General features: G+C 52.4%; 49 protein-coding genes and 1 other annotated feature (1 of these 50 cut by a window edge). Of the genes, 30 read left to right on the forward strand and 19 right to left on the reverse strand.

The genetic code is table 11. The features are described 5' to 3' along the window. Positions 1-179 precede the first annotated feature (179 nt). From cmk to serC, 3 genes are all read right to left on the reverse strand, one after another. Positions 180-869: a (d)CMP kinase gene (gene cmk, locus ACSBQN_RS10385; protein WP_004235820.1), complete on the reverse strand. Its 690-nt coding sequence runs from the start codon at positions 867-869 to the stop codon at positions 180-182. A gap of 116 nt (positions 870-985) precedes the next feature. Beyond that, the gene (aroA, locus tag ACSBQN_RS10390; RefSeq protein ID WP_214167696.1) at positions 986-2,263 is read right to left on the reverse strand and encodes a 3-phosphoshikimate 1-carboxyvinyltransferase; all 1,278 of its coding nucleotides are present in this window, start codon (positions 2,261-2,263) and stop codon (positions 986-988) included. Positions 2,264-2,348: 85 nt separating this feature from the next. Next, positions 2,349-3,434, reverse strand: coding sequence for a 3-phosphoserine/phosphohydroxythreonine transaminase (gene serC / locus ACSBQN_RS10395; protein WP_004241764.1), 1,086 nt, complete (start codon positions 3,432-3,434; stop codon positions 2,349-2,351). 353 nt (positions 3,435-3,787) lie between these two features. Here serC and ycaO point away from each other — a divergent pair, with 353 nt between their 5' ends. The 5 genes from ycaO (at position 3,788) to ACSBQN_RS10420 (ending at position 11,386) form a co-directional block, all read left to right on the forward strand. After that, a complete protein-coding gene (gene ycaO, locus ACSBQN_RS10400) occupies positions 3,788-5,569 on the forward strand; it encodes a 30S ribosomal protein S12 methylthiotransferase accessory factor YcaO (RefSeq protein ID WP_152696072.1) in 1,782 nt (593 codons plus the stop codon). A gap of 305 nt (positions 5,570-5,874) precedes the next feature. Beyond that, positions 5,875-6,735 carry a formate transporter FocA gene (gene focA, locus ACSBQN_RS10405; RefSeq protein WP_004235816.1) on the forward strand — a complete coding sequence of 287 codons (861 nt, stop codon included), beginning with the start codon at positions 5,875-5,877 and terminating at the stop codon, positions 6,733-6,735. A 54-nt stretch (positions 6,736-6,789) separates the two neighbouring features. Next, positions 6,790-9,072, forward strand: coding sequence for a formate C-acetyltransferase (pflB, locus tag ACSBQN_RS10410; RefSeq protein ID WP_004235815.1), 2,283 nt, complete (start codon positions 6,790-6,792; stop codon positions 9,070-9,072). Positions 9,073-9,176: 104 nt separating this feature from the next. Next, positions 9,177-9,917 (forward strand): pyruvate formate lyase 1-activating protein, encoded by a 741-nt coding sequence (pflA, locus tag ACSBQN_RS10415; RefSeq protein WP_004235814.1) that lies wholly within the window; start codon positions 9,177-9,179, stop codon positions 9,915-9,917. Positions 9,918-10,219: 302 nt separating this feature from the next. Continuing rightward, entirely contained in the window at positions 10,220-11,386 is a 1,167-nt protein-coding gene (locus ACSBQN_RS10420) for a CyaA/EF/ExoY family adenylyl cyclase toxin (protein WP_024474058.1), read from the forward strand. Positions 11,387-11,463: 77 nt separating this feature from the next. Here the strand turns inward: ACSBQN_RS10420 and serS are convergent, their stop codons facing one another. The 5 genes from serS to lrp form a co-directional block, all read right to left on the reverse strand. Continuing rightward, entirely contained in the window at positions 11,464-12,756 is a 1,293-nt protein-coding gene (serS, locus tag ACSBQN_RS10425) for a serine--tRNA ligase (RefSeq protein WP_004235811.1), read from the reverse strand. A 216-nt stretch (positions 12,757-12,972) separates the two neighbouring features. After that, positions 12,973-14,316, reverse strand: a complete 1,344-nt coding sequence (locus tag ACSBQN_RS10430; protein ID WP_354632861.1) for a replication-associated recombination protein A — start codon at positions 14,314-14,316, stop codon at positions 12,973-12,975. Positions 14,317-14,323: 7 nt separating this feature from the next. Beyond that, on the reverse strand, positions 14,324-14,935 hold the full coding sequence (lolA, locus tag ACSBQN_RS10435) for an outer membrane lipoprotein chaperone LolA (protein WP_354632862.1): 612 nt from the start codon (positions 14,933-14,935) through the stop codon (positions 14,324-14,326). Positions 14,936-14,997: 62 nt separating this feature from the next. Then, positions 14,998-18,567 carry a DNA translocase FtsK 4TM domain-containing protein gene (locus ACSBQN_RS10440; protein ID WP_354632863.1) on the reverse strand — a complete coding sequence of 1,190 codons (3,570 nt, stop codon included), beginning with the start codon at positions 18,565-18,567 and terminating at the stop codon, positions 14,998-15,000. A gap of 138 nt (positions 18,568-18,705) precedes the next feature. Continuing rightward, positions 18,706-19,200 (reverse strand): leucine-responsive transcriptional regulator Lrp, encoded by a 495-nt coding sequence (gene lrp / locus ACSBQN_RS10445; RefSeq protein WP_004235807.1) that lies wholly within the window; start codon positions 19,198-19,200, stop codon positions 18,706-18,708. 560 nt (positions 19,201-19,760) lie between these two features. On the opposite strand from lrp, the gene trxB reads away from it, so the two are divergent. The 5 genes from trxB to infA all read left to right on the forward strand — a co-directional run bounded on the left by trxB (position 19,761) and on the right by infA (position 25,430). After that, a complete protein-coding gene (trxB, locus tag ACSBQN_RS10450; RefSeq protein WP_024474061.1) occupies positions 19,761-20,720 on the forward strand; it encodes a thioredoxin-disulfide reductase in 960 nt (319 codons plus the stop codon). A 104-nt stretch (positions 20,721-20,824) separates the two neighbouring features. Further along, positions 20,825-22,594 (forward strand): heme ABC transporter permease/ATP-binding protein CydD, encoded by a 1,770-nt coding sequence (cydD, locus tag ACSBQN_RS10455; protein ID WP_201893338.1) that lies wholly within the window; start codon positions 20,825-20,827, stop codon positions 22,592-22,594. 2 nt (positions 22,595-22,596) lie between these two features. Beyond that, positions 22,597-24,342 (forward strand): heme ABC transporter ATP-binding protein/permease CydC, encoded by a 1,746-nt coding sequence (gene cydC / locus ACSBQN_RS10460; RefSeq protein ID WP_052116608.1) that lies wholly within the window; start codon positions 22,597-22,599, stop codon positions 24,340-24,342. Beyond that, entirely contained in the window at positions 24,342-25,061 is a 720-nt protein-coding gene (aat, locus tag ACSBQN_RS10465; RefSeq protein ID WP_024474063.1) for a leucyl/phenylalanyl-tRNA--protein transferase, read from the forward strand. The genes cydC and aat overlap by 1 nt, the downstream gene beginning before the upstream one ends. A 150-nt stretch (positions 25,062-25,211) precedes the next feature. Beyond that, complete coding sequence (infA, locus tag ACSBQN_RS10470) at positions 25,212-25,430, forward strand: translation initiation factor IF-1 (RefSeq protein WP_002211347.1); 219 nt, start codon at positions 25,212-25,214, stop codon at positions 25,428-25,430. A gap of 76 nt (positions 25,431-25,506) precedes the next feature. Here infA and clpA read toward each other — a convergent pair whose 3' ends face one another. Together clpA and clpS are read right to left on the reverse strand one after the other, a co-directional pair. Next, on the reverse strand, positions 25,507-27,792 hold the full coding sequence (gene clpA / locus ACSBQN_RS10475) for an ATP-dependent Clp protease ATP-binding subunit ClpA (RefSeq protein ID WP_354632865.1): 2,286 nt from the start codon (positions 27,790-27,792) through the stop codon (positions 25,507-25,509). A 33-nt stretch (positions 27,793-27,825) separates the two neighbouring features. Further along, positions 27,826-28,146, reverse strand: coding sequence for an ATP-dependent Clp protease adapter ClpS (gene clpS / locus ACSBQN_RS10480; protein ID WP_015422570.1), 321 nt, complete (start codon positions 28,144-28,146; stop codon positions 27,826-27,828). A 258-nt stretch (positions 28,147-28,404) separates the two neighbouring features. On the opposite strand from clpS, the gene cspD reads away from it, so the two are divergent. Further along, on the forward strand, positions 28,405-28,635 hold the full coding sequence (gene cspD, locus ACSBQN_RS10485; protein ID WP_004235798.1) for a cold shock domain-containing protein CspD: 231 nt from the start codon (positions 28,405-28,407) through the stop codon (positions 28,633-28,635). Between the two features lie 86 nt (positions 28,636-28,721). Here the strand turns inward: cspD and macB are convergent, their stop codons facing one another. From macB to ACSBQN_RS10500, 3 genes are read right to left on the reverse strand one after another with little or no spacing between them, the layout of a single operon-like run. Then, on the reverse strand, positions 28,722-30,668 hold the full coding sequence (gene macB, locus ACSBQN_RS10490) for a macrolide ABC transporter ATP-binding protein/permease MacB (RefSeq protein WP_004241749.1): 1,947 nt from the start codon (positions 30,666-30,668) through the stop codon (positions 28,722-28,724). A gap of 3 nt (positions 30,669-30,671) precedes the next feature. Then, positions 30,672-31,781 (reverse strand): macrolide transporter subunit MacA, encoded by a 1,110-nt coding sequence (gene macA / locus ACSBQN_RS10495; RefSeq protein WP_024474065.1) that lies wholly within the window; start codon positions 31,779-31,781, stop codon positions 30,672-30,674. 14 nt (positions 31,782-31,795) lie between these two features. After that, complete coding sequence (locus ACSBQN_RS10500) at positions 31,796-33,478, reverse strand: ATP-dependent endonuclease (protein ID WP_354632866.1); 1,683 nt, start codon at positions 33,476-33,478, stop codon at positions 31,796-31,798. A 236-nt stretch (positions 33,479-33,714) separates the two neighbouring features. Between ACSBQN_RS10500 and ACSBQN_RS10505 the strand changes: the two genes are divergently transcribed. The 6 genes from ACSBQN_RS10505 to artM all read left to right on the forward strand — a co-directional run bounded on the left by ACSBQN_RS10505 (position 33,715) and on the right by artM (position 39,088). After that, positions 33,715-34,614, forward strand: coding sequence for a lysine exporter LysO family protein (locus tag ACSBQN_RS10505; RefSeq protein WP_024474067.1), 900 nt, complete (start codon positions 33,715-33,717; stop codon positions 34,612-34,614). Between the two features lie 13 nt (positions 34,615-34,627). Then, positions 34,628-36,076 carry a DUF2867 domain-containing protein gene (locus tag ACSBQN_RS10510; protein WP_087696616.1) on the forward strand — a complete coding sequence of 483 codons (1,449 nt, stop codon included), beginning with the start codon at positions 34,628-34,630 and terminating at the stop codon, positions 36,074-36,076. Between the two features lie 118 nt (positions 36,077-36,194). Further along, a complete protein-coding gene (artP, locus tag ACSBQN_RS10515) occupies positions 36,195-36,923 on the forward strand; it encodes an arginine ABC transporter ATP-binding protein ArtP (RefSeq protein WP_024474069.1) in 729 nt (242 codons plus the stop codon). Between the two features lie 39 nt (positions 36,924-36,962). Beyond that, entirely contained in the window at positions 36,963-37,697 is a 735-nt protein-coding gene (gene artJ / locus ACSBQN_RS10520) for an arginine ABC transporter substrate-binding protein (protein WP_004235790.1), read from the forward strand. 15 nt (positions 37,698-37,712) lie between these two features. Continuing rightward, the gene (gene artQ, locus ACSBQN_RS10525) at positions 37,713-38,417 is read left to right on the forward strand and encodes an arginine ABC transporter permease ArtQ (protein WP_004235789.1); all 705 of its coding nucleotides are present in this window, start codon (positions 37,713-37,715) and stop codon (positions 38,415-38,417) included. 2 nt (positions 38,418-38,419) lie between these two features. Then, positions 38,420-39,088, forward strand: coding sequence for an arginine ABC transporter permease ArtM (artM, locus tag ACSBQN_RS10530; protein ID WP_024474070.1), 669 nt, complete (start codon positions 38,420-38,422; stop codon positions 39,086-39,088). Between the two features lie 64 nt (positions 39,089-39,152). Here the strand turns inward: artM and rlmC are convergent, their stop codons facing one another. The 3 genes from rlmC to ACSBQN_RS10545 form a co-directional block, all read right to left on the reverse strand. Next, positions 39,153-40,277 (reverse strand): 23S rRNA (uracil(747)-C(5))-methyltransferase RlmC, encoded by a 1,125-nt coding sequence (gene rlmC / locus ACSBQN_RS10535; protein ID WP_024474071.1) that lies wholly within the window; start codon positions 40,275-40,277, stop codon positions 39,153-39,155. A 35-nt stretch (positions 40,278-40,312) separates the two neighbouring features. Next, positions 40,313-40,801, reverse strand: coding sequence for a YbjN domain-containing protein (locus tag ACSBQN_RS10540; protein ID WP_004235786.1), 489 nt, complete (start codon positions 40,799-40,801; stop codon positions 40,313-40,315). A 105-nt stretch (positions 40,802-40,906) separates the two neighbouring features. Then, positions 40,907-41,218, reverse strand: a complete 312-nt coding sequence (locus ACSBQN_RS10545) for a YbjC family protein (RefSeq protein ID WP_024474072.1) — start codon at positions 41,216-41,218, stop codon at positions 40,907-40,909. A gap of 173 nt (positions 41,219-41,391) precedes the next feature. On the opposite strand from ACSBQN_RS10545, the gene ACSBQN_RS10550 reads away from it, so the two are divergent. From ACSBQN_RS10550 to ACSBQN_RS10570, 5 genes are all read left to right on the forward strand, one after another. Then, complete coding sequence (locus ACSBQN_RS10550) at positions 41,392-41,655, forward strand: GrxA family glutaredoxin (RefSeq protein WP_004235784.1); 264 nt, start codon at positions 41,392-41,394, stop codon at positions 41,653-41,655. 391 nt (positions 41,656-42,046) lie between these two features. Further along, the gene (gene ybjG / locus ACSBQN_RS10555) at positions 42,047-42,655 is read left to right on the forward strand and encodes an undecaprenyl-diphosphate phosphatase (RefSeq protein ID WP_024474073.1); all 609 of its coding nucleotides are present in this window, start codon (positions 42,047-42,049) and stop codon (positions 42,653-42,655) included. Positions 42,656-43,457: 802 nt separating this feature from the next. Further along, complete coding sequence (locus ACSBQN_RS10560) at positions 43,458-44,777, forward strand: HAAAP family serine/threonine permease (RefSeq protein WP_024474074.1); 1,320 nt, start codon at positions 43,458-43,460, stop codon at positions 44,775-44,777. Positions 44,778-45,729: 952 nt separating this feature from the next. Next, positions 45,730-47,049 (forward strand): HAAAP family serine/threonine permease, encoded by a 1,320-nt coding sequence (locus tag ACSBQN_RS10565; RefSeq protein ID WP_024474076.1) that lies wholly within the window; start codon positions 45,730-45,732, stop codon positions 47,047-47,049. A gap of 129 nt (positions 47,050-47,178) precedes the next feature. Next, on the forward strand, positions 47,179-48,546 hold the full coding sequence (locus tag ACSBQN_RS10570; protein ID WP_015422567.1) for an L-serine ammonia-lyase: 1,368 nt from the start codon (positions 47,179-47,181) through the stop codon (positions 48,544-48,546). 62 nt (positions 48,547-48,608) lie between these two features. Here the strand turns inward: ACSBQN_RS10570 and ACSBQN_RS10575 are convergent, their stop codons facing one another. Both ACSBQN_RS10575 and ACSBQN_RS10580 read right to left on the reverse strand, forming a co-directional pair. After that, entirely contained in the window at positions 48,609-49,130 is a 522-nt protein-coding gene (locus ACSBQN_RS10575; protein WP_024474077.1) for a LemA family protein, read from the reverse strand. Between the two features lie 169 nt (positions 49,131-49,299). Then, positions 49,300-50,502, reverse strand: a complete 1,203-nt coding sequence (locus tag ACSBQN_RS10580; protein WP_004235775.1) for a serine hydrolase — start codon at positions 50,500-50,502, stop codon at positions 49,300-49,302. Positions 50,503-50,716: 214 nt separating this feature from the next. On the opposite strand from ACSBQN_RS10580, the gene ACSBQN_RS10585 reads away from it, so the two are divergent. Continuing rightward, entirely contained in the window at positions 50,717-51,337 is a 621-nt protein-coding gene (locus ACSBQN_RS10585) for a glutathione S-transferase family protein (RefSeq protein ID WP_024474078.1), read from the forward strand. A gap of 3 nt (positions 51,338-51,340) precedes the next feature. Here the strand turns inward: ACSBQN_RS10585 and ACSBQN_RS10590 are convergent, their stop codons facing one another. Next, on the reverse strand, positions 51,341-52,168 hold the full coding sequence (locus tag ACSBQN_RS10590; RefSeq protein WP_024474079.1) for an SDR family oxidoreductase: 828 nt from the start codon (positions 52,166-52,168) through the stop codon (positions 51,341-51,343). A 198-nt stretch (positions 52,169-52,366) separates the two neighbouring features. Here ACSBQN_RS10590 and hisL point away from each other — a divergent pair, with 198 nt between their 5' ends. The 7 genes from hisL to hisA all read left to right on the forward strand — a co-directional run. Further along, on the forward strand, positions 52,367-52,414 hold the full coding sequence (gene hisL / locus ACSBQN_RS10595) for a his operon leader peptide (RefSeq protein ID WP_101495319.1): 48 nt from the start codon (positions 52,367-52,369) through the stop codon (positions 52,412-52,414). Beyond that, positions 52,390-52,514: a sequence feature (His leader region), on the forward strand. It overlaps the preceding gene by 25 nt. Positions 52,515-52,548: 34 nt before the next feature. Continuing rightward, positions 52,549-53,448: an ATP phosphoribosyltransferase gene (hisG, locus tag ACSBQN_RS10600; RefSeq protein WP_024474080.1), complete on the forward strand. Its 900-nt coding sequence runs from the start codon at positions 52,549-52,551 to the stop codon at positions 53,446-53,448. Between the two features lie 14 nt (positions 53,449-53,462). Beyond that, entirely contained in the window at positions 53,463-54,776 is a 1,314-nt protein-coding gene (gene hisD / locus ACSBQN_RS10605; RefSeq protein ID WP_079549218.1) for a histidinol dehydrogenase, read from the forward strand. Next, the gene (gene hisC / locus ACSBQN_RS10610; RefSeq protein ID WP_036407333.1) at positions 54,773-55,849 is read left to right on the forward strand and encodes a histidinol-phosphate transaminase; all 1,077 of its coding nucleotides are present in this window, start codon (positions 54,773-54,775) and stop codon (positions 55,847-55,849) included. Before hisD ends, hisC begins: the two co-directional genes overlap by 4 nt. A gap of 19 nt (positions 55,850-55,868) precedes the next feature. Continuing rightward, a complete protein-coding gene (gene hisB / locus ACSBQN_RS10615) occupies positions 55,869-56,936 on the forward strand; it encodes a bifunctional histidinol-phosphatase/imidazoleglycerol-phosphate dehydratase HisB (protein ID WP_024474083.1) in 1,068 nt (355 codons plus the stop codon). Further along, positions 56,936-57,532, forward strand: a complete 597-nt coding sequence (gene hisH / locus ACSBQN_RS10620; protein ID WP_024474084.1) for an imidazole glycerol phosphate synthase subunit HisH — start codon at positions 56,936-56,938, stop codon at positions 57,530-57,532. Before hisB ends, hisH begins: the two co-directional genes overlap by 1 nt. Then, positions 57,529-57,671 carry the 5' end (the start) of a 1-(5-phosphoribosyl)-5-[(5-phosphoribosylamino)methylideneamino]imidazole-4-carboxamide isomerase gene (gene hisA, locus ACSBQN_RS10625; RefSeq protein ID WP_024474085.1) on the forward strand. It continues 595 nt past the right edge of the window, so the window shows 143 of its 738 coding nt (coding positions 1-143); the start codon lies at positions 57,529-57,531; the stop codon falls past the right edge of the window. Before hisH ends, hisA begins: the two co-directional genes overlap by 4 nt.

A 57,671-nucleotide genomic window follows, 5' to 3' on the forward strand; every position in this document is an offset into this window, starting at 1 on the left:
CGAATGGGGTTGTTTCACATACCTTGCAACATTCCTTGTCACAAAGGGGTGGCAGAAAACTGCTTCTTTGCCTTGTTCTCTGCCGGTAAAAAACTTCAACTTAACATTATAAACAAAAACGAATACAGAAACCTACTAAAAAACACGTTTTCAGTCAGAATTTCCGCAAATTTTGTTTATCATTCCGCCGTTTCTGCCAGTTTTTCCTTCGTATAACGAAGGGCTTCGGCAATAACGTCGTCAATTGACATGGTTGTTGAGTCCAGAATCAGCGCGTCGCCGGCAGCCACCAGCGGGGCAACCGCACGGTTGCGGTCGCGGAAATCACGCTCTTCTATCTCAGCAAGAAGGCGGTCAAAATTAACACTAAAGCCTTTGTCCTGCAACTGCTTCATCCGGCGGTGGGCGCGCTCCTGCGCACTCGCGTCGAGGAAAATTTTCACCGGGGCATCCGGGAACACCACCGTGCCCATGTCACGGCCGTCGGCAATCAGGCCCGGTGCCACACGGAATGCGCGCTGACGGCGCAGCAGAGCTTCACGGACACGCGGGAACGCCGCGATTTGCGAGGCCGTCATACCCACTTCTTCCTGACGGATAGCCCGGCTGACATCCTCACCTTCCAGAATTGTCTCAGGGCCCGTGTCTTTTGCCAGGAATTTCACATCCAGATTCGCCGCCAGCGGAACCAGTGCATCTTCCGAGGTGATATCCACATGATGATGCAGTGCCGCCAGTGCCAGAACGCGGTAAATTGCGCCGGAGTCCAGTAAATGCCATCCCATTTCGTTTGCCAGTGCGTGACAAAGGGTACCTTTGCCCGCGCCGCTCGGGCCGTCAATGGTAATGACCGGAACATATACTGCCATGCGCGCTCTCCTGTCGCAGTCCGGCGGCCGTCACAACGGCCGCCTGAAAAAAGATGCCCGTATTATACGCATCTGTGACAGCAGAGGAAACGCCCTGCACGCAGAACGGCGTTTTTTTATTCTGACAGTGCCGCCAGCTCACTGAAGTAGCCGGGGAAGGTTTTTGCCGTACAGCCCGGATCGAGGATCGTGACCGGGGTATCTGACAGTGCCACCAGCGAGAAACACATGGCGATACGGTGATCGTTATAGGTTTCAATTTCCGCATGCTGCAGTTTTGCCGGCGGGGTGACCTGAATGTAATCATGCCCCTCTTCCACCAGTGCGCCGACTTTACGCAGTTCAGCTGCCATTGCGCTGAGACGATCCGTCTCTTTCACCCGCCAGTTATAGATATTGCGGATAGTGGTTGTCCCTTCGGCGAACAGCGCGGTGGTGGCAATCGTCATCGCCGCATCCGGGATGGCGTTCATGTCCATATCGATGCCGTGCAGGGTATCGCGGGTGCATTCAATATACGAGTCCGCAAACGTCACTTTCGCACCCATTTTTTCCAGCACAGCGGCAAATTGTGTGTCGCCCTGCAGACTGTTACGCCCGATGCCGGTAACCCGCACGGTGCCGCCTTTAATGGCTGCCGCCGCGAGGAAATAGGAGGCAGATGAAGCATCCCCTTCCACCAGGTATTCTCCCGGGGACTGATACTGCTGTTTTCCTTTGATCAGGAAACGCCGGTAATCTTCATTCACCACCGTAATGCCAAAAGAGGACATCATCGCCAGCGTGATATCAATATACGGTTTGGACACCAGTTCACCGCTGATAGTGATTTCTGTGTCATTCTCCGCCGGTGGTGCTGCCATCAGCAGCGCGGTCAGAAACTGGCTGGATACGGAACCATCCACACTGATACGCCCGCCGGTAAAGCCACCGCGGATCCGCAGCGGCGGATAACCGTCATTTTCCGGGAAATCAATCTGTGCGCCGCCCTGGCGCAGTGCATCGGTCAGATGGCCAATCGGGCGCTCTTTCATACGCGGTTCGCCGGTCAGGGTAATGTCATTATCCCCGAGACACAGTGCCGCAGTCAGCGGGCGCATCGCCGTTCCGGCATTACCGAGGAACAGATCAATACCTTTAAATCCGCTGATCGGTTTGCCCTGACCTTCCACAATACATTCGGTTTTGTCGTCAGAAAGCTGATAACGGATCCCCAGTTCCCGCAGTGCGCTGAGCATATGGCGGATATCATCGCTGTCGAGCAGGTTGATAAGGCGTGTTGTGCCCGCAGCCTGTGCCGCCAGCAGCAGTGCCCGGTTGGAGACACTCTTGGAACCGGGCAGGTTAATCGTCCCGTTAATGCGGGCGATCGGTTGTAACGTCAGGGAATCCATACGAAGTTATTCTCCGGTGTGTAAACATAAAAACGAAAAACGGGGCCGGATGCTTACCCGGTCCCGGAAAAATGTCTGCAAAAAATCAGCTGTGGCGGCTTTCAAACTCCGCCATAAATTCGGCCAGTGCGCGCACGCCTTCATACGGCATCGCATTATAAATGGAGGCGCGCATCCCGCCGGCAACTTTGTGCCCTTTCAGGGAAACCAGTCCCTGTGCCTGTGCTTCGGCGAGGAATTTACTGTCCAGTGACGGATCAGACATCTGGAACGGCACGTTCATCAGGGAACGGTTGGCCGCCGCCACACGGTTAATATAGAAATCACTGTGATCCACCGCAGAGTAAAGCAGTTGTGCTTTATCATAGTTGATCCGGGCGATTTCCTGTAAACCACCCTGTTCAATCAGCCACTTAAAGACCATACCGGAGAGATACCAGGCAAAGGTCGGCGGGGTGTTGAACATAGAGTCACATTCACTCAGTACGGTATAGTCGAGGATGGACGGGGTTTCTCTGCGCGCTTTGCCCAGCAGATCCTCACGGATAATCACCAGGGTCAGCCCGGCCGGGCCGATATTTTTCTGCGCACCCGCATAAATCACCCCGAAACGGCTGACATCCAGTGGTTTGGACAGGATGGCAGACGAGTAATCTGCAATCACGATTTTATCGCCGAAATCCGGCTCTTCATGAATGGCAATACCATCAATGGTTTCATTCGGGCAGTAGTGAACATAGGCTGCATCATCACTGAGCTGCCATTCGCTCATCGGTTTCACGCCGATACCGTCTTCCGATTCAGTTCTGACATTAATAATGTTCGGTGTGCAGTATTTTTTTGCTTCTTCTGCCGCACATTCCGCCCAGTATCCGCCCACCACATAATCCGCTTTGGTTTTATCACCCAGCAGGTTCATCGGCAGTGCGGCAAAATGTCCGCGTGCGCCGCCGTGGCAAAACAGTACTTTATAGTTATCCGGTACCGCGAGGATCTGGCGCAGATTATTTTCCGCTTCCTTTGCCACCGACATAAACTCTTTGCTGCGGTGACTGATTTCCATGACTGAGGTGCCGAGCCCGCGCCAGTTGCACAGTTCCTGCTCAGCACGGCGCAGCACTTCTACCGGCAGCATAGCCGGACCGGCACTAAAGTTATATACCTGACTCATTGACCTCACCCTATCTGTAAATTAATGCCCTGTATATCCATCATATGAATACGCCCTGTCTGTCGGTTTTATCACTCCCCACCCTTCGCTGCAACGCTTATTGCATGATGGGCGGTAAACCCTTTTTGTCGCCCGGCAGAATATCTGACTACCTCTGACTATCAGACTGGGATATTATATAATGTATTTCCGGGGATTCATGACGGACGGCGGAAATACAGCGGAATAACCCGGTGGTAACTTTACATTCACAAAGGTAGCCGCTGACACGAAAAATCCGTATTATGTGCGCCTTTCTTCCCCGGTATTCCTGAGTCCGCGTGCAGCGGGCCGTTACAGCAATTGTGGATCCCATGACGCAAACACATACTTTTATTCCCGGCAAAGATGCCGCTCTCGAAGATTCCATCAGCCGTTTTCAGCAGAAACTGCAGCAACTGGGTTTCAATATAGAAGAAGCCTCGTGGCTCAACCCGGTGCCGAACGTCTGGTCCGTGCATATCCGTGATACTGACTGCCCGCTCTGCTTTACCAACGGCAAAGGGGCCACTAAAAAAGCCGCGCTTGCCTCCGCCCTGGGCGAGTATTTTGAGCGTCTGTCCACCAACTACTTTTTTGCTGATTTCTGGCTGGGCGAAACCATTGCCAACGGGGAGTTTGTTCACTATCCGGATGAGAAATGGTTCCCGCTGACAGAGGATGACTCGCTGCCGGACGGTATTCTCGATCAGTATCTGCGCGATTATTATGATCCGGAAAATGATTTGCAGGGCAGCCAGCTGATTGACCTGCAATCCTCCAATGAGGAGCGCGGTATCTGCGCCCTGCCGTTTACCCGCCAGTCTGACGGCAAAACGGTGTATATTCCGATGAATATCGTCGCCAACCTGTATGTGTCCAACGGCATGTCCGCCGGGAACACCCGCAATGAAGCCCGCGTGCAGGGATTATCGGAAGTCTTTGAACGTTATGTGAAAAACCGCATTATTGCTGAGCGCATCAGCTTACCGGCGATCCCGGAAGAGGTGCTGGCGCGTTATCCGCAGGTCACTGAGTCAATCCGCACCCTGGAAAGCGAAGGTTTCCCGATCTTCTGTTTTGATGCCTCTCTCGGCGGTCAGTATCCGGTCATCTGTGTGGTGCTGTTTAACCCGGCCAACGGTACCTGTTTTGCCTCTTTCGGCGCTCATCCTGATTTCGGTGTTGCACTGGAGCGGACTGTCACTGAGCTGTTACAGGGACGCAGCCTGAAAGACCTCGATGTTTTCACCGCACCGACCTTTGATGACGAGGAAGTGGCGGATCAGACCAACCTGGAAACTCACTTTATTGATTCAAGCGGCCTGATCAGCTGGGATCTGTTTAAACAGGATGCGGATTATGATTTCGCTGACTGGCAGTTCCGCGGCACCACCGAAGAAGAATTCACCACACTGATGGCACAGTTCGCGGCATCCGGCCACGAAGTGTATATTGCCGATTATGAGCATCTCGGTGTGTATGCCTGCCGTATCCTGGTGCCGGGCATGTCAGATATCTATCCGGTGGAAGATTTGCATATGGCCAATAACACCATGGGTATTCATCTGCGTGAAACTATTCTCGCGCTGCCGGAAAGCCGTTACAGCGCCGAAGATTATCTCTCTCTGCTGGCGCAGCTGGATGAAGAAGGCCATGACGATTTTACCCGTGTCCGTGAATTGCTGGGCATTGCCGCCGGTAAAGATAATGGCTGGTCCACCCTGCGCATCGGTGAGCTGAAATCCATGCTGGCACTGGCCGGTGGTGATACCGATCAGGCGCTGGCCTGGGTGGAGTGGACACAGGACTTCAACGCCAGTGTTCTCAGTGCCGCACGGGCAAACTATTACCGCTGTCTGCATACCCTGCTGCTGTTAACACAGGAGCCGGAGCGCGACACAGAACAGTACCTGCCGGCGTTTGCCCGTATGTATGGTCAGGAAACCCTGAATGCGGCGCTGGATGCTCTGAACGGCAAAAACTGTTTCTTCGGATTATGTGCATCTGATAATAACTTAACTGCATTTCCTGCTCATCAGGCACTGCTGGCAGCTTATGAAAAACTGCAAAAAGCAAAAGCACATTTTTGGCTAAACGATAAAAATGCGATTTAATCGTCGTAAATAGCAATAAACGTAAATATTAGGTTAATTTGTTCGTTTTAAGTAACACAAAAACGACAAGTTAACCTGATTTTTTACTTTAATTAAATAAAAAACAAAAAATAAAAATATATTACAATTTTTAAAAAATTGTTTTTCCTTTTTATACATAAACTTACATTGATTTTTCAACTTTTTTCAGGGTATTTGACGATTCTCTTGAACGCCTTTATGATCCACATCAAGTTTAATTTTTTCACCCTTTGTTACTATCATTGCGTGCTATAATTATTTGGAATCAAGAGACAGTTAGCATTATGAAAACTGACGCACTTTTTAATTTATTATCTCCTGCCGATATGGCACATGTTGCAGACGATGTGGGTGTCTATAAAGCAACGAAAGCCCCTCACATCACATACTTATCTGCATTCATGGCAGGAATTTTCATCTCAGTAGGTTTTGTCTTTTATATTACAGCCACCACCGGTACCGCAGGCATAGTGCCTTTTGGTATCGCTAAACTTATCGGTGGTTTATGTTTCTCGCTCGGTCTGATGCTGGTTGTGGTTTGCGGGGCTGACTTATTCACCTCCACCGTATTAACCAGCGTGGCAAAAGCCACCGGGCGTATCACCTGGGGACAGATGTTTGCAAACTGGACCCGCGTGTATTTCGGTAACCTGGTCGGCGCTCTCTTCTTTGTCGCCCTCATCTGGTACGCCGGACAGTATATGGCAGCCGACGGGCTGTGGGGATTAAATATCCTGCAAACAGCGGATCATAAGCTTCATCACACCTTTATTGAAGCCGTCTGTCTCGGGATTCTGGCAAACTTAATGGTTTGTCTGGCGGTATGGATGAGCTACGCAGGCCGTAGTCTGACCGATAAACTTTTAGCTTTAGTCTTACCTATCGGTATGTTTGTTGCCAGCGGATTTGAGCACAGTATCGCCAATATGTTTATGATCCCGATGGGGATTGCGATTAAAAATTTTGCACCTTCTGAATTCTGGACTATGGTTGGTTCGTCGCCTGAACAGTTTCCGTCCCTGACAGTTTCTGATTTCGTGATTAACAACCTGATTCCGGTCACCATCGGCAACATTATTGGTGGTGCAGTTTTAGTAGGTCTGACTTATTGGCTGATTCATTTACGCGGTGACCAGAAGCATTAATCTCTGTTTATCACGACTGAATTTCTAAGTTCCATTGTTAAAAGGTAAAGTATCATGTCAGAATTAAATGAAAAATTCGCTTCAGCATGGCAAGGCTTTAATCTGGGTGACTGGTCACAGGAAGTTAACGTCCGTGACTTTATCCAGAAAAACTACACCCCATATGAAGGCGATGAGTCTTTCTTAGCGGGCGCTACAGAGGCAACAACTGCTCTGTGGGCGAAAGTTATGGAAGGCATCAAAATCGAAAACAGTACCCACGCTCCTATCGATTTTGACACTGATCTGCCGTCTACTATCACTTCTCACGATGCCGGTTACATCGACCAGTCTTTAGAAAAAGTCGTTGGTCTGCAGACTGAAAAACCTCTGAAACGTGCAATGCTGCCGTTCGGTGGTATCCGTATGATCGAAGGTTCATGCAAAGCCTACGGCCGCGAAATGAACCCGGAAATCGAAAAAATCTTCACCGAGTACCGTAAAACGCACAACCAGGGTGTGTTCGACGTTTATACTCCCGACATCATCCGCTGCCGTAAATCCGGTGTTCTGACCGGTCTGCCTGACGCATACGGCCGTGGTCGTATCATCGGTGACTACCGTCGTGTTGCACTGTACGGTATCGACTTCCTGATGAAAGACAAATTCGCACAGTTCACTTCTCTGCAGGCTAAATTAGAAAGCGGCGAAGATCTGCGTGAAACTATCCAGCTGCGTGAAGAAATCGCAGAACAGCACCGTGCATTAGGCCAGATGAAAGAAATGGCTGCCAAATACGGTCTGGATATCTCCCGTCCTGCTGCTAACGCTCAGGAAGCTGCACAGTGGACTTACTTCGGCTACCTGGCTGCTGTTAAGTCTCAGAACGGTGCTGCAATGTCCTTCGGCCGTGTTTCCACATTCCTGGACGTTTACATCCAGCGTGACCTGGAACAAGGCAAAATTACCGAAGTTGAAGCTCAGGAAATCGTTGACCACCTGATCATGAAACTGCGTATGGTCCGCTTCCTGCGTACCCCTGAGTATGATGAACTGTTCTCCGGTGACCCAATCTGGGCAACAGAATCACTGGCAGGTATGGGTACCGACGGCCGTACTCTGGTAACCAAAAACAGCTTCCGTTTCCTGAACACCCTGTACACCATGGGTCCTTCACCGGAACCAAACATGACCATCCTGTGGTCTGAAAAACTGCCTCTGAACTTCAAACGTTATGCAGCTAAAGTGTCTATCGATACCTCTTCTGTACAGTATGAGAACGATGACCTGATGCGTCCTGACTTTGATAACGATGACTACGCAATCGCATGCTGCGTGAGCCCGATGGTTGTCGGTAAACAAATGCAGTTCTTCGGTGCCCGTGCAAACATGGCTAAAACTCTGCTGTATGCAATCAACGGCGGTGTTGACGAAAAACTGAAAATCCAGGTTGGTCCTAAACACGAACCAATTCACACAGATGTTCTGGATTATGATGTTGTTATGGCTCGTCTGGATGAATTCATGGACTGGCTGGCAACTAACTATGTGACTGCACTGAACTGCATTCACTATATGCACGACAAGTACAGCTACGAAGCAGCTCTGATGGCTCTGCATGACCGTGATGTATATCGTACTATGGCATGTGGTATCGCAGGTCTGTCTGTTGCAGCTGACTCCCTGTCTGCTATCAAATATGCGAAAGTAAGCCCGATTATTGATGAAAGCGGCCTGGCTGTTGACTTCAAAATCGAAGGTGAATATCCGCAGTTCGGTAACAACGACTCCCGTGTTGATGACATCGCATGTGACATCGTTGAACGTTTCATGAAGAAAATTCAGAAACACCACATGTACCGTAACGCGGTTCCTACACAGTCAATTCTGACCATCACTTCTAACGTTGTGTATGGTAAGAAAACCGGTAACACTCCAGACGGCCGTCGCGCAGGCGCTCCGTTCGGACCAGGTGCGAACCCTATGCACGGCCGTGACCAGAAAGGTGCTGTTGCCTCTCTGACTTCCGTTGCTAAACTGCCGTTTGCTTACGCGAAAGATGGTATTTCCTACACCTTCTCTATCGTACCAAACGCATTAGGTAAAGATGACGATGTTCGTCGTACTAACCTGGCTGGCCTGATGGATGGTTACTTCCACCACGAATCAAGCATCGAAGGTGGTCAGCACCTGAACGTGAACGTAATGAACCGTGAAATGCTGTTAGAAGCAATGGAAAATCCTGAGAAATATCCTCAGCTGACTATCCGTGTTTCAGGCTACGCAGTTCGTTTCAACTCACTGACTAAAGAACAGCAGAAAGACGTTATTACCCGTACATTCACAAAATCCATGTAATTTGTGCGGTAACCATTTGCTGTCTTATTAAAATGACATAAACTAAAAGGCCCCTCAGTTTCGGGGCCTTTATTATAACTGGTCAGTTTTGGAGTAATCCTGTCATGTCAGTATTAGGTCGTATTCACTCATTTGAATCCTGCGGGACCGTTGATGGCCCGGGCATTCGTTTTATCGTCTTTTTCCAGGGCTGTCTGATGCGTTGCCTGTATTGTCATAACCGCGATACATGGGATCTGCATGACGGTCAGGAAGTCACTGTGGACGAGTTAATGAAAGAAGCGGTCACATACCGCCACTTTATGAATGCATCCGGCGGCGGTGTGACAGCATCCGGTGGTGAAGCGATACTGCAGGCTGAGTTCGTGCGTGACTGGTTCCGTGAGTGTAAGAAAGAAGGTATTCACACCTGCCTGGATACCAATGGTTTTGTCCGCCGTTATGACCCGGTCATTGACGAGCTGATGGAAGTAACCGATTTGGTTATGCTGGATTTAAAACAACTCGATGACAGCATCCACCAGAATTTAGTCGGCGTATCCAATCACCGCACATTACAGTTCGCCCGTTATCTCGCTGAACGCAATCAGAAAACCTGGGTACGCTATGTCGTCGTGCCGGGCTGGTCTGATGATGAGCATTCCGCCCACCTTCTCGGTGATTTCACCAAAGATATGAAGAATATCGAGAAGATTGAACTGCTGCCTTACCACGAGTTAGGTAAGCATAAATGGACGGCAATGAATGAAGAATACAAACTTGATGGTGTTAAGCCGCCGTCAAAAGAGACCATGGAAAAAGTGAAATCCATCCTGGAAAGCTATGGTCATAAAGTGATGTATTAAGTTATCTCACTGCTATTTCTGACAGCACACCCCGGTGTGCTGTTTTTATTTGTATCACCCCTGTTCGTTTATCTTTTGTTTTACTTACCGGGCGGCGTCTGAAACCGAAGAAGAATAAAATTTAAGATTTAAAAACCAATAAAATACATCTCCCGGCAGAGCCGGAAATAACTAAATCTGCAACCTAAACAGAAAATATGATCAGCCTGTAATCTTATTTATACTGTTTCCGGTTGTTTTCTGACATTTTTTTCCTGTCAGTTTTTTATCCTGACCTTTTGGCAACAATGGATAATCAACACATGTACAAGATCTCCGGCTCACCTTCTTTACCCGATTCTGTCAGTCCCCCGGAAATATCATCGCCCCCGCTTTCTTCTGATACCACAACAGTATTCCCCGGGCTGATAACAGACCGTCAGGCCGTTATCTCTCAGACCGGTATCGCCGCAGAGCACCTTGCCCCGCTTCAGGCATTAGCTGAAAAGCAGCAACTGGTGATCAGCTTCCGTCCGGTTGAGGCGACCGCAACCGGCCTTATCAGTGCCGGTTACCCGACCAAAAATTTTACTATCAAAGGGAAAAGTGCCAACTGGGGGCCGATGGCCGGATTTATTCCGGTTGATCAGTTTTACAGTAAACTGTGCGGACAGAAACATAAGACTGAACTGATGAACAGGAAAGTCGCAGAATGTCTCCGGGACGGCCATGCCACAGCAGATAATCTGCAAATAACCGGTTCGCGTATAAACGAGCTGGTTGATATGGGATTACTTACCCGTCATCAGCCGGATAAAAACGGCTTTATCACACTCGAAAGCAAGTCGCCTCATGGTCATCTGCATTTATTCACCGCGAAACCGGCTGAAAATGATTTATATGCTATCTATGTGCAGAAAAATGATACCCCGGTGCAGATTCTCTGTTCCCCGCAACTGAATAAGCCACTGACCGCTGACTATGACCTGATGATTGTGGCTCCCCGTACAAAAGATTTCGGCAGTCAGGATATCCCGCATAACCCGGATGTCAGCGCAGAAGCGTTTGCGGAAAAACGGCCTTATCTGCTGCGCCGCGGATCAACAAAAGAGATTATCCGCCGGGAATTACTGGAGAGGGAAGATCCTCGTTTTGGTAATAACACCCCGAGAGTCGCTGCCCTGATCCCACAGATTAATGCAGCCCTGCTTTGCGGGGAAGGCAGAGAAGTCGTACATCACAGTATGGATGCCACTAACCCTTTTTCTGAAATGAGTGCCAATTTCCCTGTCACCTTTTTCCTGCCGGAATCACCGGACGGATTACCGCCAATGCTGCTGGCAAACGATATTGAGGAGTTGCGGATGGTGATACATACGCTGGAATGTCATGGCTTTATGGTACCGCATAACCCGCTGTGGAGTGATGAGATCCCGTCACTGCGCCGGGAGAGTTTTGAAATGACCCGGAAACTGTTTAATACCCTGTGATGGTTTACGGATATAAAAAAATCCCGCTGGTTTTCACCGGCGGGATTTTTATCAGATCAGTGACAACGGACCGGCAATCAGCCGATATGTGTCAGACCTTTCATATACGGACGTAATACTTCCGGAATTTCGATACGACCATCAGCCTGCTGATAGTTTTCCATGATAGCCACAAGGGTACGGCCGACAGCCAGACCGGAGCCGTTCAGGGTATGAACCAGCTGTGGTTTTTTATCATCTTTACCACGGAAGCGAGCCTGCATACGGCGCGCCTGGAAATCCCAGCAGTTAGAGCAGGATGAGATTTCACGGTAGGTGTTCTGCGCCGGAACCCAGACTTCAAGGTCATAGGTTTTACGGGAACCGAAGCCCATATCGCCGGTGCACAGCAGCACTTTACGGTATGGCAGGTTCAGCAGCTGTAATACTTTCTCAGCGTGGCCGGTCAGTTCTTCCAGAGCTTCCATGGATTTTTCCGGATGCACAATCTGAACCAGCTCAACTTTGTCAAACTGGTGCATACGGATCAGACCACGGGTATCACGGCCATACGAACCCGCTTCGGAACGGAAGCACGGTGTATGAGCGGTCATACGCAGCGGCAGATCTGCTTCATCCAGAATTTCGTCACGGACCAGGTTGGTGACAGGCACTTCAGCTGTCGGGATCAGCGCATAGCTGCTGGTTTCCGCTTCTTCTTCCAGTGGTTTGGTATGGAACAGGTCACCGGCAAATTTCGGTAACTGACCGGTACCGTACAGCGTATCGTGGTTAACCAGATACGGTACATAGATTTCCTGATAGCCGTGCTGTTCTGTGTGCAGATCCAGCATGAACTGTGCGATAGCGCGATGCAGGCGGGCAATCTGGCCTTTCATCACAACGAAACGCGCACCGGTCAGTTTAACAGCAGCCGGGAAATCCAGGCCATCAGTCATTTCACCCAGTGAAACGTGATCGCGCACTTCGAAATCATACTGCTTAGGTGTGCCCCAGCGGCTGACTTCAGGGTTATCGCTGTCATCTTTACCAAACGGCACTTCGTCTGCCGGAAGGTTAGGAATATTCAGAGCAATGGTGCGTAACTCAGCCTGCACTTCATCCAGTGCAGATTTGGCAGCATCCAGTTTATCCCCTAACAGGTTCACTTCACGGCGCACTGCTTCAATGTCTTCACCGCGGGCTTTCGCTTCACCAATGGACTTCGATCGGGAGTTGCGTTCAGCCTGCAGAGTTTCAGTTTCAACTTGTAAAACCTTGCGGCGCTCTTCGAGAGTGCGCAGCGTGTCCACATCCAGGGTAAAACCCCTGCGAGCCAGTTTTTCGGCAACCGCGTCCAGCTCATTACGCAGTAAATTTGGATCGAGCATGCTATTCCTGTGCTTGTTGTTATAACGTGAGTGTCAGTAACGGAGATGCAACCGGCGAAAAGTGTTTTCCTGCTTTCCGGCAGTGCGGCTGTTATTAACGCAACTGTGAAACGTCTTAATCCGCCCGGAAACCCGCACTGTATGCAGGATGAACATTCTGAGTGTTTTAAGCCATTTACCTATTCTTACATTTCACACCTTACCGCAACAACGGCATTAACGGTAGCGTTTTATCGGGCTATTTTGATCCTGCTCAGCAAGCCAGGCGAGTTTCTCGCCGATTTTTCCTTCCATGCCCCGGTTTGCCGGAAAATAGTAGCGGGTATCACGCATTTCAGGCGGAAAATAGACTTCTCCGGCGGCATACGCATTCGTTTCGTCATGGGCGTAACGGTACTCTTTGCCGAGCCCCATTTCTTTCATCAGTTTGGTCGGCGCGTTGCGCAGATGCTCCGGCACGTCATAATCCCGCCCTTCTTTTGCATCACGCATCGCGGCTTTGAAGGCGGTGTAAACGGCGTTACTTTTCGGTGCACAGGCGAGATAAACAATCGCCTGGGCAATCGCCCGCTCACCTTCCGCCGGTCCCACACGGGTAAAGCAGTCCCACGCTGAAATGGCGACCTGCATGGCGCGCGGATCCGCATTACCGACATCTTCTGATGCAATCGCCAGCAGACGACGCGCCACATAGAGCGGATCCCCGCCTGCAGTGATAATCCGGGCATACCAGTAGAGTGCGGCATCCGGTGCCGAGCCGCGCACTGACTTGTGCAGTGCGGAAATCAGGTCGTAGTAGCGATCGCCTTTGTTATCAAAGCGGGCGCTGCGTTCCCCGCTGACTTCCTTCAGCAGTTCTGTGGTCAGAACACGTTTGCCGTCAGCACCGGTTTCGGCCATATCCGCCATCATTTCCAGCACATTCAGCGAACGGCGGGCATCACCGGCGACCAGTTCGGCCAGCAGTTTGCGGGTCTCATCCGGCAGGACGATATTTTGTCCGCCCAGTCCGCGCTCAGAATCATTCAGCGCCTGAATCAGAACCGCTTCGATATCTTCCGGTGACAGGGATTTGAGCAGATAAACACGGGCGCGGGATAACAGTGCGGAGTTGAGTTCAAATGACGGGTTTTCGGTGGTGGCACCGATAAAGGTGACTGTACCATCCTCAATATGCGGCAGAAATGCATCCTGCTGGCTTTTATTGAAGCGATGTACCTCATCCACAAACAGAATGGTGCGGTGCCCCAGATTACGGTTCTGACGCGCCCGCTCGATAGCTTCGCGGATCTCTTTTACCCCGGAGGTCACGGCGGACAGACGCTCTATATCCGCATCCGCATAGTGGCCGATCACTTCCGCCAGGGTGGTTTTCCCGGTGCCCGGCGGTCCCCACAGAATCATAGAGTGGAGCTGTCCGGCGCGGATAGCCCGCGGCAGCGGTTTGCCCTCTGCCAGCAGGTGAGTCTGTCCGATGTACTGTTCCAGTGTCCCCGGCCGCATTCTGGCGGCCAGAGGCTGGTAATCGTTTTGCGAAAAATCGAGAGAAAAGTTAGTCACTGACGCCTCATTGCCGCTGATCGTCCAGCGTAACCCCCTTCGGCGGTGTAAAGGTGAATTTGCTCATATTCACATCAGTACTCTGCTGCCCTTTGAGCTGATAGCTGCTTTTCTGGCCATCCTGCTCAACGGCGGCAAACTGCTGAATAATACCGTCCGGAGTTACAGTGATAGTAAATAATTTCAGGTTGCCGTCGCTGGTTTTCGGTTTCAGGTCAAAGCTGTCACCGCGCTGGCTCACCATGTATTGCTGCCAGTCAGCCGGGTCGTTACGGGTGATCAGCATAAACGGTGTATTTTGCGTGGCATCTTTCAGCCAGGTGGCGGTGACCTGTTCAACAAACGGGTTATAGAACCACAGAGTTTTGCCGTCAGAGACCAGCACACTTTCATCCGGCGCGCTCATCTGCCAGTTGAACAGGTTCGGGCGCTTCACCCATAAATCCCCTGTTCCTTCCTGAACCAGTGCGCCGTCAGCATCAGTGACGGTCTGTGCGAAATTCGCATGGAAACTGTTCACTTTTCCCAGACGTGACTGAAGATCACTGCGGGTATCTGCGTGTGCTGCACTGACTGCGGCACCTGCCAGCAGGCAGGCTGTGATAAACACCTTTTTCATGTATGCATTCCTGATGATGCGTTCGGATAAATCAGACGCCGCCTTTGCAGGCAGCGGCGTCATTAAAAGTTATTTGAGGACGGTGCCAGTACTTCGCGGTTACCGTTATGGCCCGGTTCACTGACAATGCCCTGTTCTTCCATTTCTTCCACGATCCGCGCCGCCCGGTTATAACCGATGCGGAACTGACGCTGAACACCGGAAATGGAAACCCGCTGTTTTTCTGTGACGAATTGTACCGCCTGATCGAACAGCGGATCCAGATCTTCTCCGCTGACAGAACTGCCGCCTTCGCCGTCCTCACCGCCACGGGTGATGTTATCGATATATTCCGGACGACCACGGGCTTTCCAGTCATTCACCACATCATGCACTTCCTGGTCACGGACAAACGCGCCGTGAACACGCAGCGGCGCATTGGCACCCTGCGGCAGATAGAGCATGTCCCCGTTACCCAGCAGAGATTCCGCGCCGCCCTGGTCGAGGATGGTTCGTGAGTCAATCTTACTGGAGACGGTAAAGGCGATACGGGTCGGGATGTTGGCTTTAATCAGACCGGTGATAACATCCACTGACGGACGCTGTGTCGCCAGTACGAGGTGGATCCCCGCTGCACGGGCTTTCTGTGCCAGACGGGCGATGTGTTCTTCCACTTTTTTACCGGCGGTCATCATCAGGTCAGCAAATTCATCCACCATGACCACGATATACGGCTCTTTTTTCAGAACCGGATGCGTCATTTCCATGCTGTCTGTCGGTTTCCAGAACGGATCCGGAATCGGCCGTCCCATGGATTCCGCCATCAGGATTTTTTCGTTATACCCCGCAAGGTTACGCACCCCGAGAGCAGACATCAGTTTATAGCGCCGTTCCATTTCCGCCACACACCAGCCGAGGGCATTGGCGGCGTCTTTCATGTCAGTCACCACCTGGGTCAGCAGGTGCGGAATACCTTCATAAACAGAGAGTTCCAGCATTTTCGGGTCGATCATGATAAAGCGGACATCTTCCGGTTTCGCTTTATACAGGATGCTGATAATCATGGCGTTTACGCCGACTGATTTACCGGAGCCCGTTGTACCTGCCACCAGCAGGTGCGGCATTTTGCCCAGATCTGCCACCACCGGCTGACCGGAGATATCTTTCCCCAGCACCACAGAGAGCGGTGATGGCGTATCGCGGAATTCGTCGCAGTCCAGCACTTCGCGCAGATAGACGGTCTGACGTTTTTCATTCGGCAGTTCCAGCCCCACATACGGCTTGCCCGGGATAACTTCCACCACACGCACCGCAACCGTGGAGAGTGAACGCGCCAGGTCGCGGGACAGGTTGGAAATACGCGAGGCTTTCACACCCGGTGCCAGATCCAGCTCAAAGCGGGTGATCACCGGACCCGGTTCATAACCGACCACACGGGCTTTGATGCGGAAGTCATTGAGCCGCGCCTCAATCAGACGGGCTGTCTGCTCCATCGCAAATTCATCCACCGGCTCAATGGTACCCGGCGGTGAAGCCAGCAGATCCAGAGACGGCATCGGGGTGGTTGATTTCGGCAGCGGCTGGTCATTGCGGACCAGGAACGGATGGAACAGGCTCTCTTCCATCTGTTTTTGTAACTGTGCTTCCTGTGACGTTACCGGTGCCGCATTCTGCTGTGGTGCGGCAACAGATTCAAAGCGCTGAGCAGCGGTCTCCGGTGCGGCATAAACCGGTGCCGGTTCTGCCGCAGGGGCGGTGACCGGTGTCGGGATAAACAGCGGCTCTGCCGGTTCCGGATCGACCAGATCCTCCACCGGAGAGAAGGCTTTCAGTTCGGCCAGATCAGATAAAATAGCGTCAGCCTGCCCGCTGTAGCGCTGTTGTTGCATCTGCATAAACTGCGCCTGAAGACGCTGAGCTTCCTGCTCATCTTCATCGTCTTCTTCTGCCGCCGGGTGAACATCCGCCACCGGCGGTGCAGACGCAAAGGAGTGATGGCTGACCGGTGCCTGATAGGCAGATGCAGCCGGGATAAAGGCGGAGGACGTACCGGTGGTAATTTCCGGTTCAGTTACTGCCTGCACCGGCTCTGCTGCCGGAGACATATCTGTCTCATCATCGCCGTAGCGGTTACGCTGCTGCGTCATAAATTCATCACGCAGGCGCGCCTGTAATACATCATCTTCATCCGGCTCAGTCTGTGCGGCCTGATGTTCCGGCTGATGCAGTTGTGCAAATTCATCCTGCTCACGGCGCAGACGCTCAAGTTCCGCGTCACGCTGAGACGGAATGCGGATGCCGTAAAGCTCGCGCCGTGTCGGGAGGCGCACCGGATTCGGACGCGGCAGTTCAGGGCCGAGACCCTGTTTGACCTGTACCGCACTAAAGGCCGCCGCTGCAGTTGCTGCCGCCGCAGAGCTAAGATGCGCGCTGCCGTTATCACCGGTATCCGGCACATCAGGCAGATCGAACGTAAAGACCGGTTCTGTACGGCCGCTTCCCGCAAACGGGTTTTCCCATTGCGGTGCTGCCGGTTCAGGCTCCGGTTCCGGCTGAATATCCGGCACATTGATCGGGGCATTCAGGTCAACAGTTGTCCGGTAAGCACCCGGGACATCAAAACGGTAGTGTTCAGGTTCATCGGCAGCCGGTGCGCTGTGTTCCTGTGCAGCCGGTTCCTGTGCATGCACAACAGACACCACAGGTTCAGCGGCGGTTTCCGGATATGCTGAGAGATTCTGCACCGGGGTCAGCAGCGGGTCGCTGTTATCCGCCGGGTCCTCATAATGTGCCTGATGGGCCAGTTCCGCCGCATTTGGAGCGGAAAACAGCACATCATCCGCATCATCGTATTCACGGTACTGTGCGGTCTGAGTCTGTGCCTCACTGTCAGGCACAACGGCGGTCAGAGCTGCGGCAGTTGCTGTCTGCGGTATGTTGTTGTGCTCTGCCTGCTCATCCGTTTCCTCATCGTCGTAATACTCGTCCTCGTCGTCATATTCACGATCGTCGTAATACTGATCGTCATAACGGTCACGGGAGTGATTGGTGATGAAGGTAATAGGGGAAAGGACCGCTGCACCGGTTTTTTCGGCGATGGTGATCCACGACCAGCCGGTCAGCAACATCAGACCTATCGCCCACAGACTGAGCAGCGCGAGTGTCGCGCCGAGGGCATTAAACCACGGCATCAGCGCAGAGCTGAATAAACTGCCGATCACCCCGCCTGCCGCGAAGTTCTGCATATCATCCACATTCAGGGATGCCAGGGCACAGGATGAAAGGATAAGTGTCAGCCCCCCGATGATACGCATCGAGAGTGAGAAAAAGTCCACGTAATCTTTATTTTCATTACTGCGGAAGGCCGACCAACACCCCAGGATCATCAGCGGGGGTACGGTGTAAGCCAGTATGCCAAAGGCGGAAAAGAGAATATCCGCAAACCAGGCCCCGATACTGCCGGCCAGATTCTTCACCGGCTCATGCCAGGTGGTCTGGGACCAGCTCGGGTCTGACGGATTAAACGATAAGAGAGCAACCAGCAGAAAGACGGCGCACAACCCGATCACAATAAGGACGGCTTCCAGCAACCGGCGGCCGCTGCTGATTTTTCTGAATTTGATGTGTTTGTCTTCTGTATATTCCTGGCTCATGTCATTTCCTGACGCAACGTCCGGTTTTTTCCTGTCAGTAAAACGGAACAACGCTGAGGGTAGCTCAGCGTTGAAACTGTATGCATAAACAGGAGTGTAACTGATTTATCCCGTTTTGCACATGACGCAGGAAACAAATTAACGGGTCTTGATGACCAGACGGTTACTTTGTTTGACCTCTTCCATCACCACGTAAGTACGGGTGTCGTTCACGCCCGGCAGACGCAGAAGAGTTTCACCCAGCAGTTTGCGGTAAGCCGACATGTCCGGCACACGAGTTTTCAACAGGTAGTCAAAATCACCGGAAACCAGGTGACATTCCTGAATCTCTTCCAGCTTCTGCACGGCGGTGTTGAACTGTTCAAACACATCCGGTGCCCCGCGGTTAAGGGTAATTTCCACGAATACCAGCAGGGAGGCATCCAGATAGTGCGGATTCAGCAGCGCGGTATACCCGGTGATAAAGCCCTGACGCTCTAAACGGCGCACACGTTCCAGACACGGAGTCGGAGACAGACCCACACGTTTGGAGAGTTCGACGTTAGAGATACGGCCATCTTTCTGCAATTCGTTAAGAATATTCCTGTCGATTCTGTCAAGATCTTTACCCGGACGCTTTTTGTTATCAATCATCTCGTTATCTCTCTTATTTACTATTTTCCCACACCCATAACACTTCCTTTACCTGACGGAACAAAATCAGCATCGGAAAACATGTTTTCAGGCCAATTCTTTGCATTTCTGATTATTAGAATACGCAACCGGCGCCAGTTTACCGGAACATTCAGATTATTATCGCTATAGTCGTAAGCTGAAATTACCATGCTTCGTCATCAGGACAAACACATCACCGGTGTAACAGGATGTATTAACCCGACGGATAAAAATCTCTTACACTGATGTTTTCGCAAATGCGCAGCCGATTGTCAAAGCAAATGAACAAAAATCAGAACAACCTGTTGAAGAAAATGACAGAAAAACGTTTCGCTGACAAACAGGACGTGCTTTTGGTGTGATATTCAAACAACTTAGGAATCTTCTGAATAATCACTTTCTCGTACAATCGCCTGAAAATCTACTCATTTCCGGCCGGTTTCAATTTTGTGCTCTGCCGTTTTTATTCCTTTTTTTACCCCTTCGTTTCTCCTACAATCCTGTACACGCTTTTTTGCCATTCTGTTAATGAGGTGTTCATGAACGCAACCCGACACAGTAAATTAATTATTCTGGGTTCCGGCCCTGCCGGATATACCGCTGCGGTTTATGCGGCACGGGCAAATTTAAATCCGGTGCTGATTACCGGGGTGGAAGTCGGTGGTCAGTTAACCACCACCACCGAAGTGGAAAACTGGCCGGGTGACCCGGAAGGTCTGACCGGGCCGGGCCTGATGGAGCGTATGCAGGCTCACGCCGAAAAATTTGAGACTGAAATCATCAATGATTACATCACCGGCGTAGATTTCAGCAAACGCCCGTTTACCCTGACCGGTGAAAATACCTATACCTGTGACGCGCTGATTATCGCCACCGGCGCATCCGCCCGTTATATCGGCCTGCCGTCAGAAGAGGCTTTCAAAGGCCGTGGTGTGTCCGCCTGTGCCACCTGTGACGGCTTTTTCTACCGTAACCAGAAAGTCGCGGTCGTCGGCGGCGGTAACACCGCTGTGGAAGAAGCACTGTATCTCTCCAATATCGCATCAGAAGTGCATCTGATCCACCGCCGTGACAGCTTCCGTGCTGAAAAAATCCTTATCAGCCGTCTGATGGATAAGGTTCAGAACGGCAATATCGTTCTGCACACTGACCGCACACTGGATGAAGTAATCGGTGATCAGATGGGTGTGACCGCTGTTCGTCTGCGTGACGCCAAAAGTGACGCAACCGAAGAGCTGCCGGTGATGGGCTGCTTTATCGCCATCGGCCACAGCCCGAATACCGGTATTTTTGAGGGACATCTGGATCTGGAAAACGGCTATATCCGTGTTCAGTCCGGCACGCACGGTAATGCAACACAGACATCAGTTCCGGGTGTGTTTGCCGCCGGTGATGTGATGGATCATATCTACCGTCAGGCGATTACCTCTGCGGGAACCGGGTGCATGGCCGCACTGGATGCCGAGCGCTATCTCGACAGCCTCGCAGACAACAAATAATCCTGCATTTTCAGGGCGCTATATCTGTAGCGCCTTTTCGTGTACCATGACATTATCCTGCTGATTTCAGCCGTATTTTTACTTATCACCTGCATACAGAAAAAATGGATAAATCAAGACAGTCAGAACTCGTCCGCTGGTTAAAACTTCAGGCGGCACCGGCCCGGCGATGGTTACGCCTCTCGATGTTGCTGGGTGTGCTCAGCGGTTTACTGATTATCGGCCAGGCCTGGTGCCTCGCTGTCCTCCTTCAGTCCCTCATTATGGAGCACATGCCCCGCGAACAGCTCCTCACTCTGTTCACTGTACTGGTCATACTGTTTATTGCCCGCGCCGTTGTTGCCGCGATCCGCGAACGGATCGGGTTTATCTGCGGACAGGTGGTGAGGCGTGATATCCGCCGGACAGTACTGGATAAACTGGAACAGCTCGGCCCGGTACGGGTAAAAGGCAAACCGGCAGGCAGTTGGGCGACGATTATTCTCGAACAGATTGATGATATGCAGGATTACTATTCCCGCTATCTGCCGCAGATGACCCTGTCCGCCACCATACCAATGATGATTCTGATCACGCTGTTCCCGATCAACTGGGCGGCAGCGCTGATTCTGCTGGTGACAGCGCCGCTGATCCCCGTTTTTATGGCACTGGTGGGCCTGGGTGCCGCCGATGCCAACCGCCGTAACTTCCTGGCCCTGAGCCGCCTGAGCGGCGATTTCCTCGACCGTCTGCGCGGGCTGGAAACCATCCGCTTCTTCCACCGCGGTCGTGAGGAAGTGAAACAGATTGATGATGCCACCGAGGATTTCCGCTCACGCACTATGGAAGTGCTGCGTATGGCATTCCTCTCCTCCGCCGTGCTGGAGTTTTTCGCGGCGATCTCAATTGCCGTCGTCGCGGTTTATTTTGGTTTTTCCTATCTCGGTGAACTGAATTTCGGCAGTTACGGCATGGGTGTCACGCTGTTTGCCGGGTTTATTGCCCTGATCCTCGCGCCGGAGTTTTTCCAGCCGCTGCGTGACCTCGGTACCTATTACCACGCAAAAGCACAGGCAGTGGGCGCGGCGGAATCCCTGTTTACCCTGTTATCCGCAGAGAACAATGATGACGAATTGCCGGGCACAGAACCGCTGGCACCGGCAGAGCAGATTGCTGTTACCGCAACCGATCTGATGATTTTTGCCCCGTCAGGGGAAAAACTGGCCGGGCCGCTGAATTTCACCCTGAATGCCGGGCAGCGTATCGCGCTTGTCGGCCAGAGCGGAGCCGGGAAAAGTTCACTGCTCAATCTGCTGCTGGGTTTTCTGCCGTATGAAGGCAGTATCCGGATCAATCAGCAGGAACTGCGCGATATCAGCCCGGAAAGCTGGCGGGCACAGCTGAGCTGGGTGGGCCAAAATCCGCATCTGCCGGAACAGACCATTCTGGACAATATCCGCCTGAGCCGCCCGGATGCCTCTTCTGAGGAAATCACGGCGGTGATGGAAAAAGCCTATGTGACCGATTTTATTGATTCGCTGCCTGACGGGGTCAATACCGTGGTCGGGGATAATGCCGCGCGGCTCTCTGTCGGCCAGGCGCAGCGGATTGCGGTGGCACGCGCCCTGCTCAATCCGTGCCATCTGCTGCTGCTGGATGAACCGTCCGCCAGCCTGGATGCTCACAGTGAGGAGCGCGTGATGCATGCCCTGAATGAGGCGGCACATCAGCAAACCACTCTGCTGGTGACACACCTGCTGGAAGAAACCCGTGACTATGATGAAGTCTGGGTGATGGATAAAGGTCTTATTATTGAACAGGGCAGCTATGCTGCTCTGCAACAGCAACAGGGTGCGTTTGCACAGTTGCTGTCACACCGGACGGGGGATCTGTAATCATGCGTGTTTTACTGCCGTTTTTAGCCCTCTACCGCCGCCACTGGTTTTTACTGACGCTCGGGATCCTGCTGGCGATTGCCACGCTGCTCGCCAGTATCGGGCTGCTGACGCTGTCCGGCTGGTTCCTCGCCGGTACCGCTATTGCCGGTGTGCCGGGGATTGCCTTTTTTAACTATATGCTGCCTGCCGCCGGAGTGCGCGGCGCCGCTATCTCCCGCACTGCCGGACGCTATGCGGAACGGCTGGTCAGCCACAGCGCGACCTTCCGTGTGCTGAAACATCTGCGGGTATTTGCCTTTGAAAAAATCCTGCCGCTGACACCGGGCGGTATTGCCCGCTTCCGTCAGGGGGAACTGCTCAACCGGCTGGTCGGGGATGTGGAAACGCTGGATCACCTCTATCTGCGGGTGATTTCGCCGATTGTTGCCGCGCTGGTGGTGATTGCGGTCCTGACATTCGGGCTGGGTTTTCTCGATCTGACTATCGCTTATGCACTGGGCGGGTTTATGACCTTCCTGCTGTTTGCCCTGCCGGTGGTGTTCTATTACGCCGGTAAGCCAATCGGTGTGCAGCTGACCACACTGCGTGCACAGTACCGCACCCTGCTGACCAGCGCATTACAGGGACAGGCAGAACTGACCATTTTCGGTGCACAGTCCCGCTTCCGCTCTCAGTTGGCAGAGACCGAACAACGCTGGCTGGTACAACAGCAGCGCCAGGCCGGTCTGACCGGACTTTCCCAGGCGATTATCATTCTGGCGACCGGGTTTGCCGTTGCGCTGATGCTGTGGATGGCTTCCGGGGTCAGCTGGCCGTACCGCGAAAGCGGTGCCATTATCGCTCTGTTTGTCTTCTGTGCGCTGGCTGCATTTGAGGCATTAGGCCCGGTGGCGGTGGCTTTCCAGCATCTCGGCCAGGTGATGACCTCCGCAGAGCGTGTATCGCAGATAGTGGACACCAAACCGGAAGTGACTTTCCCGGCCAGTGGTCCGGCAGCCTCCGCACAGGTCAGCGTCAGCCTCAGTGGTGTCGGGTTTACCTATCCGGGACAGCCGCTGCCGGTGCTGAAAGATATCTCCCTGACACTGCGTGCCGGTGAGCACCTCGCCCTGCTGGGAAAAACCGGCTGCGGAAAATCCACCTTATTGCAGCTGCTGACCCGGGCATGGGATGTCAGTGAAGGTGAAATCCGCCTGAATGACCAGCCGATTGCCGCTTATGATGAAAACACCCTCCGGTCACTGATGGCAGTGGTTCCGCAACGTATTCATGTGTTCAATAACACACTGCGCGGTAATCTGCGGATCGGGAATAACGAAGCAACCGATGCGCAGCTGAATGCCGTGCTGGCACAGGTCGGGCTGGAAAACCTGCTGGATAACGACCAGGGCCTGAATGCCTGGATCGGCGAAGGCGGCCGTCTGCTTTCCGGCGGCGAACAGCGCCGTCTCGGCATCGCCCGCGCCCTGCTGCACAATGCGCCGTTCCTGCTGCTCGATGAGCCGACAGAAGGACTGGATGCAGATACCGAGCAGCATATTCTCGCCCTGCTGCGGGATATCGGCCGTGACCGGACCATGCTTATCATCACCCACCGTTTACAGGGCCTGGAACACATGGACACGCTGTGTGTGATGGACGGAGGGCAGATAGCCGAACAAGGCTCTCACGACGCGCTGCTGGCGCGCAGAGGCCGTTATTATCAGTTTGTGAACCGTATTCCGGTCATGACCGGGGGGATCTGATGCCGTTTTATCAGCTGGATGAGGAACTTCTCTTTCCGCCTGTTGAACACGCGCTGACCGACCCGGACGGGCTGCTGGCCACCGGCGGGGATCTCTCCCCTTCCCGGTTGCTGCTCGCCTACCGGGAAGGGATTTTCCCGTGGTATTCCCCCGGTGAACCCATTCTGTGGTGGTCGCCGGATCCGCGTGCGGTATTGTATCCGGCGGAGCTGCATGTCAGCCGTTCGCTGCACAAGATTCTGAAAAAACACCCGTACCGGGTGACGCTTAATCATGCCTTTGAGCGGGTCATCCGGGCCTGCACAGAGCGGGATGAAGGCACCTGGATAGGGGACGATATTGTGGCCGCCTATATCCGGCTGCATCAGGCAGGACGTGCTCATTCGGTCGAAGTGTGGGATGATGACGCGCTGGTCGGCGGGCTGTATGGCCTGAACACCGGGTTACTGTTCTGCGGGGAGTCAATGTTCAGCCGTGTCAGTAACGGGTCAAAAATCGCCTTTATGACCTTTTTTGCCCACTTTACCGGCCACGGCGGCAGGATGTTTGATTGCCAGATACTGAATCATTACACCGAATCATTCGGTGCGCGGGAGATCCCGCGACAGGCGTTTATCCGTCAGCTTTATCAGCTGCGTGATAATCATTTACCGCAGTCATGCTGGCAGCCGCAGACATTAGCACGTCCGGTGCCGTCACAACTGCCGCCTTTTTTATAAAATCGCTGTAAACCAACAGGAAATGGTATGTTTCAGCCCGTTTTATGTTTCAGACGCGGTGCTTAAAAAATATCATTCCTTTACATAATCCCGGTTTTTCGGCATTATCTTGCGGTTTGAAAATACTGGTTATTAACATTAGAGGATTAGATGGCCAAAGAAGACAATATTGAAATGCAAGGCACTGTGTTAGATACACTGCCGAACACGATGTTCCGTGTGGAACTGGAAAACGGACACGTTGTGACTGCACATATCTCCGGTAAAATGCGTAAAAACTATATCCGCATCCTGACAGGCGACAAGGTTACAGTAGAACTGACCCCATATGACCTGAGCAAAGGCCGTATCGTCTTCCGTAGCCGCTGATCCCTGCAGGCCACGCCTCATAAAAAGACACCACAGGCAACGCACTGAAGTGCGTGTCCTGTGGTGATCGTTTCTGTCAGGCTACCGGGTCGCCGGATTTCTCTTTCAGGGCACTGAAGCGGTAAGTCAGTTCATCTTTCTTCTTATCAAGATCGATAATCACCGAACCGCCGTTCACCAGCTCACCGAACAGTAATTCGTTCGCCAGCGGTTTTTTCAGTTTATCCTGAATCACACGGGCCATCGGACGTGCGCCCATCGCCGGGTCATACCCTTTTTCTGCCAGCCATGTACGGGTACGGGCAGACACTTCAATGGAAACACCTTTCGCATCCAGCAGCGCCTGGAGTTCAACAATAAACTTGTCGACCACCTGGGCGATAATCGGCTGCGACAGCGCATTAAACCAGACAATGCCGTCCAGACGGTTACGGAACTCCGGTGTGAACACCCGTTTGATTTCCGCCATCGCGTCAGTGCTGTTGTCCTGCTCGGTAAACCCGATGGATTTACGCTGGGTTTCACGCACACCGGCGTTGGTGGTCATCACCAGGATCACATTGCGGAAATCCGCTTTGCGCCCGTTGTTATCCGTCAGCGTCCCGTTATCCATTACCTGTAATAACAGATTAAAGACATCCGGATGCGCTTTTTCGATTTCATCCAGCAGAACCACCGAATACGGATGCTTGATAACCGCATCAGTCAGCAATCCGCCCTGATCAAACCCGACATAGCCCGGAGGCGCACCAATCAGACGACTGACGGTGTGACGCTCCATATACTCGGACATATCAAAGCGCAGCAGCTTGATACCCATTGCTTTGGATAACTGCACAGTGACTTCGGTTTTCCCGACCCCGGTCGGCCCTGCCAGCAGGAAGGCACCAATCGGTTTTTGCTCGTTCCCCAGACCCGCACGGCTCATTTTGATGGATTCCGTCAGGGCATCAATCGCCGGATCCTGACCGAAGACCAGCATTTTCAGGCGGCTGTCGAGGTTACGCAGCAGATCTTTATCACTGCTCGAAACGGTTTTTTCCGGGATACGCGCGATCCGCGCCACAATCGCCTCAATTTCACCGACGCCAATGGTTTTCTTACGGCGGCTCAGCGGCATCAGACGGGTTCTCGCCCCGGCTTCATCAATGACATCAATTGCTTTATCCGGCAGATGGCGGTCAGTGATGTATTTCACCGACAGATCCACTGCAGCCTGAATGGCTTTCGCGGTGTAACGCACATCGTGGTGTGCCTCATATCGGGCTTTCAGGCCGTTAATGATGCGCACGGTTTCATCGGCAGTCGGTTCATTGATATCAATTTTCTGGAAACGGCGGGTCAGCGCTTTATCTTTATCAAAGATATTACTGAATTCCTGATAGGTCGTGGAACCTATTACCCGGATTTTCCCGTTGGATAATAACGGTTTAATCAGGTTTGCCGCATCCACCTGACCACCGGATGCCGCACCGGCACCAATGATGGTGTGGATCTCATCAATAAACAGAATGCTTTTTTCGTTTTTCTCCAGCACTTTCAGCAGCGCCTTAAAGCGCTTCTCGAAATCGCCGCGGTATTTGGTACCGGCCAGCAGTGAACCGATATCCAGAGAAAAAATGGTATAGCCTTTGATCACTTCCGGTACATCATCCTGCTCGATACGCCAGGCGAGCCCTTCCGCAATCGCGGTTTTACCGACCCCGGATTCCCCGACAAACAGCGGGTTATTCTTACGGCGGCGGCACAGCACCTGAATGGTGCGCTCCAGCTCCGCCTGACGGCCGATCAGCGGGTCAATCTGGCCTTTACGTGCCAGGTCATTAAGATTGGTGGTGAAGTTATCCAGGCTGTCCTCGCCGCCGGTACTCTCTTCGACGGCAGACTGTGACGGCTCATCAAAGGACGGGCCGCTCTCATTTTCATCTTCACCTTTGGTGGTGCCGTGAGAGATGAAATTCACAATATCCAGACGGCTGACATCATGCTTGCGCAGCAGATAAGCCCCCTGGGACTCCTGCTCACTGAAAATGGCCACCAGCACATTCGCGCCGTTGACTTCATTACGGCCGGATGACTGGACATGGAAGACGGCACGCTGTAACACGCGCTGGAAACTCAGTGTCGGCTGGGTTTCGCGATCATCCCCTTCCGGCAGCAACGGTGTGGTCTGTTCAATAAAATGCTCAAGTTCCTGGCGCAGGATGGCCAGGTTAACGCGGCAGGCTTCAAGCGCCTCACGGGCTGATTTGTTACCTAATAACGCCAGCAGCAGGTGCTCTACGGTCATAAATTCATGCCGGTTGTCCCTTGCTTTGGCAAAGGCGATATTCAGACTGAGCTCTAATTCTTGATTGAGCATAGGCACCTCCATTCAGAGAAACAAAGTGTATTCTTATACCTTCTCGAGTGTACACAGCAACGGATGATCGTTGTCTTTCGCGTACGTATTGACCAGTGTTGTTTTCATTTCAGCGATTTCAGCGGTAAATACCCCGCAGATCCCTTTTCCCTGATAATGGATGTCGAGCATAATCTGCGTCGCACGATCAACATTATAAGAAAAGAACTTTTGTAAAACTTCAACCACAAAGTCCATAGGGGTATAGTCGTCATTGTTTAAAACCACCTTGTACATTGACGGTGGCTGTATCTTCTGCAGCGCTTTTTCCCTGAGCGTGACATCCGTTTGTGATTCAGATTGATAGTGACTCATTGCTATTCCGGTTATAGAAAACGTACGCCGCATCAGGCGTATCAATACTTAGCGTTATCTGTATCAAACTTTACAGGCCAATACAGTGTTGCTGTAAACAAAGGCTTGACGTTACCCTCTAATTCAATAGAGTATAAATAGTGTACAAAGTAACCAGTATATCCGCGTACAGCTGATACTTCATTACTGAGTATTATGGATCATATGGTGCATTGTGCAGCATTTTTCAATCGTTTGACAGATGAGGGTTGTAACAGTATGGAAACAGGTACTGTTAAGTGGTTCAACAACGCCAAGGGTTTCGGGTTTATCTGCCCGTCGGATGGTGGTGACGATATTTTTGTACACTATTCGACGATTCAGATGGACGGCTACCGCACGCTGAAGGCGGGTCAGAAAGTGAATTATGACACCATTCAGGGACCAAAAGGGCATCACGTCAGTGTGATTATTCCGGTTACTGAAGATGACGACACCACAGCGCCGTAACACGGTATTTAACAAAATTATGCGGATCGTCGCGGCAATGTCAATCGTCATTCCGCGACGCATTCGTATTTTCAGACTGTGCGCGGCTATTCCCGCGCCAGTGCATCAATAGGATCAAGTTTAGCCGCATTTCTGGCCGGCAGAAAGCCGAAGATGATCCCGATAGCGGTCGAACAGAGCACCGCGCTGACAATCGCCGCAGGGCGGAAGACAAACTCCCAGTCCGGCAGTGCCATTTTGGCGGCAAAGGCAATGGAATAAGAAAGCCCGAGGCCGATAGCCCCGCCCATCAGACACACCAGCACCGCCTCAATCAGGAACTGCTGCATCACATCCCCCGCCCGTGCACCGACCGCCATACGGATGCCGATTTCACGGGTGCGCTCCGTTACACTGACCAGCATGATGTTCATCACACCAATTCCCCCCACCACCAGTGAAATCACGGCTACCAGGGTCAGGAAAAGCTGCATGGTGGTCGTGGTTTTATCCACGGTTTTCACAATGCTGTCGAGGTTATAGGTGAAGGTGTCTTTTTTGCCGTGGCGCAGCGTCATCAGCCGCACCAGCTGCTCTTCCGCATTTTTGGTGTTGTAACCGTCGCGGATACGCACGGAGATCATATCCAGATAGTTGCGCTTCATCAGCCGCCCGGTCAGGGTGGTGTACGGCATCCAGACCTGCAAGGTTTTCGAGTTACCGAACATGGATTTGCGATCCGCAATCACACCGACCACCGTTGCAGGCATGTTTCCCACCAGCAGCATTTCCCCGATCACATTATTCTGATGCGGGAAGAGTTTGCGTTTGGTATTCATATCGATGATGACAACCTGGGAGCGGCGCTCATACATCTCCGGAGAGAACGCCCGCCCTTCGCCGAAACGCATGTCATACACAGTGAAAAAGTCCGGCCCGATGCCGGTAACACGCGCTGCGGAATCAAGATTGCCCCGGCGCAGACGCGCACCGTTCTCAATTTCCGCCGACGCCGCATAAACATACGGCTGCTGGCGGATAACATCCACATCGCCGGGTTTCAGGGATTGCTGATCCTGTCCCGGATCACTGCCGAAGTCTTTGCCGGGATAGACAAAAATGGTGTTGGTGCCGATGGATTTGATATCCGACAACACCAGCGCTTTGGCGGCATCCCCGATCACCAATATGGTTACCACAGAGGCAATCCCGATAATAATGCCCAGCATGGTGAGCAGTGTCCGCATCTTGTTGACCACCATGGCCCGCCACGCCATCAGCAGCGCTTCATTAAAGCGGCCGAGGAAACGGCTGAACGCGCTGCTTTTCAGCGGTGGTTTCGCGGCCAGTGCTTTCGCCTGCGGGTTTATTACCGACCCGCTGTCGCTGAGGATATGCCCGTCTTTGATTTCAATGATCCGTGCAGCCTGTGCGGCAATGGACGGATCATGGGTGACGATAATCACCGTATGCCCGGCATCACAGAGCTGGCGCAGAATAGCCATCACCTCTTTGCCTGACTGACTGTCGAGTGCGCCGGTCGGTTCATCCGCGAGGATCACTTCCCCGCCGTTCATCAGGGCACGGGCGATACTGACACGCTGCTGCTGTCCGCCGGAGAGCTGTCCCGGCCGGTAAATCAGCCGCTCACCCAGCCCCAGGCGCTGCAACAGCGCTGCGGCCCGTTCACGGCGCTCACGGGCGCTCAGTCCGGCATAGATAGCCGGCATTTCCACATTTTGCTCAGCACTGAGGTGGGATAACAGATGGTAACGCTGGAAAATAAAGCCGAAATGTTCACGGCGCAGCGCCGCCAGTTCATCACCGCTCAGTTCTGCCGTGTTTTTCCCGGCAACAAAATAGTGCCCGTCACTCGGCGTGTCCAGGCAGCCGAGGATATTCATCAGCGTGGATTTACCGGAGCCGGACTGGCCGATAATCGCCACCATTTCACCGGCACTGATAGTCAGTGAGACATCATCCAGCACCGTGACACTGCTGTCTCCGGAAGGATAACGGCGGTAAATATTCCGCAGTTCTAATAATGCGCTCATGAATTATCCTGCTGTGCCGTCATCAATACCGGTCACCACTTTCTCATGCTCCGCCAGACCTTTTGTCACCTCAGCTTCCACATCATTACGGGTACCGAGTGTCACCTGACGGGTTTCCGGCTGACCATTCACCAGCACCTGCACTTCGTATTCGGTCGGGGAGATCTCTTTACCGAGTGCCGCCAGCGGGATTTTCAGCACGTTTTCACGGTTTTCCAGCGCGATAGTGACCTGGGCAGTCATGTCCAGCTTCAGCACATGCTGCGGGTTCGGCACTTCAAAACGGGCATAATAGAAAATAGCGTCATTGATTTTCTGCGGTTTCGGCAGGATATCGGTGATCACGCCGCTGAAGGTTTTATCCGGCGCACCCAGCACACTGAACGTGGCTTTCTGGCCGGGTTTCAGATACACCACATCTGCCTCGGAAACTTCCGCATTTACCAGCATGGTATCGAGATCCGCCAGGGAGAGGATGGTCGGCGCCTGCTGCATGGCAATCACCGTCTGCCCCTGTAATGTTTTCAGCTCCGTCACCACGCCGTCCATCGGCGCGCGGATATTGGTGTACTGCAAATCATTGCGGGCGGTATCGAGTGTGGCCTGATTGCGTGCCACCTGGGCCTTGTAGGTGTCAATCGCCGCGCGCTGCACATCCATATTGCGCCGCGCCTCGTCCACATCCTGCTTTGAGATAACCTGAGTTTTTGCCAGTGCCAGCCGCCGCTGATAGGTCGCCTGTGCAAAGGCATACTCCGCCTCCGCCTGCTTGAGACGTGCTTTGATTTCACTGACCGTCTGCTCGGCCTCAATCACCACGTTCTGTGCTTTGACCGGGTCGATGACAGCCAGCAGATCCCCTTTCTTAACAAAATCCCCCTCTTTGACATTCAGGGTCTGCAACTGCCCGTTGACCTGCGCACCGACATCCACTTTCTGCAGTGCATCCAGCTTGCCGGTGGCCATCACTTTCTTTTCGAGTGTGCCGCGCTGCACATCCGCTGTCATATAGCTGACCGGCGCATCTTCGCGGGTAAAGAACCAGAAACCGCCGGCGATCAGAATAATCAGAATGCCGGCGGTCACTATTTTTTTCTTTGAAACTGCTTTCATTAACACCTTTTTCCTCAGTTAGCGCGCCCTCTGGCGAGCCATGCCACGCGGGAGAACATCCGGCGCAGCAACAGCGGGATAGAATCCACACCCCGGCTGGCCGCATTGTTGGCAATCGCGATCGCCAGATCCGGTTTTGAGGTGCGGTGAATCGCTTTGGTTATGACCCGGCGGGCCGGCATTTTCATATTTTCCGGAATATCCGCGACCTGGTGATACAGGCGGCTGAACCCCTCCCGATATAAAAAGTGCTCCATATCCGGCGCGGGCAGACGGGTCAGTCTGTCCTGCTCGACATCATTGAGCCCCGATGAGAAGTGTGCGGCAGTGGCCGCGTATTTCTTACCGGCTTCGTCGCCGTCAACCAGAGTATGCCATTCTATACCCATTTTGTTGGCAAACTTTAACAAAGGTTTAAGACCGCACTGGGCAAACTCAATCACCTTGATCCCTTCAGTCTCAAAGTAATAATTACACTGTTTTGCCAGGTCGTTCATCAGCCAGATTTCCGTTTCACCCTCCACCAGTAGCCAGCAGCGGGCAAACAGTGCCGACGGGCGGTTAAAGCGGATATGGAATGAGATACGCCGCAGCTCTTCCGGTGACAGATGGTTTTCCCCCAGCCGGTAGGCGGCAACGCGGGTGGATTCCCGCACCAGGCGGCAGATATCATGAATCGGTACCAGTGAAAGCAGCTCACCGGAGTTGGTGGTGGTAATGCGCTGTAAGGAAAACAGATTGAGCAGCCCCCACGCCACAGACAACATGATCGGATGCAGGCGGGTTTCCGGGTCTTCAACGATAATGATCGGACGGGCATAGGGGTCGAGTTTCAGACCGCTGTTGGACTGGAGCAGCGCGGCAAACATACCGAGGATAATCAGCCGCACATTGCGCTGATTGGGACCTGCCACCACGCGGTTGATCCCTTCCAGCGCCTGCCACGCCCGCTGGCGCGGTTCGATATTCAGCCGTTTGGCTTTACGGCGATCAAGCAGATACTCCCCCTGCTCGGCAAAATAGTGGCTGAGCAGCTGTTTCATGGCCTCAAGGCCATCCCGCAAATCATCATTGGAGAGTGTCTGCGGGTTGCTTACCAGGGCGCGGGTCAGATCCGCCATCCTGTTATTGAAGGTCTCGGTCTGAGTGCGGAGATCGTATTCCTCATCCTCACAATCAGGCACATTTTTTCTCAGGCCGCGCATAAAACGGGCATCGCGCAGACGCAGTACCGGATAGAGCCGGATAATCTCGCTGATAAACTTATCGGTTTCCGCCGGCAGCAGCGGCTCGCCCGCCTCATCCAGAAAAGTGCGCTGACTGGTAATGGTGTTATCATCCGCCAGATCCGCGCTGACACGGTAGTTGATCCGCAGATATTCATCCCCGTTAGTGCGCCACAGCGGTGCCAGTTCACGGAAACGGCGGGAGCGGGAACGTCCGGGCCGGGTTTCACGGAATGTCAGGACGATCTGTAAGTGACGGACAGGCCCGGCTTCACTGTCAGCAGCGTGATAAAAATCACTCAGGACAAATTTCGCATTCAGTGCCTGCGGTGACAGTGTCAGCGTCAGAGCATCCAGCAGGCTGGATTTCCCCCAGGCGTTCTCACCGATCAGTACCGTATTGCCGGTCAGTGGTAATGACAGGCGGTTAATACCGCGAAAACCCAGAATTTCCACTCTTTCCAGAATCATAGTTCCCTCACTGTTTGCCGGATACCGCCTGTTTTATGACAATACTGTCACAATAATGATCACAATAAAGTATTATCACAATGTAATAAATAAAAACGGTTTTGACTTATACTAAACACGAAAACAGAGGGATACGTAGCAATTATGGTGAGGATGCCGCTATAATCGCCTGCTTTTTAATCAAATACTGACACGAACATAAGTAAAGACGGCATTATTTTACGGAAACGACACACATGTATTCAGGGTTATTAATTATTCTCGCCCCGCTCATTGCGGGTTATCTCATCCCGGTCAGCAGCACGGCACTGAAAAAAATCATCGGTCGCGGTCTGAGCGCGATGGTGTATGTGATCCTGTTTCTGATGGGGATAAGCCTGGCGCTGGTGGAAAACCTCGGGGCAAATCTGCTGGTGATTGTGCAGTACACCCTGACCTTTTCTGTGGTGGTGCTGGGCTGTAATCTCGCCGGACTGTTTTTATACGGCAAAAAATACCCGTGGCAGGTTCCTGCTCACAAACAGCAAAAACCGCCTTCCCGCCTGCATATGGTGCTGGAATCCCTGCAACTGTGTGGTGTGCTGCTGATTGGTTTTGCCACCGGGTTATTCGGCTGGTCGTTTCTCGCCTTTGCCGGTGCCGCCAGTGAATATGCTCTGATTTTCCTGCTGTTCCTCGTCGGGATCCAGCTGCGCAACAGCGGCATGACGCTGCGCCAGATCCTGATCAACCGCCGCGGTATGCTGGTCTCGCTGATAGTGGTCATTACCTCGCTGCTCGGCGGCGCACTCGCGGCACTGATAGCAGGGCTGCCGGTCAAAACCGGGATGGCGCTCTCCTCCGGCTTCGGCTGGTATTCGCTGTCCGGTATTCTGCTGACCGACGCTTTCGGCCCGGTGCTCGGCAGTGTCGGCTTCTTTAACGACCTGGCGCGGGAAATTGCCGCGATTATGCTGATCCCGCTGCTGATCAACCGCCACCGCGCCGCAGCACTCGGCCTCGGCGGTGCCACCACGATGGACTTTACCCTGCCGGTATTGCAGCGCAGCGGCGGTGTGTCGATTGTCCCGGCCGCGATTGTGCACGGCTTTGTCCTCAGTCTGTTTGCCCCGGTGCTGATAGCCCTGTTTACCTGAAGAGTGAAAACGTATGCCACAACAACGGATTTTAGTGCTGGGTGCCAGCGGTTATGTCGGACAGAATCTTATCCCGCAGCTGATCGCTGCCGGTCATCAGGTCACTGCCGCCGCCCGCCGGGTGGAGTGGATGCAGGCGCAGGGCTGGGAAAACACCCGCTGCTGCTATGCGGATCTGTATGATAAATCCACCCTGGAAACCCTGTTTCAGGACATTGATGTGGTGTATTACCTCGTCCACAGTATGACGGATGAGGATGACTTACTGGCGCGGGAACGCCTGGCGGCGGAAAACGTGCAGGAGATGCTGAATAAATCTGCTGTGCGGGAAGTCATTTACCTGAGCGCCATGCAGCATAAAGACAGCGACTCCCCGCACCTCGCCGCCCGCAGGCTGACCGGCGAAATTCTCGCTGACAGCCGCGTGCCGGTCACCGAGATCCGCGCTGCCATTATTGTCGGCCCCGGCTCAGCGGCATTCGAGATCATGCGCGACATGGTATACAACCTGCCGATCCTGACCCCGCCGCGCTGGGCCCGCTCAAAATCCTCACCGGTGGCCCTGGAAAACCTGCTGAATTACCTGACCGGCCTGCTCTCCCACCCGGCAACCGAAAACCGCCGTTTTGATGCCACAGGCCCGGATTACCTCAGTTATCTGGAGATGTTCCGCCACTTTATTACCATCAGCGGCAAAAAACGGCTGATGATCCCGCTGCCGATCCCGCTGCGGCTGATTTCAGTTCACTTTCTGCGGCTAATCACCACGGTACCGGAAGGTATCGCCAAAGAACTGATTATGGGTCTGAAATATGATCTGCCCGGCGACGGAAAGCCGCTTCAGGCGCTGATCCCGCAGACACTGCTCAGCTTTGATGATGCCGTGCGCAAGACCCTTAAGGATGAAGCGGATGCTGTGGATAATGAAGACTGGGGGTATGACCCGGAGGTCCGCGCCCGCTGGCGGCCGGGCTTCGGTTTCTATCCCAAACAGGCCGGTTTTACTCTGAATACCTCTGCCTCCGCCGACGCCCTGTGGCACGTTGTGCAGCAGATTGGCGGTAAAGACGGCTATTTTTATGCCAATATTCTGTGGTCAGTCCGCGCCCGGCTGGATGACCTGTGCGGTAATAAAGTCACTTACGGCCGCCCGGATCGCGATACCCTCGAACCCGGGGATAAAATCGACGGCTGGAAAGTGATCACCGTGAAACCCCGGCAGCAGCTCTCCCTGCTGTTCGGTATGAAAGCCCCCGGGCTGGGACGGCTGACCTTTACCATCCGCGACCACGGTCACCAGCGGACACTGGATGTCCGTGCCTGGTGGCATCCCGCCGGATTCAGCGGGCTGCTCTACTGGTTCGCCATGATGCCTGCTCATTTATTCATCTTTAAAGGAATGGCGAAAACCATCGTCAAACGGGCGGCAGCATACGTCATCCCGGCATCTGATAAGACATAATCACTCAGTAAAAGTCATTAGTTTGCTTTTTTAGTAGTTTTTTATGCAGAAATAATTGCATATTTATTCTTACGGCGTTAATATTCACTCAACGTCACTGAGTATGCAGAATTACAGCATGAGTATTCAATTAAAAAACATCAATTGCTTTTACGGACAGCATCAGGCGCTGTTTGACATCAACCTGGAATGTGGTGCAGGCGAAACCATGGTGCTGCTCGGGCCGAGCGGCGCCGGTAAGAGTTCGCTGCTGCGGGCACTGAACCTGCTTGAAATGCCGCGCTCCGGTGAACTGACTATTGCGGATCATCATTTTGATTTTACCACCACGCCGTCTGCCAAAGAGATCCGTTCCCTGCGTCAGAACGTCGGCATGGTGTTCCAGCAATATAACCTGTGGCCGCATCTGACTGTCATGGATAACCTGACAGAAGCGCCGATCCGGGTGCTGGGTCTGACCAGAGAAGCGGCTCAGGCAAAAGCGGAAAAGCTGCTGACACGTCTGCGTCTGACTGATTTTGCAAACCGGTTCCCGCTGCATTTATCCGGCGGCCAGCAGCAGCGTGTGGCAATTGCCCGTGCCCTGATGATGGAGCCGCAGGTACTGTTATTCGATGAGCCGACAGCGGCACTGGACCCGGAAATTACCTCTCAGGTCGTCGATATTATTAAAGAGCTGTCACAGACCGGGATTACCCAGGTGATTGTGACTCACGAAGTGGATATCGCCCGTAAAACCGCCAGCAAGGTGGTGTATATGGAAAACGGCCGCATCGTGGAACAGGGCGGCGCCCAATGCTTTATCACGCCGCAGACAGAGGCATTTGCCGGTTATCTGTCACACTGATTATTTTCTGCCACTGAACATTAAAAATAGGATGTTGCTATGAAAAAACTGGTTATTGCCGCATTAATCGGCGCGTTTGCTTTCTCCGCAGCGGCGGCAGAAAAAGAAAAAATCCGTTTCGCGACAGAAGCGAGTTATGCCCCGTTTGAAACCGTGAATGAGAAAAACGAAATCGTCGGTTTTGATGTGGATCTGGCTCAGGCGATGTGTGCCAAAATCAATGCGGAATGTACCTTTACCAACCAGGCGTTTGACAGCCTGATCCCGAGCCTGAAATACAAGCGTTTTGACGCGCTGATGGCCGGAATTGACGTCACACCTGAGCGTCAGAAACAGGTTGATTTCACCAATACCTATTATGATAACTCTGCTGTTTTCGTTGCAGTTGCGGGCAAATTTGATAGCATTGACAGCCTCAAAGGGAAACAGATTGGTATCCAGAACGGCACCACGCATCAGAAATACCTGATGGAGCAGTTTAAGGACATGAAAATTGTGCCTTATGAAAGCTACCAGAACGCGGTACTGGATCTGAAAGGCGGACGTATTGACGCCGTATTCGGTGACACAGCTGTTATCAATGAATGGCTGAAGAGCAACGACAATCTGAAAACCGTGGGTGAGCGTGTCACCGATCCGGAATATTTCGGCACCGGCCTGGCTATTGCGGTCCGCAAGGGCAACAGCGAGCTGAAAGACAAACTCAACAAGGCGCTTGGTGAGGTCAAAGCGGACGGTACTTACGATACCCTCTATAAGAAATGGTTTGAGTAATAACATAAAAAATTAATGAACGATTTTCTCTCTTTAGCAAGCGCCGCCGGGGTAACCGTCGGCCTTGCTGTTTCTGCACTCCTGATCGGTCTGGTGCTCGCGATGCTGTTTACCCTCTGGGAAACTGTGCGCTGGAAACCTGTCGCTTTTGCCGGAACCTGTCTTGTTACGCTTATCCGTGGTTTACCTGAGCTGCTGGTGGTTCTGTTTGTCTATTACGGCACGCAGGAAGTGATTATTCAGCTGAGCGACGGTATCAATCTGGGCTTCTTCACCCTGACGCTTGAGATCGACAACGGCCCCTATGTGCCGATCTTCAGTGGTATCACCGCCCTGTCTCTGCTCTATGCGGCCTATGCGTCACAAACCCTGCGCGGCGCCCTGAAAGCGGTGCCGGACGGACAGCGGGAAGCAGGCCAGGCGCTTGGTCTGAGCCGCGCCACCATTTTCCTCCGCTTTGTCATGCCGCAGATGTGGCGGCATGCCCTGCCGGGGCTGGGTAACCAGTGGCTGGTTCTGCTGAAAGATACCGCGCTGGTCTATCTGATTGGTATTAACGAACTGATGCTGCAGACACAAAGCATTGCCCGCCGTACTGAAGAACCTTTCACCTGGTACAGCATCGTGGCACTTATTTACCTCGCCATCACGCTGGTCAGTCAGTACATCCTCAAACGTATTGAATTGCGCACCACACGTTTTGAACGGAGCGGCCAATGAGCATATTTGATTATATTCTTGCCGTCTTACCGGGCCTGCCGGTCAGTCTGTCACTGACTTTTACCGCACTGATCACAGCATTTCTGCTGTCAGTGCTGTTTACACTGGTACTCTCTCTCAAACCCCGGATTCTGACGCCGCTGGTCAAAGGGTATATCACCCTGTTTACCGGTACGCCGCTGCTGGTCCAGTTTTTCCTGATTTATTTCGGGCCTGCACAGTTTGAAGGGCTGAAAAACTATCCGCTGCTGTGGGAACTGATGTCCTCCCCGTGGCTCTGTGCCATGGTGACACTGGCGCTCAACAGTGCGGCCTATTCAACACTGCTGTTCTACGGTGCGGTGAAAGCAATTCCGAAAGGCCAGTGGCAATCCTGCCAGGCGCTGGGAATGTCACAGAAGCAGACCATGCGGATCATCCTGCCGTATGCCTTTAAACGTGCACTGTCGTCCTATTCCAACGAAGTGGTGCTGATCTTCAAAAGTACCTCACTGGCCACGACGATCTCGCTGCTTGAAGTGATGGGCTACAGCCGCCGCCTGTTTGGTCAGGATTACGATCTGAACGTCTTTATTGCTGCGGGGATTATTTATCTGGCCGTCAACAGCCTGCTGACGCTCGCGATGCGTCTGATTGAACGCCGCGCGCTGGCATTCGAACACCGTAACTGATCCGCTCATACAGAAACGGGGCTGCAATTCACATTGCAGCCCCGTTTTTTTTATTCTCTGATTATTATTTCCGGGTCAGCAGCACCAGCACTTCATAATGTGCGGTATGCGGGAACATATCAAACAGCTGCACGCGCTGCGGCAGATACTGTGTGAGATGCGCCAGATCCTGTGCCAGGCTCTGTGCATTGCAGCTGGAATAGATAATCGTCTCCGGTGACATGGTATTGAGATAATCACACAGCGCTTTACCGATCCCCCGGCGCGGCGGGTTCACCAGCACCAGTTCCGGTACGGCTGATTTACCGAGAGCAAACTGCGCGGAATCCAGCGCCTGAAAGGTGACATTCTCCAGCCCCATTTTTTCCGCTGAGCGGGTGGCGCAGGCTATCGCTTCCGGGCTGATTTCAATCCCGGTCAGTTGTGTGGATTTATCCGCACAGTGCAGGCCGAATCCCCCCGCGCCGCAAAACAGATCCCATAAACGGGTGATCCCCAGCTCCCGCACCCACTGTCCGGCGGTATGATACAACTGCGCGGCAACAGCCGGATTGGTCTGGAAAAAGCTGTGCGGACGGATATAGAGCGGAATGCCGTTGAAGGTTTCTTCCAGTACCTCATCCGGGGTAAAGATAATTTCCTGCTCCCCTTCCAGAATCGCCATCGCAACCGGCTGGATATTGGCGGAAATCACAGAGAGCTGCGGCAGTTGCGCCTGCAGAAACGGCAGTGCCGCCTGTAATTGTGCCACTTTTTTCTCTGAGCGCAGCACAAAGCGCAGCATCATTTTACCGCTGGTACGGCTTTCGGTCAGAAGCAGGAATTTCAGCTCGCCACGGCGGCGTTCCACATTGTACGGCGTGAGTCCGGCACGGGCGATAAAAGGCTTCAGTGCGGCAAACACCTCTGCAAAATGCGCCGGATACAGCGGGCAGTCCGATAAATCCACCGGTTCGTTATCCGTCACGATCCCGAACACCGGGCGCTCCACGCTGCCGCTGACCACCATCTTGGCTTTATTTCTGAACGCGGTTTCCGCACTGAGGACCGGCGGCAGCCAGTTGTTAACGGCAAACGACGAGAGCAGCGTGCGGAGACCCTGCTCTTTATCATCAATCTGCTGAATATAGGGTTTTTCAAGCCACTGACAGGAACGGCAGCGGCCGGCTGAATACTGAGGGCAATGCATGATGGTGTCCCGGATATCGAAAGTAGTACGGATAATCAGTGAATCACCGGAGAAGGAACGGAATCAGCGCGGAAGCTTTCTTCATCTTCCGGTTCCGCATCATTCGGATCAAACAGCATATTGTTACTGAACAGCTCAAAAATCACTGCACCAACCTGCTCTTCCATCAGTTGCAGGGAGAGAGAGAACTGCTCAAATGTCAGCCCGGCACTGAGCGGCAGCGAGTAACAGACCACCAGCTTCGGCATGGCGGAATCCTGAATATCCATAAAGGTTTTGACCAGCAGCGAGCTGGCGTTGATCTGGCTCAGGTTGGCAATCAGCGGGACAATCGCGGTCGGGCGGACTTCCGCCAGCGCCGAGAACACCAGCATATCGTCAAGGATATCAATTTTGGCATCAAACACACCGTCCACATTTTGCATATGCGGCAGATGCAGTGCCTGGCAGGAATCACACTCAAAACAGGAGAGTTTCATCTGATCCAGCCATGTGCGTAATATCGTGAGATCGGGAATGATCATGAACCTGAAGCCTTTTAACCGGAAAAACAAAAGTACAGCGGGGAAAACCCTCACCCGCAGACCAATAACGGATCTTAGCTGAAAAACGTGAAGGGGAATAACGTTTTATTGCTTTTTTTCATTTTTATTCTGCCGGGTCTTTTTGTCTGCCCCGCTTTTGCTGTCAATACCCACGGACGGTATGGCGCTGATGGCCCGCCAGACAATATTGATTGCCGCCGGTACCAGACATCCCAGGCCGGCAAACGCCATCACCATCAGGGCATTTTTGCTGCTCATAAATCCGGGCAGCGAAATAAAATCATTCACCGCCAGATAGACCAGCACCAGTAATATCACACCGATGACCTCACAGATAATTACCGGGCGCGGCATATCCCCTAATGAACGCATTTGTCGCGGCTGTTTTCTGGTCATTTTATCCTCTGTGATTCTGCCTTTTATGTCCGCACTGCGGATAGTCACTGAACCATTGGTGCGGACTACCGCACAAATCGTCACAACATTCTTTTCTATCCGTTATGATACAGGCATAATTTATCCCATTAAAGCACCACTTCCGGTGTTACTGATGAATGAAGGAGCTTTTCATGTATACCGTTATTTTTGGCCGTCCGGGTTGTCCTTATTGTGTTCGTGCGAAAGAACTCGCAGAAAAACTGAAAAATGAGCGTGATGACTTCGATTATCGCTATATTGATATTCACGCTGAAGGCATCAGCAAAGAAGATTTATCTGTCACTGTCGGCAAACCGGTTGAAACGGTTCCTCAGATTTTTATCGATGAAAAGCACATCGGCGGCTGCACTGATTTCGAAGCTTACGCGAAAGCCAATCTCGGTCTGTTCAGCTAAGCTATCCGGCCGTTTCCCGCCCGGGAAGCGGCTTATTTGTTCCTCCCTATCCCGCTGATTTTCAACACCAAAAAATTATTTTCATTTTTTTGAATCTTTTTTCGAACTTTCTTACCGGGGCGCAGTCTGAATAAGTGCCACTGCTTTTCTTTGAATATCCCCAAGATTGAGGAAGCCCGATAGTCACCAATTTGGTTTTAACTATCGGGTTTTTTATTGCCTGCTGTTTATCCCGCCTGTTGTTATTTCAGATTTTGTCAGTTTTCTGCAATGTTACGTAATAGCACGATTAACCAAGACATTTTTACTTTACCTTGATGCACAAGACGGCTACCCTGACCCGTCATTTTATTACCGGGTATATACGGGTGTGTTTTTTAAGGAGTCTGCTGTGCTGGAAAATCTGAATCATTCGCTTTTTCTCCTGATAAATGCCACGCCGGAAACGTCTCATGCCATGATTATTGCCGCCACCTTCGCGGCTAAATATCTGGTTCTGCTGTTTCCGGTTGTCGCCGCAGGGTACTGGCTGCGGGGAACGCCGGAGAATATGGCCCGCCAGCGCCGCGCTGTCTGCAAAAGTGCCATTGCGCTGCTGATTGGTTTCGCGGCCTCCTGGATTATCGGCACACTCTGGCCGCATGCCCGTCCGTTTGCCGAACCGTTCGGCCACAGTTTCCTTGATCATGCACCGACGGCCTCATTCCCGAGCAATCACGGCATTATTGTGTTTACCTTCGCGCTGGGCTGCCTGTTCTGGTGCAATGTCCGTGCAGGATTGCTGCTGATGATCCCGGCACTGATTGTCGCCTGGTCGAGGGTTTTCCTCGGCGTTCACTGGCCGGTGGATATGCTGGGTGCCTTTATCACTGTGCTGATTGCCTGTGCACTGACAGAGCTGCTCTGGAGCCTGTTCGGCCCGGCACTGCAAAACCGGCTGCAGGTGCTCTACCGGCACTGTTTTGCCATGCCTATCCGTAAAGGCTGGGTGCAGGGATAACAATACAACGTTGAATCAGACAATACCGGCCGGTGTGCCGGTATTTTTTTAACATTTCTGTTTTATTCTTCATCAATATCACTCAGACCACTTAATTCGCGATTAAAAAAATTATTTTAATCATCAGGGATATGCAATGGGCTCATTATATAATCCCTGTTTTATACTATCGGATCTTCCGCATTCTTCCTTAATCACCACAAACTCAAGAGCACAACAATTTATCGTTAAAAAACAATAAATAACATAATAATCCATATTCCTGAAATGATTTTCATACTGTGATAAACGTTTTTATCTCTGTTTTGTCATAATGCGATATTGTGCAGCACATATACTAATTCACACCTGAATAAATAAATTTGTTTAAATAAAAAACAGAAAAAAATAATATTATTGCAGAATATCTGCTCTCCTATGCTATTTCGGCATACCTCATTCAGCAAAAACCAATTAACATCATTATTAAATGTTGCAACACAACCACTTTTAATGATATTTATAGCAACTGAGATACAGATCACAGCGTTTTTCACTATAAAACGGTATATTTTCACTACAAAAAGACAGTTATCAATCTCAGATTCTTTTGAATATGAATTAATGCAGAGACCTTATTTGCCCGGTGCAGATATCAGGTCGCTGCTGTTTATTATTTTTACCGGTAAGCAATTACAGGTCACTTTCCCGTTTTACTTATTTTTATCCGGTTGCGTACATAGACCCTGCTTCAGAGACACATTTTGTGCACAGCTCACCGTGCAATTTTTCGTTGTTATTTGTTGCAAATTTGGAGACATCTATGGAAACAACACATCCGCAGGCTGTGGTCAGCAAGACTGACACCGGCAATGATTACCGCAAATGGCGTAAATCCGATACCGTCTGGATGCTCGGACTGTACGGCACAGCCATCGGGGCCGGTATCCTGTTTCTGCCGATTAACGCCGGTATCGGCGGGCTACTCCCGCTTATCATCATGGCGGTACTGGCCTTCCCGATGACCTTTTTCGCGCACCGTGGTATGTGCCGCTTTATCTTATCCGGTAAAAATCCGGGTGAAGACATTACCGAGGTGGTTGAAGAGCATTTCGGCGCCAAAGCAGGGAACCTTATCACCCTGCTCTATTTCTTTGCTATCTACCCGATCCTGCTGGTCTACAGTGTGGCTATTACCAACACCGTGGAAAGCTTTATCGTTAACCAGATGCATATGACGGCGCCGCCGCGCATTATTCTGTCACTGGTACTGATTGTCGGGATTATGTGCATTATCCGCTTCGGTGAAGCCGCGATTGTCAAAGCGATGAGTGTGCTGGTGTTCCCGTTCGTGGCCGTTCTGATGGTGCTGGCGCTGTATCTGATCCCGCACTGGAATACCGCGATATTTGATACGCTCTCTTTCAGTAGTCACTCTGCCGGTGATACCGGACGCGGTCTGATGGTCACCCTGTGGCTGGCGATTCCGGTGATGGTATTCTCGTTCAACCATTCTCCGATTATTTCAGCATTCAGTGTCGCAAAACGTCAGGAATATGGTGATAACGCAGAGAAAAAATGCTCCCGCATTCTGGCATGCGCCCACATCATGATGGTGCTGACTGTGATGTTCTTTGTGTTCAGCTGCGTGCTGAGCCTCTCCCCGCAGAATCTGCAGGAAGCAAAAGATCAGAACATCTCCATTCTGTCTTACCTGGCGAACTACTTCCATAATCCGATGATTGCCTATATCGCGCCGTTAGTCGCCTTTATTGCTATCACCAACGCATTCCTGGGTCACTACCTGGGTGCCCGTGAAGGCTTTAACGGTCTGGTTAACAAAGCATTACGCGCCAAAGGTAAAAGCATTGCGCCATCTAAGCTGAATAAACTGACTGCTCTGTTTATGCTGGTAACTTCCTGGATTGTTGCCACATTAGACCCGAGCATTCTGGGCATGATTGAAACCCTGGGCGGCCCGATCATCGCCATGCTGCTGTTTATCATGCCGATGTACGCTATCCGCAAAGTCCCTGCGATGCGTAAATATGCCGGTCACCTGAGTAACCTGTTTGTGGTTGTGATCGGTCTCATTGCCATTTCAGCGGTGTTCTACAATCTGTATCAGCTGTTTTTCGGCTGATAAACACATGACTGTTGCCCTCTCCGGCGGGCAACCTGCCGGGTTCTGTTGGTACCGGCACGATACCGGCCCGCACGCCGGTATTTTTTTATCGTTGTTTAATTTCTGCCGCCGGCGATCTTTTTTTAACCGCATTTTTCACTGCCGGCAGTATTATTTTTGTTCACAGAATATTATTCTGGTATTTATTTAACATTTCTGTTTTATATGACACCAGTATCACGCAAGTGACTTAATTCGTAATTAAAATAATTATTTTAATCATCCGTGACAGACAATGTGATCATTATATAACGCCATATTTTATACTGCCTGCCTCTCAGCATACATCCGGTATGCTTACACGTTCAGCGAAAAAATATTTTCCATATTAAAAACAACAGATAACGCAAATAAACCATACTTTAAACAGGGTCTTTAGTCCTGTAAAAATCAGGCTTGCCACTATTTTTAAATAATGCGGTTTGTGCGGGTGATATATTTATTAATATATGAATAAATTAATTTAATTAAATAAAATACAGACAAAAACTGCATTATTACAGAACACACAATCCCTCTATGCCGTTTCGGCATACTCCATTCCGTAAACCAGGATTAACAATTTTATCAAATCTTGCAACAGAGCCTGTTTTACTGTGATTTATAGCATTTGAGACTGTGATCACGGTGTTTTCCACTGAAAAACAGTATATTTTTACCATCAGAAAGAGAGTTATCAATTTCAGGTACTTTTGAATATGAATTAATGCAGAGACCTTTATTTATCCATTACAGATATCAGGTCGCTGCTGTTTATTATTTTTACCGGTAAGCAATTGCCGGTGACTTTTTAGCTTTACTTATTTTTTATCTGGTTACGTACATAGACCCTATTTCAGAGACGAATAAATGCACAGGTCAGCGTGCAAAATTTTAATTGTTGTTATTGTTGTACATTTTGGAGACTTCTATGGATACAACACAACCGCAGGTTGTGGTCAGCAAGACTGACACCAGCAATGATTATCGTAAATGGCGCAAATCCGATACCGTCTGGATGCTCGGACTGTACGGTACCGCTATCGGTGCAGGCGTACTGTTTCTGCCGATTAACGCCGGTATCGGCGGGCTGATCCCGCTTATCATCATGGCCGTGCTGGCCTTCCCGATGACCTTTTTCGCACACCGCGGCATGTGCCGCTTCGTGCTGTCCGGTAAAAATCCGGGCGAAGATATTACTGAAGTGGTGGAAGAGCATTTCGGCGCCAGAGCCGGCGGCCTTATCACCCTGCTCTATTTCTTTGCTATCTACCCGATCCTGCTGGTCTACAGTGTGGCTATCACCAACACCGTGGAAAGCTTTATCGTTAACCAGATGCATATGACGGCGCCGCCGCGCATTATTCTGTCCCTGGTACTGATTATCGGGATTATGTGTATTGTCCGCTTCGGTGAAGCCGCGATTGTCAAAGCAATGAGCGTGCTGGTATTCCCGTTTGTAGCGGTTCTGATGGTACTGGCGCTGTATCTGATCCCGCACTGGAGCACAGCAGTATTCGATACGCTCTCTTTTAACAGCAATACAGTCAGTGTCACCGGTCATGGTCTGCTGATAACGCTGTGGCTGGCGATTCCGGTAATGGTGTTCTCCTTTAACCATTCCCCGATTATCTCTGCCTTTGCTGTCGCCAAGCGTGAAGAGTACGGCGAAAATGCGGAGAAAAAATGCTCCCGCATTCTGGCATACGCTCACATTATGATGGTACTGACCGTGATGTTCTTTGTGTTCAGCTGTGTGCTGAGCCTTTCTCCGCAGAACCTGCAGGAAGCAAAAGATCAGAACATCTCTATTCTGTCTTACCTGGCGAACCACTTCCAGAACCCGATGATTGCCTATATCGCACCATTCATCGCGTTTATTGCTATCACCAAATCATTCCTGGGTCACTACCTGGGTGCCCGTGAAGGCTTTAACGGTCTGGTTAACAAAGCATTACGCGCCAAAGGTAAAAGCATTGCACCGTCTAAACTGAATAAACTGACGGCACTGTTTATGCTGGTAACCACCTGGATTGTTGCCACATTAGACCCGAGCATTCTGGGTATGATTGAAACCCTGGGCGGCCCGATCATCGCTATGCTGCTGTTTATCATGCCGATGTACGCAATCCGCAAAGTGCCTGCGATGCGTAAATATGCCGGTCATCTGAGTAATCTGTTTGTGGTTGTGATGGGTCTCATTGCAATTTCAGCGGTGTTTTACAATCTGTATCAGCTGTTTTTTGGTTAATAAATAAATGACTGTTGCCCTCTCCGGCGGGCAACAGCAACAACAATAATCAGCCGGAACTGAAAAGTAACGGCTTCGTGAATTTTCACGACACTATTAATCCACGCCTTAACATAGGGGGCGAGCAATATGGTCAGTGTATTTGACATCTTCAAAATTGGTATTGGTCCGTCGAGTTCTCACACGGTCGGTCCGATGAAAGCAGGTAAACAGTTCGCTGATGATCTTATCGCGGCCGGACTGCTGGAAAAAACCACCCGCATTCAGGTTGATGTGTACGGCTCTCTGTCTCTGACAGGGAAAGGTCACGCGACAGATATCGCAATCATTATGGGTCTTGCGGGTAACCTGCCGGATTCTGTTGATATTGACGCGATACCGGGCTTTATCAGGGATGTTGAAGAACGTGAACGCCTTTTGCTGGCAAACCAACGCCATGAAGTGGATTTCCCGCGCGATAACGGGATGAACTTCCATAAAGAAAACCTGCCGCTGCATGAAAACGGCATGTCCATCAGCGCATTCGCCGGTGATGAATTACTGTACAAGAAAACCTATTACTCCGTCGGCGGTGGTTTTATCGTCGATGAAGAGCATTTTGGCCAGGCTGCGGACAGCGAAACCAAAGTGCCTTATCCGTACCAGTATGCAGCTGATCTGCAGAAACACTGCAACGAAACCGGCCTGTCTTTATCAGCGCTGGTTATGCAGAACGAACTGGCGCTGCACAGCAAGGAAGAGCTTTCTGCTCACCTGGCGGCAGTCTGGGACGTGATGAAAGCCGGTATCGAGCGCGGTGTGAACACCGAAGGTCTGCTACCGGGGCCGCTGCGTGTACCACGCCGTGCCGCTGCACTGCGCCGTCAGCTGGTCACCAGTGATAACACCTCCACTGACCCGATGCAGGTTGTTGACTGGATCAACATGTTTGCCCTCGCCGTTAACGAAGAAAACGCCGCCGGCGGCCGTGTTGTTACCGCACCAACCAACGGTGCCTGCGGGATCATCCCGGCAGTGCTGTCGTATTACGATAAATTCATCCGTCCGGTGAATGAAAACGCCTATACCCGCTATTTCCTGGTGTCCAGCGTGATCGGTTCACTGTACAAAATGAACGCCTCTATTTCCGGTGCGGAAGTGGGTTGTCAGGGTGAAGTCGGTGTTGCCTGTTCCATGGCTGCGGCCGGCCTGACCGAACTGCTGGGCGGCAGCCCGATGCAGGTCTTTATCGCGGCGGAAATCGCGATGGAACACAACCTCGGCCTGACCTGTGACCCGGTCGCCGGGCAGGTACAGGTACCGTGCATCGAACGTAACGCCATTGCCGCTGTTCAGTCTGTCAACGCCGCCCGTATGGCGCTGCGCCGTGTCAGCGAACCGCGCGTTTGTCTCGATAAAGTTATCGAAACCATGTATGAAACCGGTAAAGATATGAACGCCAAATACCGCGAAACCTCACAGGGCGGCCTGGCAATCAAAGTGATCCCGTGTGACTGATTAATCCCGGTCCCCGGACATTCAAAAAACCCCCGCAATGCAGATTGCGGGGGTTTTTCATATCAGGACATCAGCAGCAGTGTTTTGGGGCCGAAACCGAACAGCCCGGCCACCAGGGTGTCAGGATAGTGCTGAACCGCAATATTGTACTGAAGTACCGCCTCATTAAAGGCGCGGATGCCGGGATTCAGTGCATCCTCAACATCACAGATCCCCAGCTGAATACGGACAAACTGCGGATCCGCAATCAGCACCGGGAATGTCTCTGTCAGCGTCATAATATGATAAAAAGCACTGCTGATATCATTTGCGGCACTGACACTCTCATCCAGTGTCGCCGCCTCTGTATAGCGCGGATACGCATCCTGCCAGGAATAAAACAGCGTTGCATCCCGGATACCGGCTTTTTCCGTCATATCCACCAGTTGGCCGATCCTCTCCGCCCGCTGATGCAGCATGCCGTCAATCGCCGCATAAGCTTCGGTGAGTGGTGCCTGAAGGTGGTTTATCCGGAGATATACCCGCCGGATCCATACAATTCCGGCCACGGCAATGACCAGCGCGATAAACACAATTGTCCCCATATCTTTAATCCTTTATTGACCGGTGTGTAAAAATACCGGTCCTTTTTTATAAAAAAATCCGATATCAGGATGTAATATCGGATCTTATACGGATTTCAACAGGGTAATTCAGCAGACAGCATGATAATTTGCCGCCTGAAAGGGGAATAACCTTATAAATACAGCCCGCTTAACCGAAGACGGAATGCCACAGTCCGGCAAAGAAGCGGACAATATAATCCCAGATGCGGCCGAAGAAACCGGCTTCCTCAACCTGCTGCTGAACCACCAGCGGACGCTGTTCAACGACTTTGTCATCAAGGATAAAGTTGATTTTCCCGACCACCTGGTTTTTCGCCAGCGGCGCTTCCAGCGTGGTGCTGTCCAGTTCAAATGTCGCTTTCAGATCTTTGAGTTTACCTTTCGGAATAGTGACATAAATGTCTTTTTCCGCGCCCAGCGGCACTTCTGAAATATCCCCGAACCAGACACGCTCAGTGGTCAGCGGCGTATCAGCTTTCACCGGTGCCACGGTTTCAAAGAAACGGAAGCCCCAGGAGAGGATTTTTTCGCTTTCGGCAAAGCGGACACGGTCACTCGGTGCGCCCAGTACCACGGAGATCAGACGCATCGGACCGTCTGTCGCGGAAGCCACCAGGTTATGCCCCGCGCCGCTGGTGTGGCCGGTTTTCACACCGTCCACATTGAGATTGGTGCTCCACAGCAGGCGGTTGCGGTTCGGCTGACGGATCTTATTGAAGGTAAATTCTTTCTCTTTATGGATAACATATTCATCCGGCACATCGGTGATCAGCGCCTGGGTCAGCAGCGCCATATCTTTGGCGGTACTGTACTGCCCTTCGGAATCCAGTCCGTGAACCGTTTTAAAATGGGTATTTGTCAGGCCAATCTGTTTGGCGTAACTGTTCATCTGCGAAACAAAGGTTTCCTGACTGCCCGCGACATATTCCGCCAGCGCAATACTGGCATCATTACCGGACTGAATGACCATCCCTTTGTTCAGATCGATTAATTTTACGCGGTCATCGGGCTTGAGGAACATCAGGGAAGAGCCTTTCAGCACCGGGTTACCGGTTGCCCAGGCATTAATACCGACGGTGACGATATCATCCGGTGTCACTTTCCCGGCTTTAATCGCCTGTCCGACCACATAACTGCTCATGATTTTTGTCAGTGACGCCGGGTCAAGGCGCTCATCCGCGTTCGCGGATGCCAGGATTTTCCCGCTGTTGTAGTCCATCAGCACATACGCTTTTGCATCCACCTGCGGTGCAACCGGTGTTTCCTCCGCAAACGCGTGGCCGATGCTTAAAAATCCGAAAGCAAGCCCGCCGATTAAACCGGTTACCCGTGAACTGATTACTGTCTGCATTACTCTTCCCTCTTTAAACCCGGTACATCGTGACAAAAATAAGAGTGATAACTCTGTGATAATGAATACTATATTCATTTCATGAATGGTAAACCAATGACACTTTAACGCGATTCTTCCTGTTACGGGGATTTCGTGTAAAAATTTACACTTCATGACACAAAATAACCGACAATACGCACACGTCATCGCATATCTATCAACAGGAGTCACTATGATAACCGTCTGGGGCAGAAAAAACTCGTCTAACGTCAAGAAAGTCTTATGGTGTCTGACTGAACTGGGGCTGACTTATCAGCAGAAAGATGCGGGCGGGCCGTTCGGCGGTCTCGATACCCCGGAATACCTCGCCATGAACCCGAATAAAACTATTCCGACCTATCAGGACGGTGAATTTATTCTCTGGGAATCCAATGCCATTCTCAGCTATCTGGCGGATAAATATGATGACGGCACACTGCTGCCGCACGATGCGGAATACCGTGCCCGGGCGGCACAATGGATGTACTGGTCAGACGGCAGTCTGTTCCCGTATATCAAAGCGATGATGGGACTGCTGGTCAGAACCCCGGCAGAGCAGCGCGATCCGGCCCGGGTGGAGGAATTGAAACAATCTCTGAACCGCCTGATTGCCATGCTCAATGACGACTTTGCACAGCGTGATTATATCGCCGGTGATACCTTCAGTATCGCGGATATGGCAATGGCGCCGCTACTCTATCCGTGGCGGGAAGTGTGTCATGACCGACCGGACTTCCCGCATATAGAGCGCTGGTTTGCACGGATTGAAACCCGCCCGGCGTACCGCGATATCGTGGCACTGCCGGTCAGTTAACACTTACTCCGTCATCGGCATCCGGCCGGGATCAGGGTACTGATATTCAAAGCCCAGTTCCCGGCAAATGCGGCTGCCGTCAATCTCTTTCCCTTCAGTGATATCTTCTTCTCTGAACACCGGCGGCAGCAAATTAATCTGACGGGACATATCCGGATAAAATTCAGCCCGTGACGGGTGCTGCGGCGCACACAGGTTATACAGATGGCCGCCGTGCGGACGCTGGATCAGCAAACGGATCGCGGCAATCACATCATCCTGATGCACCAGATTGACCGGCTGATTCGCCCCTTTCACCGCCGTTTTACCCGCCAGGAAACGCCCTGCATGACGGGATTCCCCCACCAGCCCGGCCAGACGCAGAATATCCGCTGAAACACCCGGCAGCTCATTCAGCCAGTGTTCAATCTCAACAATCGCTTTGGCGGATTCTGTCACCGGATCGACCGGCGAGTTTTCTGTCAGCTTACCGGTCTGATTACCGTAAACCGCTGTTGAACCGGTAAAAATCACCCGCGACACACCGCGCGCCGCCGCCAGATCCACCAGATTCTGCACCGCCTTCACATACAGGTAACCACCGCCCGCCGTTCTTGATGCAGGCAGGGTGATCACCAGAATATCTGTCTGCAAAAAAGCATCTAAATCATCAGCGTTACATTCCGGCTCTGGTGTCAGATTCAGCATATAACACTCAATACCGCACATCCTCGCCGCCTCTGTGCCGTCCGGCGTGGTTTTGGTGCCTTTGACACGGATACCGATATCCGCAAGATGCAGTGCCAGCGGCATTCCCAGCCAGCCCAGCCCCGCGATGGAAACTGTTTTCATCGTGCATGACCTCTCTGTGGATTATTTTTCTTTAATTTCAGTAGATTATCTTAATTTCTGTTTTCTTTGCAAAAAAGGGGTTGCAAAGTCCGGGTGAGTTCTATAGGTTGAAAGACAAGCAATTTATAAACATCGTTATCACCATAATGACAACATTATCCGTGATAGCAACAAACAGATAAACGACGAGAGATTATCATGACACGCATCCAGTTCAGCCATCACCACCACCATCACCCTGACTAGTCTTTCAGGCGATTGGTGCCGGAAGACGTTCAGAGCTTCCGGTGGCATGCGTGCTAAGAGAGAACCCCCGGAAGAATCTTTTTTCCGGGGGTTTTTTTATACCTAAAGAATTATAAAATTAAAGGATAATCAAAATGTTAGATAAAACGCGCTTACGGATAGCCATTCAGAAATCAGGTCGTTTAAGTGAAGACTCCCGCGAGTTGCTCGCGCGCTGCGGCATAAAAATCAACTTACAACAGCAGCGCCTGATTGCTTACGCAGAGAATATGCCGATTGATATCCTGCGGGTCCGTGATGACGATATTCCCGGCCTGGTGATGGACGGCGTGGTTGACCTCGGTATCATCGGCGAAAACGTACTGGAAGAAGAGTTATTAAGCCGTCAGGCACAGGGACAAAACCCGCGCTACTTCACGCTGCGCCGCCTGGATTTCGGCACCTGCCGCCTCTCGCTGGCCGCCCCGGTGGATTTCAGCTACAACGGCGCGGAGTGTCTTCAGGACAGCCGTATCGCGACTTCCTATCCGTTCCTGCTCAAACGTTATCTTGATCAGAAAGGTATCCGCTTTAAATCCTGTCTGCTCAACGGCTCGGTGGAAGTAGCACCGCGCGCCGGTCTGGCCGATGCTATCTGTGATCTCGTATCCACCGGTGCCACGCTGGAAGCCAACGGTCTGCGCGAAGTGGAAGTGATTTACCGCTCCAAAGCCTGCCTGATTCAGCGCGACGGTGAAATGCCGCCGGCCAAACAGCAGCTTATCGACAGAATGATGACCCGTATCCAGGGCGTGATCCAGGCGCGGGAATCCAAATACATCATGATGCACGCCCCGTCAGAACGCCTGGACGAAGTGATCGCCCTGCTGCCGGGCGCAGAGCGTCCGACCCTCCTGCCGCTGGCCGGTGAGCCGGATCTGGTGGCAATGCACATGGTCAGCAGCGAAACCCTGTTCTGGGAAACCATGGAGAAACTGAAAGCCCTCGGTTGCAGCTCCATTCTGGTTCTGCCGATTGAAAAGATGATGGAGTGATGACAATGACCGCAATGACCTTTAATACCTTGATCCGCTGGGAAAACCTTGATGCACAACAGCAGGCGGATGCCCTGATGCGCCCGGCGATGGCGGCATCCGGTGATATCAGCCGCGTGGTCAGTGACATCATCCGCGATGTGCGGGAAAACGGCGATGATGCCCTGCGCGCGCTGAGTGCCCGCTTTGACAAAACACAGGTGACAGAACTGCAAATCAGTGCTGCGGAGATTGCCGCCGCCGCTGACCGACTGCCGGATTCGCTGAAATCCGCCATGGCAACCGCGAAAGCTAATATCACCCGCTTTCACGAGGCGCAGATCCCGGATGTGATTGATGTCGAAACCCAGCCCGGCGTCAGCTGCCAGCTGGTGACCCGTCCGGTGGACAGTGTCGGGCTGTATATCCCGGGCGGCAGCGCGCCGCTGATTTCCACTGTCCTGATGCTGGCTGTTCCGGCAAAAATCGCCGGTTGCCGCCGGATCATTCTCTGCTCGCCGCCACCGGTCGCCGATGAAATTTTATACGCCGCGCAACTTTGCGGTGTGGAGACTATCTATCAGGCGGGCGGTGCCCAGGCGATTGCCGCGATGGCATTCGGCACAGAAACCATTCCCGCCACCGACAAAATTTTCGGGCCGGGTAACGCCTATGTGACCGAAGCCAAACGTCAGGTCAGCCAGACTATCGGCGGTGCAGCCATTGATATGCCTGCCGGGCCTTCTGAAGTACTGGTGATCGCCGACAGCGGTGCCAACCCGGCCTTTGTCGCTGCCGACCTGCTCTCCCAGGCCGAACACGGCCCTGATTCTCAGGTGGTGCTGGTCACCCCGGATGAAGCAATGGCACAGCGCGTGGTGGCAGAAACCAATTCACAGCTGGAATTATTATCACGCAAAGAGATTGCCCGTCAGGCACTGTCCGCCAGCCGCATTATTATTGCCCGTGACCTGGACACCTGTGTGGCGATCAGCAATCAGTACGGTCCGGAGCACTTAATTATCCAGACCCGCGACCCTGATGCCCTGCTGCCTGCTATCAACAGTGCCGGTTCCGTGTTCCTCGGTGACTGGTCGCCGGAATCGGCGGGTGATTATGCCTCCGGCACCAACCACGTTCTGCCGACTTACGGTTATACCTCGACCTATTCCAGCCTCGGACTGGCGGATTTTATGAAACGGATGACCGTGCAGAAGCTGACCCCGGCCGGGTTATCCGGTCTGGCAGACGCGATTGAAACCCTGGCGGCTGCGGAACTGCTCACCGCGCACAAAAATGCCGTGACACTGCGGATGAATGCCCTGAAAGCGGAGGAGAACAACCGATGAACAAACCATTCAGCGCGATGGCACTGGCCCGCGAAAATGTGCAGTTACTGACGCCGTATCAGTCGGCACGACGCCTCGGTGGTAACGGGGATGTCTGGCTGAACGCCAACGAATATCCGCAGGCACCGGATTTCACCTTTACGGATCGCAACCTGAACCGCTATCCGGAGTGTCAGCCTGCGAACGTGATCAACCGCTATGCGGCTTACGCCGGTGTCAGTCCGGAGCAGGTTATCGCGGGGCGCGGCGCGGATGAAAGCATCGAATTACTGATCCGCGCCTTCTGTGAGCCGGGGAAAGATGCGGTGCTGTTCTGCCCGCCGACCTACGGCATGTACAGTGTCAGTGCGGAAACTTTTGGTATCGCACAGAAAGTGGTGCCGTCACTGGATGGCTGGCAGTTGGATCTGGACAGCATTGCCGCCAGTCTCAGCGGCGTGAAAGTGATTTATGTCTGCCACCCGAACAACCCGACCGGTAACCCGATCCGCGAACAGGATCTGCGTTATCTGTTTGATATCGTGGATAACCGCGCACTGATTGTGGTCGATGAGGCGTATATCGAGTTCTGCCCGGAGTTCAGCGTGGCATCGTGGCTGAAAGAATACCCGAACCTGGTGATCCTGCGCACGCTCTCCAAAGCCTTTGCGCTCGCCGGGCTGCGCTGCGGCTTCACACTGGCTTCTGCGGATATTATTAACGTACTGATGAAAGTGATCGCGCCCTATCCGCTGTCATCCCCGGTAGCAGCCATTGCTGCCGAAGCCCTGCTGCCGGAAGGCATTGCCGTAATGCAGGAGCGCGTTACCGAAATCTGCCGCAACCGGCAGATGCTGTGTGATGAGCTGCAAAAGCTGCCGCTGACGGAAACCGTTTTCCCGAGCAAAACCAACTACATTCTGGTGCGTTTCCGTGATGCGGAACGGGTTTTCCGCAGCCTGTGGGATGAGGGAATTATTTTACGTGACCAGCGCAAACAACGCGGGCTGGAAAACTGTCTGCGCATTACTGTCGGCACCCGGGCGGAATGCCTGCGGGTGATCGCCGCTATCGCCGCGCTTGAAATGCCATAATCTGAGGACAACGGATACCATGACACAGAACGTTTTATTTATTGACCGCGACGGCACTCTGATCACCGAACCACCGGTGGATTTCCAGGTGGACAGATTAGACAAACTGGCCTTTGAGCCGGATGTGATCCCCGCGCTGCTGAAGCTGAAAGAGGCCGGATACCGCTTTGTGATGGTCACCAACCAGGACGGGCTGGGCACAGACAGTTTCCCGCAGGCGGATTTCGAGGCACCGCACCAGCTGATGATGCAGATTTTCACCTCTCAGGGCATTACCTTTGATGAGGTCCTGATTTGTCCGCACAAACCGGCGGATAACTGCAACTGCCGCAAACCGAAAATCACGCTGGTGGAAAAATACCTGCTGCCGGGTGTCATCAACATGCAAAACAGCTATGTGATCGGCGATCGTGAAACCGATATTCAGCTCGCGGAAAACATGGGGATTACCGGGCTGCGTTACGGCCAGCCGGGCACTGACTGGAACAGTATCGCAGAGCAGCTGACCCGCCGTGACCGTTACAGCCGCGTGGAGCGCAAAACCAAAGAGACCGATATTCTCACCGAAGTGTGGCTCGACCGTGAAGGCGGCAGCACTATCCGTACCGGAGTCGGCTTTTTCGACCACATGCTGGATCAGATTGCCACCCACGGCGGTTTCCGCCTCAATATTCAGGTCAGCGGCGACCTTGTGATTGATGATCACCACACCGTAGAAGATACCGGACTGGCGCTGGGCGAAGCCCTGAAACTGGCACTCGGCGATAAGCGCGGCATCACCCGTTTCGGTTTTACCCTGCCGATGGATGAGTGTCTTGCCCGCTGTGCCCTGGATATCTCAGGCCGTCCGCACCTGGAATACAAAGCCGATTTTAAATATCAGCGTGTCGGCGACCTGAGCACGGAGATGATTGAGCACTTCTTCCGCTCGCTCTCCTACACTATGGGCTGCACGTTACACCTGAAAACCAAAGGGAAGAACGACCACCACAGAGCCGAAAGCCTGTTTAAAGTGTTCGGACGGACACTGCGCCAGGCCATCCGCGTGGAAGGTAATGTTCTGCCGAGTTCAAAAGGGGTGCTGTGATGCGCATAGTGATCACCGATACCGGCTGTGCCAATATCGCCTCCGTCCGCTACGCGGTGGAGCGTCTTGGTTATCAGCCGCTGGTCACCGCCGACCCTGACCTTATCCGTCAGGCAGATAAAGTCTTTCTGCCGGGAGTCGGGACGGCGGGCGCGGCAATGGAAAATCTGACAGCGCGCGGGCTGGTGAGCACCATCCGTTCCCTGACACAACCGGTGCTGGGGATTTGCCTCGGCATGCAGTTGCTCGGCACCACCAGCGAAGAAGGAAATATTGATCTGCTCGGCCTGATCGATACCCCGGTACAAAAAATGACGCCGGACGGGCTGCCGGTGCCGCACATGGGCTGGAATACCGTGGAATTTACCGCTGATCTGCCGCTGTTCCGTGATATTGCGCCGCAGAGCTATTTTTATTTTGTTCACAGTTACGCCTGCCCGGTCAGCGACGCTACGGCTGCCACCACCACATACGGTGAGGCATTCAGCAGTGTTCTTTTCCGCGATAATTTTTACGGCGTGCAGTTCCACCCGGAGCGTTCAGGCAAAACCGGTATCACACTGATTAAAAATTTTCTGGAGATGAAAGCGTCATGATCATTCCCGCACTGGATTTAATTGACGGACAGGTAGTGCGCCTTCACCAGGGCGATTATGCGAAACAGCGCGATTACGGCGCGGATCCGCTCAGCCGTTTGCAGGCTTATGAGCGCGAAGGGGCACAACTGCTGCACCT

The sequence above is a fragment of the Morganella sp. B601 genome (assembly GCF_051172335.1).
Lineage (GTDB): Bacteria > Pseudomonadota > Gammaproteobacteria > Enterobacterales > Enterobacteriaceae > Morganella > Morganella morganii.

What these genes read in the sequence shown, in the direction of transcription:
- cmk (WP_004235820.1), bottom strand. Translation starts at nt 869, where the DNA reads ATGGCAGTATATGTTCCGGTCATTACCATTGACGGCCCGAGCGGCGCG.
- aroA (WP_214167696.1), bottom strand. Translation starts at nt 2,263, where the DNA reads ATGGATTCCCTGACGTTACAACCGATCGCCCGCATTAACGGGACGATT.
- serC (WP_004241764.1), bottom strand. Translation starts at nt 3,434, where the DNA reads ATGAGTCAGGTATATAACTTTAGTGCCGGTCCGGCTATGCTGCCGGTA.
- ycaO (WP_152696072.1), top strand. Translation starts at nt 3,788, where the DNA reads ATGACGCAAACACATACTTTTATTCCCGGCAAAGATGCCGCTCTCGAA.
- focA (WP_004235816.1), top strand. Translation starts at nt 5,875, where the DNA reads ATGAAAACTGACGCACTTTTTAATTTATTATCTCCTGCCGATATGGCA.
- pflB (WP_004235815.1), top strand. Translation starts at nt 6,790, where the DNA reads ATGTCAGAATTAAATGAAAAATTCGCTTCAGCATGGCAAGGCTTTAAT.
- pflA (WP_004235814.1), top strand. Translation starts at nt 9,177, where the DNA reads ATGTCAGTATTAGGTCGTATTCACTCATTTGAATCCTGCGGGACCGTT.
- ACSBQN_RS10420 (WP_024474058.1), top strand. Translation starts at nt 10,220, where the DNA reads ATGTACAAGATCTCCGGCTCACCTTCTTTACCCGATTCTGTCAGTCCC.
- serS (WP_004235811.1), bottom strand. Translation starts at nt 12,756, where the DNA reads ATGCTCGATCCAAATTTACTGCGTAATGAGCTGGACGCGGTTGCCGAA.
- lolA (WP_354632862.1), bottom strand. Translation starts at nt 14,935, where the DNA reads ATGAAAAAGGTGTTTATCACAGCCTGCCTGCTGGCAGGTGCCGCAGTC.
- ACSBQN_RS10440 (WP_354632863.1), bottom strand. Translation starts at nt 18,567, where the DNA reads ATGAGCCAGGAATATACAGAAGACAAACACATCAAATTCAGAAAAATC.
- lrp (WP_004235807.1), bottom strand. Translation starts at nt 19,200, where the DNA reads ATGATTGATAACAAAAAGCGTCCGGGTAAAGATCTTGACAGAATCGAC.
- trxB (WP_024474061.1), top strand. Translation starts at nt 19,761, where the DNA reads ATGAACGCAACCCGACACAGTAAATTAATTATTCTGGGTTCCGGCCCT.
- cydD (WP_201893338.1), top strand. Translation starts at nt 20,825, where the DNA reads ATGGATAAATCAAGACAGTCAGAACTCGTCCGCTGGTTAAAACTTCAG.
- cydC (WP_052116608.1), top strand. Translation starts at nt 22,597, where the DNA reads ATGCGTGTTTTACTGCCGTTTTTAGCCCTCTACCGCCGCCACTGGTTT.
- aat (WP_024474063.1), top strand. Translation starts at nt 24,342, where the DNA reads ATGCCGTTTTATCAGCTGGATGAGGAACTTCTCTTTCCGCCTGTTGAA.
- infA (WP_002211347.1), top strand. Translation starts at nt 25,212, where the DNA reads ATGGCCAAAGAAGACAATATTGAAATGCAAGGCACTGTGTTAGATACA.
- clpA (WP_354632865.1), bottom strand. Translation starts at nt 27,792, where the DNA reads ATGCTCAATCAAGAATTAGAGCTCAGTCTGAATATCGCCTTTGCCAAA.
- clpS (WP_015422570.1), bottom strand. Translation starts at nt 28,146, where the DNA reads ATGAGTCACTATCAATCTGAATCACAAACGGATGTCACGCTCAGGGAA.
- cspD (WP_004235798.1), top strand. Translation starts at nt 28,405, where the DNA reads ATGGAAACAGGTACTGTTAAGTGGTTCAACAACGCCAAGGGTTTCGGG.
- macB (WP_004241749.1), bottom strand. Translation starts at nt 30,668, where the DNA reads ATGAGCGCATTATTAGAACTGCGGAATATTTACCGCCGTTATCCTTCC.
- macA (WP_024474065.1), bottom strand. Translation starts at nt 31,781, where the DNA reads ATGAAAGCAGTTTCAAAGAAAAAAATAGTGACCGCCGGCATTCTGATT.
- ACSBQN_RS10500 (WP_354632866.1), bottom strand. Translation starts at nt 33,478, where the DNA reads ATGATTCTGGAAAGAGTGGAAATTCTGGGTTTTCGCGGTATTAACCGC.
- ACSBQN_RS10505 (WP_024474067.1), top strand. Translation starts at nt 33,715, where the DNA reads ATGTATTCAGGGTTATTAATTATTCTCGCCCCGCTCATTGCGGGTTAT.
- ACSBQN_RS10510 (WP_087696616.1), top strand. Translation starts at nt 34,628, where the DNA reads ATGCCACAACAACGGATTTTAGTGCTGGGTGCCAGCGGTTATGTCGGA.
- artP (WP_024474069.1), top strand. Translation starts at nt 36,195, where the DNA reads ATGAGTATTCAATTAAAAAACATCAATTGCTTTTACGGACAGCATCAG.
- artJ (WP_004235790.1), top strand. Translation starts at nt 36,963, where the DNA reads ATGAAAAAACTGGTTATTGCCGCATTAATCGGCGCGTTTGCTTTCTCC.
- artQ (WP_004235789.1), top strand. Translation starts at nt 37,713, where the DNA reads ATGAACGATTTTCTCTCTTTAGCAAGCGCCGCCGGGGTAACCGTCGGC.
- rlmC (WP_024474071.1), bottom strand. Translation starts at nt 40,277, where the DNA reads ATGCATTGCCCTCAGTATTCAGCCGGCCGCTGCCGTTCCTGTCAGTGG.
- ACSBQN_RS10540 (WP_004235786.1), bottom strand. Translation starts at nt 40,801, where the DNA reads ATGATCATTCCCGATCTCACGATATTACGCACATGGCTGGATCAGATG.
- ACSBQN_RS10545 (WP_024474072.1), bottom strand. Translation starts at nt 41,218, where the DNA reads ATGACCAGAAAACAGCCGCGACAAATGCGTTCATTAGGGGATATGCCG.
- ACSBQN_RS10550 (WP_004235784.1), top strand. Translation starts at nt 41,392, where the DNA reads ATGTATACCGTTATTTTTGGCCGTCCGGGTTGTCCTTATTGTGTTCGT.
- ACSBQN_RS10560 (WP_024474074.1), top strand. Translation starts at nt 43,458, where the DNA reads ATGGAAACAACACATCCGCAGGCTGTGGTCAGCAAGACTGACACCGGC.
- ACSBQN_RS10565 (WP_024474076.1), top strand. Translation starts at nt 45,730, where the DNA reads ATGGATACAACACAACCGCAGGTTGTGGTCAGCAAGACTGACACCAGC.
- ACSBQN_RS10570 (WP_015422567.1), top strand. Translation starts at nt 47,179, where the DNA reads ATGGTCAGTGTATTTGACATCTTCAAAATTGGTATTGGTCCGTCGAGT.
- ACSBQN_RS10575 (WP_024474077.1), bottom strand. Translation starts at nt 49,130, where the DNA reads ATGGGGACAATTGTGTTTATCGCGCTGGTCATTGCCGTGGCCGGAATT.
- ACSBQN_RS10580 (WP_004235775.1), bottom strand. Translation starts at nt 50,502, where the DNA reads ATGCAGACAGTAATCAGTTCACGGGTAACCGGTTTAATCGGCGGGCTT.
- ACSBQN_RS10585 (WP_024474078.1), top strand. Translation starts at nt 50,717, where the DNA reads ATGATAACCGTCTGGGGCAGAAAAAACTCGTCTAACGTCAAGAAAGTC.
- ACSBQN_RS10590 (WP_024474079.1), bottom strand. Translation starts at nt 52,168, where the DNA reads ATGAAAACAGTTTCCATCGCGGGGCTGGGCTGGCTGGGAATGCCGCTG.
- hisG (WP_024474080.1), top strand. Translation starts at nt 52,549, where the DNA reads ATGTTAGATAAAACGCGCTTACGGATAGCCATTCAGAAATCAGGTCGT.
- hisD (WP_079549218.1), top strand. Translation starts at nt 53,463, where the DNA reads ATGACCTTTAATACCTTGATCCGCTGGGAAAACCTTGATGCACAACAG.
- hisC (WP_036407333.1), top strand. Translation starts at nt 54,773, where the DNA reads ATGAACAAACCATTCAGCGCGATGGCACTGGCCCGCGAAAATGTGCAG.
- hisB (WP_024474083.1), top strand. Translation starts at nt 55,869, where the DNA reads ATGACACAGAACGTTTTATTTATTGACCGCGACGGCACTCTGATCACC.
- hisH (WP_024474084.1), top strand. Translation starts at nt 56,936, where the DNA reads ATGCGCATAGTGATCACCGATACCGGCTGTGCCAATATCGCCTCCGTC.